The 57,218-nt window shown below is 66.9% G+C and carries 45 protein-coding genes, 1 pseudogene and 1 riboswitch (2 of these 47 running past the window's edge); of the genes and pseudogenes, 26 read left to right on the top strand and 20 right to left on the bottom strand.

Going from position 1 to position 57,218, the window contains the following annotated elements; translation table 11 throughout:
* The 3 genes in view from ACZK3J_RS17345 to ACZK3J_RS17335 are tightly spaced (each overlapping or abutting the next) and all read left to right on the top strand, a layout consistent with a single transcriptional unit that may run on beyond the window.
* Positions 1-6,673, top strand: the 3' portion of a protein-coding gene (locus tag ACZK3J_RS17345) for an Hpt domain-containing protein (RefSeq protein ID WP_100437655.1). 20 nt of this gene lie to the left of the window's left edge; the window shows 6,673 of its 6,693 coding nt (coding positions 21-6,693); its start codon lies off the left edge, out of view; it ends in the stop codon at positions 6,671-6,673.
* Entirely contained in the window at positions 6,660-8,000 is a 1,341-nt protein-coding gene (locus ACZK3J_RS17340; protein WP_049463551.1) for a chemotaxis protein CheB, read from the top strand. Before ACZK3J_RS17345 ends, ACZK3J_RS17340 begins: the two co-directional genes overlap by 14 nt.
* Positions 7,997-8,461, top strand: a complete 465-nt coding sequence (locus ACZK3J_RS17335) for a chemotaxis protein CheW (protein ID WP_049400402.1) — start codon at positions 7,997-7,999, stop codon at positions 8,459-8,461. Before ACZK3J_RS17340 ends, ACZK3J_RS17335 begins: the two co-directional genes overlap by 4 nt.
* A 103-nt stretch (positions 8,462-8,564) precedes the next feature.
* On the opposite strand, the gene ACZK3J_RS17330 is transcribed toward ACZK3J_RS17335, so the two are convergent.
* Together ACZK3J_RS17330 and bioA are read right to left on the bottom strand one after the other, a co-directional pair.
* Positions 8,565-9,302 carry a 16S rRNA (uracil(1498)-N(3))-methyltransferase gene (locus ACZK3J_RS17330; RefSeq protein ID WP_134950711.1) on the bottom strand — a complete coding sequence of 246 codons (738 nt, stop codon included), beginning with the start codon at positions 9,300-9,302 and terminating at the stop codon, positions 8,565-8,567.
* Positions 9,293-10,684 (bottom strand): adenosylmethionine--8-amino-7-oxononanoate transaminase, encoded by a 1,392-nt coding sequence (gene bioA / locus ACZK3J_RS17325; protein WP_049463549.1) that lies wholly within the window; start codon positions 10,682-10,684, stop codon positions 9,293-9,295. The genes ACZK3J_RS17330 and bioA overlap by 10 nt, the downstream gene beginning before the upstream one ends.
* Before the next feature lie 77 nt (positions 10,685-10,761).
* On the opposite strand from bioA, the gene nudE reads away from it, so the two are divergent.
* The 9 genes from nudE to gcvH all read left to right on the top strand — a co-directional run bounded on the left by nudE (position 10,762) and on the right by gcvH (position 17,367).
* Positions 10,762-11,325: an ADP compounds hydrolase NudE gene (gene nudE, locus ACZK3J_RS17320; protein WP_005418435.1), complete on the top strand. Its 564-nt coding sequence runs from the start codon at positions 10,762-10,764 to the stop codon at positions 11,323-11,325.
* A complete protein-coding gene (gene cysQ, locus ACZK3J_RS17315) occupies positions 11,322-12,125 on the top strand; it encodes a 3'(2'),5'-bisphosphate nucleotidase CysQ (protein WP_478476104.1) in 804 nt (267 codons plus the stop codon). The genes nudE and cysQ overlap by 4 nt, the downstream gene beginning before the upstream one ends.
* Positions 12,126-12,138: 13 nt before the next feature.
* On the top strand, positions 12,139-12,978 hold the full coding sequence (mazG, locus tag ACZK3J_RS17310; protein WP_049422149.1) for a nucleoside triphosphate pyrophosphohydrolase: 840 nt from the start codon (positions 12,139-12,141) through the stop codon (positions 12,976-12,978).
* Positions 12,975-13,304, top strand: a complete 330-nt coding sequence (locus ACZK3J_RS17305; RefSeq protein ID WP_032130110.1) for a YnfA family protein — start codon at positions 12,975-12,977, stop codon at positions 13,302-13,304. Before mazG ends, ACZK3J_RS17305 begins: the two co-directional genes overlap by 4 nt.
* A gap of 208 nt (positions 13,305-13,512) precedes the next feature.
* Positions 13,513-13,815, top strand: coding sequence for an Mpo1-like protein (locus ACZK3J_RS17300; RefSeq protein WP_049463548.1), 303 nt, complete (start codon positions 13,513-13,515; stop codon positions 13,813-13,815).
* Positions 13,816-13,881: 66 nt separating this feature from the next.
* A complete protein-coding gene (locus ACZK3J_RS17295) occupies positions 13,882-14,841 on the top strand; it encodes an SPFH domain-containing protein (RefSeq protein ID WP_005410704.1) in 960 nt (319 codons plus the stop codon).
* Position 14,842: 1 nt separating this feature from the next.
* Complete coding sequence (locus tag ACZK3J_RS17290; RefSeq protein WP_125895565.1) at positions 14,843-15,277, top strand: NfeD family protein; 435 nt, start codon at positions 14,843-14,845, stop codon at positions 15,275-15,277.
* Between the two features lie 488 nt (positions 15,278-15,765).
* A complete protein-coding gene (gene gcvT, locus ACZK3J_RS17285; RefSeq protein ID WP_478476103.1) occupies positions 15,766-16,878 on the top strand; it encodes a glycine cleavage system aminomethyltransferase GcvT in 1,113 nt (370 codons plus the stop codon).
* 93 nt (positions 16,879-16,971) lie between these two features.
* Positions 16,972-17,367: a glycine cleavage system protein GcvH gene (gcvH, locus tag ACZK3J_RS17280; RefSeq protein WP_005410701.1), complete on the top strand. Its 396-nt coding sequence runs from the start codon at positions 16,972-16,974 to the stop codon at positions 17,365-17,367.
* A gap of 292 nt (positions 17,368-17,659) precedes the next feature.
* On the opposite strand, the gene ACZK3J_RS17275 is transcribed toward gcvH, so the two are convergent.
* Positions 17,660-17,959 carry a hypothetical protein gene (locus ACZK3J_RS17275; RefSeq protein ID WP_125895567.1) on the bottom strand — a complete coding sequence of 100 codons (300 nt, stop codon included), beginning with the start codon at positions 17,957-17,959 and terminating at the stop codon, positions 17,660-17,662.
* Positions 17,960-18,142: 183 nt separating this feature from the next.
* On the opposite strand from ACZK3J_RS17275, the gene ACZK3J_RS17270 reads away from it, so the two are divergent.
* Positions 18,143-18,661, top strand: coding sequence for a hypothetical protein (locus tag ACZK3J_RS17270; RefSeq protein WP_032130057.1), 519 nt, complete (start codon positions 18,143-18,145; stop codon positions 18,659-18,661).
* 119 nt (positions 18,662-18,780) lie between these two features.
* On the opposite strand, the gene ACZK3J_RS17265 is transcribed toward ACZK3J_RS17270, so the two are convergent.
* Positions 18,781-19,674, bottom strand: coding sequence for a LysR family transcriptional regulator (locus ACZK3J_RS17265; protein ID WP_049463542.1), 894 nt, complete (start codon positions 19,672-19,674; stop codon positions 18,781-18,783).
* Between the two features lie 114 nt (positions 19,675-19,788).
* Here ACZK3J_RS17265 and ACZK3J_RS17260 point away from each other — a divergent pair, with 114 nt between their 5' ends.
* Positions 19,789-20,547: an SDR family NAD(P)-dependent oxidoreductase gene (locus tag ACZK3J_RS17260; RefSeq protein ID WP_049400632.1), complete on the top strand. Its 759-nt coding sequence runs from the start codon at positions 19,789-19,791 to the stop codon at positions 20,545-20,547.
* Between the two features lie 107 nt (positions 20,548-20,654).
* On the opposite strand, the gene ACZK3J_RS17255 is transcribed toward ACZK3J_RS17260, so the two are convergent.
* The gene (locus ACZK3J_RS17255) at positions 20,655-22,052 is read right to left on the bottom strand and encodes a serine hydrolase domain-containing protein (RefSeq protein ID WP_478476102.1); all 1,398 of its coding nucleotides are present in this window, start codon (positions 22,050-22,052) and stop codon (positions 20,655-20,657) included.
* Positions 22,053-22,337: 285 nt separating this feature from the next.
* Between ACZK3J_RS17255 and ACZK3J_RS17250 the strand changes: the two genes are divergently transcribed.
* Positions 22,338-23,666: an NTP/NDP exchange transporter gene (locus tag ACZK3J_RS17250; RefSeq protein ID WP_149909235.1), complete on the top strand. Its 1,329-nt coding sequence runs from the start codon at positions 22,338-22,340 to the stop codon at positions 23,664-23,666.
* A 42-nt stretch (positions 23,667-23,708) separates the two neighbouring features.
* On the top strand, positions 23,709-24,059 hold the full coding sequence (locus ACZK3J_RS17245) for a DUF1304 domain-containing protein (RefSeq protein WP_149909234.1): 351 nt from the start codon (positions 23,709-23,711) through the stop codon (positions 24,057-24,059).
* A gap of 513 nt (positions 24,060-24,572) precedes the next feature.
* On the opposite strand, the gene ACZK3J_RS17240 is transcribed toward ACZK3J_RS17245, so the two are convergent.
* From ACZK3J_RS17240 to ACZK3J_RS17230, 3 genes are all read right to left on the bottom strand, one after another.
* Entirely contained in the window at positions 24,573-25,040 is a 468-nt protein-coding gene (locus tag ACZK3J_RS17240; protein ID WP_478476101.1) for a hotdog fold domain-containing protein, read from the bottom strand.
* 75 nt (positions 25,041-25,115) lie between these two features.
* Positions 25,116-27,593, bottom strand: coding sequence for an acyl-CoA dehydrogenase (locus ACZK3J_RS17235; protein ID WP_049463537.1), 2,478 nt, complete (start codon positions 27,591-27,593; stop codon positions 25,116-25,118).
* Positions 27,590-28,507: an alpha/beta fold hydrolase gene (locus ACZK3J_RS17230; RefSeq protein WP_049463536.1), complete on the bottom strand. Its 918-nt coding sequence runs from the start codon at positions 28,505-28,507 to the stop codon at positions 27,590-27,592. The genes ACZK3J_RS17235 and ACZK3J_RS17230 overlap by 4 nt, the downstream gene beginning before the upstream one ends.
* Positions 28,508-28,648: 141 nt before the next feature.
* Here ACZK3J_RS17230 and ACZK3J_RS17225 point away from each other — a divergent pair, with 141 nt between their 5' ends.
* A complete protein-coding gene (locus ACZK3J_RS17225; protein WP_006464233.1) occupies positions 28,649-29,251 on the top strand; it encodes a TetR/AcrR family transcriptional regulator in 603 nt (200 codons plus the stop codon).
* 138 nt (positions 29,252-29,389) lie between these two features.
* Here the strand turns inward: ACZK3J_RS17225 and ACZK3J_RS17220 are convergent, their stop codons facing one another.
* The 3 genes from ACZK3J_RS17220 to hslO form a co-directional block, all read right to left on the bottom strand.
* Positions 29,390-32,143 (bottom strand): TonB-dependent receptor plug domain-containing protein, encoded by a 2,754-nt coding sequence (locus tag ACZK3J_RS17220; RefSeq protein ID WP_049401415.1) that lies wholly within the window; start codon positions 32,141-32,143, stop codon positions 29,390-29,392.
* Positions 32,144-32,525: 382 nt separating this feature from the next.
* Positions 32,526-33,374: an XOO1806 family protein gene (locus ACZK3J_RS17215; protein ID WP_049420960.1), complete on the bottom strand. Its 849-nt coding sequence runs from the start codon at positions 33,372-33,374 to the stop codon at positions 32,526-32,528.
* A gap of 116 nt (positions 33,375-33,490) precedes the next feature.
* Positions 33,491-34,384 (bottom strand): Hsp33 family molecular chaperone HslO, encoded by an 894-nt coding sequence (gene hslO / locus ACZK3J_RS17210; protein ID WP_032130068.1) that lies wholly within the window; start codon positions 34,382-34,384, stop codon positions 33,491-33,493.
* A gap of 77 nt (positions 34,385-34,461) precedes the next feature.
* Between hslO and mtgA the strand changes: the two genes are divergently transcribed.
* Genes mtgA through ACZK3J_RS17195 form a run of 3 tightly spaced genes read left to right on the top strand, consistent with a single transcriptional unit; the run spans position 34,462 to position 36,679 of the window.
* A complete protein-coding gene (gene mtgA / locus ACZK3J_RS17205; RefSeq protein WP_049463535.1) occupies positions 34,462-35,211 on the top strand; it encodes a monofunctional biosynthetic peptidoglycan transglycosylase in 750 nt (249 codons plus the stop codon).
* 57 nt (positions 35,212-35,268) lie between these two features.
* Positions 35,269-36,288, top strand: coding sequence for a glycosyltransferase family 2 protein (locus tag ACZK3J_RS17200; RefSeq protein ID WP_049401430.1), 1,020 nt, complete (start codon positions 35,269-35,271; stop codon positions 36,286-36,288).
* A complete protein-coding gene (locus ACZK3J_RS17195; RefSeq protein ID WP_019336409.1) occupies positions 36,248-36,679 on the top strand; it encodes a CBS domain-containing protein in 432 nt (143 codons plus the stop codon). Before ACZK3J_RS17200 ends, ACZK3J_RS17195 begins: the two co-directional genes overlap by 41 nt.
* Before the next feature lie 491 nt (positions 36,680-37,170).
* Here ACZK3J_RS17195 and ACZK3J_RS17190 read toward each other — a convergent pair whose 3' ends face one another.
* The 4 genes from ACZK3J_RS17190 to ACZK3J_RS17175 all read right to left on the bottom strand — a co-directional run bounded on the left by ACZK3J_RS17190 (position 37,171) and on the right by ACZK3J_RS17175 (position 42,636).
* Positions 37,171-39,144, bottom strand: coding sequence for an AsmA family protein (locus ACZK3J_RS17190; RefSeq protein WP_478476100.1), 1,974 nt, complete (start codon positions 39,142-39,144; stop codon positions 37,171-37,173).
* An 83-nt stretch (positions 39,145-39,227) separates the two neighbouring features.
* The gene (trhA, locus tag ACZK3J_RS17185) at positions 39,228-39,866 is read right to left on the bottom strand and encodes a PAQR family membrane homeostasis protein TrhA (protein WP_005410682.1); all 639 of its coding nucleotides are present in this window, start codon (positions 39,864-39,866) and stop codon (positions 39,228-39,230) included.
* Positions 39,867-40,080: 214 nt separating this feature from the next.
* Positions 40,081-41,685 (bottom strand): peptide chain release factor 3, encoded by a 1,605-nt coding sequence (locus ACZK3J_RS17180; protein ID WP_014038155.1) that lies wholly within the window; start codon positions 41,683-41,685, stop codon positions 40,081-40,083.
* A gap of 66 nt (positions 41,686-41,751) precedes the next feature.
* Positions 41,752-42,636: a M23 family metallopeptidase gene (locus ACZK3J_RS17175; RefSeq protein WP_478476099.1), complete on the bottom strand. Its 885-nt coding sequence runs from the start codon at positions 42,634-42,636 to the stop codon at positions 41,752-41,754.
* Positions 42,637-42,785: 149 nt separating this feature from the next.
* Positions 42,786-42,904, top strand: a riboswitch (SAM riboswitch).
* A gap of 77 nt (positions 42,905-42,981) precedes the next feature.
* Here ACZK3J_RS17175 and metX point away from each other — a divergent pair.
* The 3 genes and pseudogenes from metX to ACZK3J_RS17160 all read left to right on the top strand — a co-directional run bounded on the left by metX (position 42,982) and on the right by ACZK3J_RS17160 (position 46,308).
* Positions 42,982-44,013, top strand: a complete 1,032-nt coding sequence (gene metX, locus ACZK3J_RS17170) for a homoserine O-succinyltransferase MetX (RefSeq protein ID WP_049401407.1) — start codon at positions 42,982-42,984, stop codon at positions 44,011-44,013.
* Entirely contained in the window at positions 44,010-45,245 is a 1,236-nt protein-coding gene (locus ACZK3J_RS17165) for an O-succinylhomoserine (thiol)-lyase (protein WP_032127792.1), read from the top strand. Before metX ends, ACZK3J_RS17165 begins: the two co-directional genes overlap by 4 nt.
* A pseudogene (locus ACZK3J_RS17160) lies at positions 45,242-46,308 on the top strand (homoserine dehydrogenase family protein). The gene ACZK3J_RS17165 and the pseudogene ACZK3J_RS17160 overlap by 4 nt, the downstream one beginning before the upstream one ends.
* A gap of 58 nt (positions 46,309-46,366) precedes the next feature.
* Here ACZK3J_RS17160 and ACZK3J_RS17155 read toward each other — a convergent pair.
* A complete protein-coding gene (locus ACZK3J_RS17155) occupies positions 46,367-47,362 on the bottom strand; it encodes an alpha/beta fold hydrolase (protein WP_478476098.1) in 996 nt (331 codons plus the stop codon).
* Between the two features lie 122 nt (positions 47,363-47,484).
* The gene (locus ACZK3J_RS17150; RefSeq protein WP_024956918.1) at positions 47,485-48,867 is read right to left on the bottom strand and encodes an L-serine ammonia-lyase; all 1,383 of its coding nucleotides are present in this window, start codon (positions 48,865-48,867) and stop codon (positions 47,485-47,487) included.
* Positions 48,868-48,967: 100 nt separating this feature from the next.
* Between ACZK3J_RS17150 and ACZK3J_RS17145 the strand changes: the two genes are divergently transcribed.
* Complete coding sequence (locus ACZK3J_RS17145) at positions 48,968-49,198, top strand: glutaredoxin family protein (protein WP_032127830.1); 231 nt, start codon at positions 48,968-48,970, stop codon at positions 49,196-49,198.
* Between the two features lie 99 nt (positions 49,199-49,297).
* On the opposite strand, the gene ACZK3J_RS17140 is transcribed toward ACZK3J_RS17145, so the two are convergent.
* From ACZK3J_RS17140 to ACZK3J_RS17130, 3 genes are read right to left on the bottom strand one after another with little or no spacing between them, the layout of a single operon-like run.
* Complete coding sequence (locus tag ACZK3J_RS17140) at positions 49,298-49,870, bottom strand: YceI family protein (RefSeq protein WP_010482754.1); 573 nt, start codon at positions 49,868-49,870, stop codon at positions 49,298-49,300.
* 3 nt (positions 49,871-49,873) lie between these two features.
* The gene (locus ACZK3J_RS17135) at positions 49,874-50,446 is read right to left on the bottom strand and encodes a cytochrome b (RefSeq protein ID WP_005410672.1); all 573 of its coding nucleotides are present in this window, start codon (positions 50,444-50,446) and stop codon (positions 49,874-49,876) included.
* A gap of 10 nt (positions 50,447-50,456) precedes the next feature.
* Positions 50,457-51,089, bottom strand: a complete 633-nt coding sequence (locus ACZK3J_RS17130; RefSeq protein WP_049461928.1) for a YceI family protein — start codon at positions 51,087-51,089, stop codon at positions 50,457-50,459.
* Between the two features lie 165 nt (positions 51,090-51,254).
* On the opposite strand from ACZK3J_RS17130, the gene ACZK3J_RS17125 reads away from it, so the two are divergent.
* Positions 51,255-54,800, top strand: coding sequence for a hybrid sensor histidine kinase/response regulator (locus tag ACZK3J_RS17125; RefSeq protein ID WP_478476097.1), 3,546 nt, complete (start codon positions 51,255-51,257; stop codon positions 54,798-54,800).
* Positions 54,801-54,896: 96 nt separating this feature from the next.
* Positions 54,897-57,218, top strand: the 5' portion of a protein-coding gene (locus ACZK3J_RS17120) for a hybrid sensor histidine kinase/response regulator (RefSeq protein ID WP_478476096.1). 1,206 nt of this gene lie beyond the right edge of the window; 2,322 of the gene's 3,528 nt are visible here — the first part of the coding sequence; the start codon lies at positions 54,897-54,899; its stop codon lies off the right edge, out of view.

Raw genomic sequence — 57,218 nt, 5'->3', positions numbered from 1 at the left:
GATGAGCCACGCAGCGCTGGGCTGGGTCAAGCCCGAGCTGGACGAGACCCTGCGCCAGGTGCGCAACGAGGTCGAGTACTACGCGGAAGACCCGGCCGATGCCAGTCGCATGCGCATCTGCGCCGGCTACCTGCACCAGGTGCAGGGCACCCTGCGCATGGTCGAGCTGTACGCCCCGGCGATGGTGGCCGAGGAGCTGGAACAGCTGGCCAATGCCATCGGCGCCGGTAGCGTGGCTGATCGGGATGAAGCCTGCGCGACCCTGATGCGCGGCAGCGTGCTGCTGCCCGATTACCTGGAGCGCCTGCAGAACGGCCACCGCGACATTCCGATCGTGCTGATGCCGCTGCTCAACGAAATCCGTGCCGCGCGTGGCGAAGAGGGCGTGCATGACAGCGTGCTGCTGGCGTTCGCGCCGGACAGCGTCAGCGCCACCGAGGCCGAGCTGGACCATGCCCGGGGCAGCCTGAGCGGGCGCAACCGCGAGCTGCTGGATACCGTGGGCAGCGCGGTGAAGGAAGAACTGCTGCGCATCAAGGATGCGCTGGACCTGCACCTGCGTACTGGCGGTGCGCCCGAACAGCTGCAGACCCAGGCCAACGAACTTGGCGCCGTGGCCGATACGCTGGGCATGATGGGCCTGGGCGTTGCCCGCGGCGTGGTCGTGCAGCAGCGCGATGCGCTGCGTGGCGTGGTCGAAGGGCGCCAGCAGATCGACGAGAACCTGCTGCTGGATATCGCCGGCGCATTGCTCTACGTGGACGCGTCGCTGGACGACCAGGTCGCCCATCTGGGCGCCGGCGGCAGTGGCGAAGATGACCCCAGCGCGGTGGAGAACCGGCGCACGGTGGAGGTGCTGGCACATGAGGCCATCGCCAACTTCGCCACCGCCCGCGAGCATTTCGTCGCTTTCATTGAAACCAGCTGGAACCATGCCGAGCTGCAGGACGTGCCGCGCCTGCTGGGCGATGTCTCCGGTGCGCTGCGCATGCTCGACCTGAACACCGCCGCCGATTACCTGCGCGGTGTGCAGCAGTACATCGAAGCCGAGCTGATCGGTCGCCAGCGCGTGCCCAGTGGCCGCCAGCTGGACACCCTGGCCGATGCCATGGCCAGCCTGGAGTACTACCTCGAGGCTCTGCGCGACCGCCGCCCGGGCCGCGAGGACATCCTCGACATCACCCGCAGCAGCCTTGAAGCGCTGCGCTATTGGCCGTTGCCGGACCGCAATGCGGTGGCGCCTGTTGCCGCCGCGCCGATTCCGTTCGCATCGCTGCTGGTGGACCGCGAGCCGATCGCGCTGCAGACCGAGCCGGTGCAGCCGGAGCCCATCGAGATTCCGGTGCAGCCGGCCGCGCCCGCCGCCGGTACGGTGCCGGTGCCGCTGCCGGACTTCACCTTCGATCCGCCACCGGCCGCGCCTGCACCGGAGGTGGTGGACAACCGCCTGATGTTCGGGGCGCTGGGGAGTGTCGCCTCCACACCGCTGCCGCTGCATGACGACGCGGATGCACCGCTGGTGTTCGCCGCGTCCAGCGCGCCTGCGCCCGAGGTACCGCAATGGGATCTCGCACCGTTCCATCCGGACTCCGAGCCGACCGCGAGTGCCGAAGACGAGCGCAGTCCGACCTTCGCCAGCTTCGACCCGGTCAGTTTCGAACGGGCCGAAACCAGCGTGGAACCGGCGCCGCAGTGGACATTGTCGGAGGCAACACCGCCGGCATTGGCCGATGTGGCTGTGATGGATGTCGAGGACGACGTCGACGCGTCGGTGCCCTTTGACACCGCTGACGTTGCCGCGCCCGTGTTCGACCCGGTGGCTGCCGAGCACGATGTGGTCGCCGCCGGTGACGACGTGGTGTTCCGTTTCGACGCCGATGCGCTGGACAATGCCGACGACGTGCTGTCGCTGCACGCGATGGAGACGCTGTCGCTGGACGACGACGCCGGGTTGCACCCGGCGCTGGAGATCGTCGATCCCGCTGCATCCGTGCGGCTGGACGAAAGCCCTGTGGTTGCCGAAGCGGACGCGGTTCCGGCGGATGTGCAGGAGGACGTGCCCGCGCCGATGGCCGAGGTGCTGACGCCGGTCTCCGATGCACCGGCACCGGCGGTGTCGGTGATTGATATCGACACCATCGCGCCCATCGACTTCAGCGAAGCCGACGCGCAGTTCTTCGCCGAGCTGAGCGCCGCGGCGGCCGATTTCAATCCGCAGGCCATGGCGGCTCCACCGGCTGCGGACATCCCGGTCGTGGCCGGCACCGAGACCGGCTTCGAGGCCGGCTTCGACGACGATGCCGAGAACATCGACGAGGACATCCGCGAGGTGTTCCTGGAAGAGTTCGACGACGAGCTGGCCAACCTGGGCACGCTGCTGCCGGCATGGCGCATGCAGCTGGACAACATGGACCGGCTGCGGCCGATCCGCCGCATCTTCCACACCCTCAAGGGCAGTGGCCGCCTGGTGGGTGCACGCACCCTGGGCGAGTTCGCCTGGAAGATCGAAGGCATGCTCAATCGCGTGCTCGATGGCAGTCGCCCGGCGACTCCGGCGGTGCTGGCGATGGTCGACAACGCCCATGCCGCGCTGCCGCAGCTGAACGCCGCGCTGCGCCATGGCCAGCGCATCAGCGTGGACCTGCAGGCGATGCAGGCCATTGCCGATCGGGTCGGTGCCGGCGAGGAGACCTTCTACGTGCCGTTGCCGGCTGCGGCCGCACCGGCAGCGACACTGGCCGAGTCCGAAGGCGAAGACGAAATCAGCCGCCTGCTGGAAGCCGAGGCCGCTGCGTCGGCGCAGGCCGATGCCACGGCGGTGGCGGAAGACGCCGGTACCCCGGCCAACATCGACAGCGTACTGCGCGAGATCCTCGAGGCCGAGGTCGAAGTCCACCAGGCGACCCTGCAGGAATGGCTGCGCTCGGCGCAGCAGGCACCGCAGCCGGTCAGCGACGCACTGCTGCGTGCGGTGCACACCATGAACGGCGCCTTCGCGATGACCGAAGTGCCGGAAATCACGGCGGTCACCGGCGGTGCCGAGTCCTACATCAAGCGTGCACTGGCTGCGGACGTGGTGCCTGGTGACGAAGGCGTTGCCGCACTGGGGGCGGCCGCGCAGGCGATCACCGCGACCATGGAAGCGCTGCAGGCCGAGCAGCCGCGCATTGTTCCGCAGGAAGCGCTGGTGCAGCGCCTGCAGGCGCTGGCCGGCGAACTGCCGGAAGCGCGCTGGCCGCTGTTCGCGCTGGAAGACGAGGACGAAGAGGGCGTCGAGCTGGCGCCTGATGCCGAGCAGGCATCCGCGGCCGAAGCGCCGCTGGCCGGGCTGGACACGCTGGACGAAACCAGCATGCAGTCCGCTTTCGATGCGGCGACCGATCTCATTGCCGAGCCGCAGTCGCATGCCGAAGATGCGCTGGAACCGGTTCCAGCTGCAACCGGGCTGGAGGCGCTGGACGTCGCAGCCGACAGCGGCCTGGACGTGGGTGAGCTGACCGCCAGCGACGATCTTTCGCGTTACTTCGACGCCGGCTGGCCGTCGGTTCCGGGCGAAGGTGAACCTGCCTCAGACGACACCGGCGCGATTGAATCGATCCAGCCGATTGAAAGTGCGCCTGATGTTGCCCAGGACGAATCAGATGCCGTGCCGGCGATCGCGACGGTCGACGACGCTGACCTGACCATGGCGGACGATCTGTCGCCGTACCTCGACGCCAGTGCGCTGCCGGTGGATGACCGCGACGCGGAAGAGTTGCCGGTGTCTGCGGAAGTTGACGCGATCGACCTGAATACGCCGTTGCCGTTTGATTCGGACAGTGACGATGACAACGTCATTGACGACGCTGCTGCACTGCCACTCGACAGCGAGCTGTCGAGCCTGCAGGATGAAATGGCTGTGCCGGGTTTTGCAGAACCAGTCACGCTGGCAGCCGCGCTCGAGGCCGGCCTGCACGTGATCGAGGAGGAGCAGACCCTGGACGACGACGGGCAATGGCCCGTGATCGGCCTCCAGGCCAGCGAACTCGCGCCGGGTGAGGCAGATGCCTTTGCCGAGGATGCGGACGTCGGCGGGGAGGCGGCGGTCGGTGAAGGAGAGAGCGCCGATCAGCCGTCCCCGGCGACGGTGATTGAGGAGATCACCGCGGAGGCGCCGCAGGGCGGCACTGCTGCGGTGCGCTTCTTCGAAATGGAAGACGCACCGGGCCAGGGTACGGTCGATGCCGATGCACAGGTTGCAGCGACCGACATCGTGCCGCGTGCGCCGCACCACGAGCAGGCACCTGTTGAGGCGGATGCCGAAGACGGCACCGATGCACTCGACTTCAGCGTGTACGACCGCGAACTGGTCGATATCTTCGTCGAGGAAGGCAAGGACCTGCTCGACCACTGCGATGGCCTGATCAGCGAACTGCGCGATGCGCCGCAGGACCGCGAGGTACTGGCCGGCCTGCAGCGTGATCTGCACACCCTGAAGGGTGGCGCACGCATGGCTGGCATCAACGCCATCGGCGACCTTGGCCACAGCATCGAATCGCTGCTGGAGGCGGTGGCCGCGGGCCGTACCGAGATCGAGCGCCGCGACGTGCAGTTGCTGGAGCGTGGGTTCGATCGCCTGCACCAGCTGCTCACCCGCACCGGCGCGCACCGCGTGGTGGAGCCGGCGCAGGATCTGGTCGAAGCCTTCGAGGTCCGCACCACCATCGATATCGCCGCAGCCGCTGCGGCCGCGCGTGCGGCCAGCGAGATCGAGACCGTGCCCGCACAGGCCGCGGGCCCACTGGCGGCCCCGATCGAAGCGCCGCTGTCGGCTCCGCTTCCGGCCGAGGGCGTGGTCGATGAAGATCCGCTGGCGCGTCCGCAGCAGGAGCAGGTGCGCGTGCGTGCCGACCTGCTCGACCGCCTGGTCAACCATGCCGGTGAAGTGGCGATCTACCGCTCGCGGCTTGAACAGCAGCTGGGCGCCTTCCGTGGTGCCATGGGCGAACTGGAGCGCACCAATGCGCGACTGCGCGACCAGCTGCGGCGACTCGACCTGGAAACCGAGGCGCAGATCGTCGCCCGCTACCAGCGCGAGCAGGACCAGGCCGACCAGAAGTTCGATCCGCTGGAGCTGGACCGCTTCTCCACCCTGCAGCAGCTCAGCCGTGCGCTGAACGAGTCGGCGGCCGACCTGGGTGGCCTGCAGGGCGTGCTGGACGATCTGTCGCGCCAGTACGATTCGCTGCTGCAGCAACAGTCGCGCGTCAGCTCCGAGCTGCAGGATGGCCTGATGCGCGCGCGCATGGTGCCGTTCGATGGCCTGGTGCCGCGCCTGCGCCGCGTGGTCCGCCAGTCCGGCATGGATACCGGCAAGCAGGTCCACCTGACCCTGGAAGGAACCCACGGCGAACTGGACCGCAACGTCCTCGACCGCATGGTCGCGCCGCTGGAACACATGCTGCGCAACTCCGTGGCCCATGGCCTGGAAGCGCCGGAACAGCGCCGCGCCGCGGGCAAGCCGGAGGAGGGCGAGATCGCCATCCGCCTGCACCGCGAAGGTTCGGAAATCGTGCTGGAAGTGGCCGATGACGGTGCTGGCCTGGACCGCGAGGCGATCCGCCGCCGCGCCATCGACCGTGGCCTGCTGGCCGCCGATGCGCAGCCGAACGAGCAGGAGCTGGACAACCTGATCTTCGCGTCCGGCTTCACCACCGCCGACCAGGTCAGCCAGCTGGCCGGTCGTGGCGTGGGCATGGACGTGGTGCGCAACGAAGTGCGCCAGCTCGGTGGCTCGGTCGACATCCAGTCGGTGCGGGGCCAGGGCGTACGCTTCACCCTGCGCCTGCCGCAGACGCTGGCCGTCACCCAGGCGGTGTTCGTGCAGATCGGCGAAACCACCTTCGCGGTGCCGGTGGCCTCGGTCAGTGGTATCGGCCGCCTGTCGCGCGAGCGTTTCGAAGCCGCCGACAGCAGCTACCGTTACAGCGGCGAAGACTATCCGCTGTACGACCTCGGCAGCCTGGTCGGGCAGGCCCCGGCGCGTGCCGATGGCCAGGACCAGGTGCCGCTGCTGCTGGTCCGTGCCGGTGATCTGCGTGCCGCCGTGGCGATCGACCAGGTGCTGGGCAACCGCGAAATCGTGGTCAAGCCGGTCGGCCTGCAGATCGCGTCGGTGCCGGGCATCTACGGTGCCACCATCACCGGCGATGGCCGCGTGGTGGTGATCCTGGACGTGGCGCCGCTGGTGCGCCGCTTCCTCGCCAACCCGACGCTGCCTGTGCTGGCCAACGCACCGCGCCAGGAGCGCCAGGTGCCGCTGGTGATGGTGGTCGACGACTCGCTGACGATGCGCAAGGTCACCGGCCGCATCCTCGAACGCCACAACTTCGAGGTCAGCGTCGCCCGCGACGGCGTGGAAGCGCTGGAACGCCTGGAAGAGCGCGTGCCGGACCTGATGCTGCTGGATATCGAGATGCCGCGCATGGATGGCTACGAGCTCGCCACCGCGATGCGTGCCGACCCGCGCTACAGGGACGTGCCGATCGTGATGATCACTTCGCGCAGCGGTGACAAGCACCGCCAGCGCGCCTTCGAGATCGGTGTCCAGCGTTACCTGGGCAAGCCGTACCAGGAACTGGACCTGATGCGTAACGTGTACGACCTGCTGGGGATCGCCCGTGTCCGTGAGTGAAACCCAAGCGGCTCCGGCCGTGGCCCTGCTGGCCCGTCCCGGCGCGGCGCGTGAGCGCCTGCGTGAGGCGTTGTCGCACGCCGATGTGCAGCTGGTGCTGGAAGATGATCCCAACACGCTGGAGGCGCGGGTCCTGCAGGAGGCGCGCCCACAGTTCGTGGTGATCGCGCTGGAAGCCGCCATCGAGGACGCCTTGGAGCGCCTGGAAGCGGTGCTGTCCGCACCGGGTCTGACCCTGGTCTTCGACGAGGCCGAACTGGCTGCACGTCGTGATGGTTGGGAGGCTCAGCGCTGGGGCCGTCATCTGTCCGCCAAGCTGCATGGCCACCAGCAGGTGTTGCCGCCGGGGGCCGAAGAAGAACCCAGCCTGCAGCTGGAGCCGGGCCACCCGGCACCGGCACCGGCGCCGCAGGAAGAAGCGCTGCAGCCGCACCTGGAGCAGGCATTGAGCTGGGCCGACGAGGTCCCCGCTGACACTCTGTACTCGCCGCCTGTACAGCTGCACGAACCGATCGCGCTGGAACAGGCGCTGGCCGCGCTGCAGCCGGTGGTGCCTGAGCCGCTGCAGGCCTCCGCACTGCCGTCGCTGGCAGAGACCGCGTCCGCATCACCGCCGCTACCGCCGGTCTCCTTCGACCACACCGCCTGGTCGCTGGTCGAGGACGAGGCCGATGCCTCGGCAACCGCTCCGCACCACGCTGCCGTGGAGGCTCCGTTGCCTTCCTTCGATACCGGTCATCTGAGCCTGGTCGATCTGGACGCTGCTGCGCCCGTGGGCGCACGCGCCGGATCGCTGCTGGTGCTGGCCGGCATCGGTGGCCCGGATGCGCTGCGTCGCCTGCTCGGCGCGCTGCCGCCTTCGCTGAGCGTGCCCGTCCTGGTGCACATGCGCCTGGATGGCGGGCGCTACGGCAACCTGGTCAAGCAGATGGCACGTGTGTCGCCGTTGCCGGTGCAGCTGGCTGAAGCCGGCCAGCGTGCAACTCCGGGTGAAGTGCATGTGCTGGCCGATGACATCGGCGTGCAGGCAGCCAGTGACGGCCTGCATTTCGTCAGCGACGCGCAGGGCATTGCGATTGCCGCGCTGCCAGCTGACCACACCGCGCTGGTCCTGCTCAGCGGCGCTGACCTTGCGCATGTCGGTCCGGCGCTGGATCTGGCTGCCGCCGGTGCATGGGTGGCCGGGCAGGTGGGCGAGGGCTGCTACGACCCGGCTGCAGCCACGGCGGTGGTTGCTGCCGGCATGGTGGCCGGTGAACCGCAGGAACTGGCGCAGGCGATTGCCGCGCGCTGGGGTGAGCAGGACGACAACGGAGAAGCACCATGAGCTATGCCAGCAATGACGAAATCCGTGGCGTCCTGATCCAGGCCGGCAACGCGCGCGTGCTGCTGCCCAATGCCACCGTGGCCGAAATGATGTCGCGCGTGCCGGTGCAGCCGGTCTCCGATGCGCCGCGCTGGCTGGTCGGCAAGATCGGCTGGCATGGCTGGCAGGTGCCGCTGGTGTCGTTCGCACGTCTTTCGGGACTGGGCGAAGAAGCCGTGGGCGGCCACAACAAGGTGGTGGTGCTGAAGGCCCTCAGCGGCAACGCGCAACGCCCGTACTACGCGCTGCTGACGCAGAACTTCCCGCAGCTGATTTCGGTGCCGCGCGACGGCCTGCTGGCTGACGCCTCGGAAGAAACCCTGCCGGACATCGTGCACATGCGTGTGCTGCTGGGCGAGCAGAGCGCGCTGCTGCCGAACCTGGACGCGCTGGAAGCGGCGCTGGATTCGCTGGCGGCCTGATCGGGAATCCGCCGGTCGGGTTCCCGGTAGTGCCGGACGCTGGCCGGCAACCGCATGATTCCGTGGATGCCGGCCAGCGGCCGGCACTACCAGGAATCGGGCCTTACCCCAGATCCCCCAACCGTGCCTGCAACGCTGCAATCGCGGCGAGGCCGGCCGTTTCCGTGCGCAGGATGCGCGGTCCCAGCTGCAGGCCCTGGAAGCCCGCGGCCGCCAGTTGATCACGGTCGCGTGGCGACCACCCACCTTCCGGGCCGATCGCGATCACGATGCCGCCTGCCGGAGCGGCCGCCAGCGTCGACAAGCGATGTGTGCCCAGCGGATCCAGGGTCAACCGCAGCGTATCCACCGGCAGTGCCGCTGCCGCCTGCGCCAGCGACAGCGGTGATCCCACGTGCGGAATGCGCGCGCGCCCGGACTGGCCGCAGGCCGAGGTCACCACATTGTTCCAGTGCGCCACGCGCTTCTCCGCCCGTGCTGCATCCAACTTCACCTCGGTGCGCTCGGCGTTGACCGGAATGATCGCCGCCACGCCCAGTTCGGTGGCTTTCTGCAGGATCAGGTCCATCTTCTCGCCACGGGCGATGCCCTGCAGCAGGGTGATCGCCAGCGGCGATTCGGTGTCGATGGCCTGCACGGCGTCGATGCGCACCTGCACTTCGCGCTTGCCGGCCACGGTCAGCGTGGCGCTGTAGTCATGGCCGTCGCCGTTGAAAAGCACACAGGTATCGCCCTCGCGCAGGCGCATCACCCGTACCAGGTGGTTGGCGGTCTCTTCCGGCAGGGTCACGGTCTGGCCGCTGTGCAGCGCCAGGTCGATGGGGCAGCGGGTCACGCGCATGCAATCGCCTCGTCAATCGCCGCCAGCGTGGTATGTGCCAGCAGCTCCAGTTGTTCGTCATCCACGCAGTAGGGTGGCATCCAGTACAGCACGTCGCCCAGCGGACGCAGTACCACACCGCGCTTCAGCGCGGCCTTGTAGGCGTGCAGGCCCAGCCGCATGGCCGGGTCGAACGGGGTGCGCTTGTTGCCATCGCGCGACAGCTCGAACGCCACCACCATGCCGGCCTGGCGCACGTCGGCCACGTGCGGATGGTCGCTGAACGGTGCGGCCAGCGTGCCCATCACCGAGGCGATGCCGCGGTTGCGCGCGATCACATCGTCGTCGCGGAAGATGTCCAGCGTCGCCAGCGCGGCCGCGCAGGCCAGCGGGTTGCCGGTGTAGCTGTGCGAATGCAGGAAGGCGCGCTCGCGCGAGTCGTCGAGGAACGCGTCGTACAGGGCCTGCGTGGCCAGTACCGCGGCAAGCGGCAGGAAGCCGCCGGTCAGGCCTTTCGAGAGGCACATCAGGTCCGGCATCACCCCGGCCTGCTCGCAGGCGAACAGGGTGCCGGTGCGGCCGAAACCGGTGGCGATCTCGTCGGCGATCATGAATGCACCGTGCGCATCACACAGTTCGCGAACCCGCTGCAGGTACACCGGATCGTGCATGCGCATGCCGCCCGCGCACTGCAGGCGTGGCTCCAGGATCACCGCACAGATCTCGCCCGGATGCTGGTCGAACAGTGTGGCCAGGCCATCGGCGGCCTGGCGCGCGCGATCGGCGGCGCTCTGGCCGGGCTCGGCCAGGTAAGCGTCGGGCGAGGGCGCGAACAGCCCTTCGGCCAGCAGCGGCGCATAGACGCGGCGATACAGCGGGATGTCACCCAGCGCCAGCGCGCCCAGGGTCTCGCCGTGGTAGCCGTTCTCCAGTGCGATGAACCGCGTGCGCCGCGGCTCGCCACGGTTCTGGAAATACTGGAAGGCCATCTTCAGCGCCACTTCCACGCCGGCGGAGCCGTTGTCAGCGTAGAACACCTTGGCCAGCGGTTCGCGGCCAGGCTGGCGCGGGGCCAGCGCCAGCAGGCGTTCGGCCAGGGTGATGGCTGGCTCATGACCGAAGCCGGCCAGCATTACCTGTTCCAGCTGCGTGGCCTGGGCGGCGATGGCACCACCGATGCGCGGTTCGGCATGACCGAACAGGTTGGTCCACCAGCTGCTGACCGCGTCCAGGTAGCGGTTGCCGTCGTGGTCGAACAACCAGGCGCCCTGGCCGCGTGCGATCGGGACCAGTGGCAGGGTGTGCGGATGCTCGCGCATCTGCGTGCACGGGTGCCACAGCACCTTGAGGTCGCGTTGCCGCCAGTGCTCGACCAGCGGGGAGGGGGTTGGGTCTGCTAGCATTTCGGGCTCATGAACATGTTGCTGCCTGCACATTCTATCGGCCCCGGCGCAGGCGCCGGCCGCCGCGGAGATTCCGCATGAACGATGACCGTGCCGGCCGTCGCTTGCCGATCATCCATCGGATCACCGATGAGGAGAACGGTCCCTTCCAGCGCCAGCACCTGGACCTGGAGTTCTCCAACGGCGAACGCCGCCGCTTCGAGCGGCTGGTCAGCCGGGGGCATGGCGCGGTGGTGGTGGTGCCGATGCTCGACGACGAAACCGTGCTGCTGGTACGTGAATACGCCGCCGGCATGCACCGCTACGAACTGGGCCTGGTCAAGGGCCGGATCGATGCCGGCGAGACCCCCGAGCAGGCCGCCGACCGCGAACTGAAGGAAGAGGCCGGTTACGGCGCGCGCCGGGTGGATGTGCTGCGCGCGATGACCCTGGCCCCGACCTACATGAGCCACCAGTCGTGGCTGGTGGTGGCGCGCGACCTGTACCCGGAAAAGCTGGCCGGCGACGAGCCGGAAGAGCTGGAAGTCGTCCCGTGGAAGCTGGCCGAGCTGGACCAGCTGATGCTGCGCGAGGACTTCTCCGAGGGACGCTCGCTGGCAGCGCTGTTCATCGCCCGCCAGTGGCTGCAGGGAACGCGATGATCAAACTGACCACGGACCTGCGCGAGACCGCCATCGCCATTGCCCAGGAAGCCGGACAGGCCATCATGCAGGTCTATGCCGACGGCTTCGACGTGCAGATCAAGGATGACAACAGTCCGGTCACCGCAGCCGACCTGGCCGCCAACCAGGTGATCGAGCAGGGCCTGCAGCAGCTGACCCCGGATCTGCCGATCCTGTCCGAGGAATCGGCGCAGGTCCCCTGGGAACAGCGCCGCCACTGGGGCGCCTACTGGCTGGTCGATCCGCTCGATGGCACCCGTGAGTTCGTCAAGCGCAACGGCGAGTTCAGCGTCAACATCGCGCTGATCTACCAGGGCGCACCGGCCTTCGGCGTGGTGCTGGCCCCGGTGACCGGCATCGTCTGGCATGCCATGCGCGGGGAGCTGGCCTATCGCCGGCAGGGCCTGCACGACACCGTGCTGCGCACCCGCACGCCGGCCACCGCACCGCTGCGGGTTGCCGCCAGCCGCTCGCACCGCTCACCGGAAACCGAGGCGCTGCTGGCGCGCATGGGCCGCATCGAGACCATCGCGCAGGGCTCGTCGCTGAAATTCTGCCGGATCGCCGAAGGTGGCGTGGATGTCTATCCTCGTCTGGGCCCGACCTCCGAATGGGATACCGCCGCCGGCCAGTGCGTACTGCACGCCGCCGGCGGTGCGGTACTGTCGGCAGCGACCGGCAAGCCGTTCCGCTACAACCGCCGCGAGACCCTGTTGAACGGTGATTTCATTGCCCTTGGTGACACCAGCCTGCCGTGGCGCGACTGGTTATCCGACTGACCCTGGAGGCCGCATGAGCGCGCATGACACCCCCATCGCCGGCAGTGCAGCCAGCAACGAACTGGAACGCCTGCTGGCGATCATGGCGCGCCTGCGCGATCCGCAGGGCGGCTGCCCCTGGGACCTGGAACAGAACTTCGCGACCATCGCGCCGTACACCATTGAGGAAGCCTACGAGGTGGCCGATGCGATCGACCGTGGCGACCTCGATGATCTCTGCGATGAGCTGGGCGACCTGCTGCTGCAGGTGGTGTTCCATGCACGCATGGCCGAGGAGCAGGGCGCCTTTGCCTTCGCCGAGGTCGCACGCGCGATCAGCGACAAGATGCAGCGCCGCCACCCGCACGTGTTCGCCGATGTCAGCGTCGATGACGCCGACGGGGTGACGCGTAACTGGGATGCGATCAAGCGTGCCGAGCGTGCCGCCAAGGGCGAGCAGGACACCTCCGCATTGGCCGGCATCTCGCGTGGCCTGCCCGAATGGCAGCGAGCGGTGAAGCTGCAGTCGCGCGCGGCCAAGGTCGGTTTCGACTGGCCGGGCCCGTTGCCGGTGCTGGACAAGGCGGCGGAGGAACTGCAGGAGCTGCGCGAGGAGTTCGAGCGCGGCGATATTGCCGGCAACAAAGCGCGCCTGCAGGAAGAGCTGGGCGACCTGCTGTTCGTCTGCGCCAACCTGGCACGCCACGCCGATATCGATCTGGGTGCGGCGCTGCGCGGGGCCAACCACAAGTTCGAACGCCGCTTCCGTGCGATGGAAGCGCAGGCTGACGCCCAGGGTGGAGCGCTGGCGTCGATGGACCTGGATGCGCAGGAAGCACTGTGGCAGCACGCCAAGGCGGCGGAGAAGGCGTGAAGACGCTCGCGCTGTTCCTGCTGACCGCGCTGGCCGAAATTGTCGGCTGCTACCTGCCGTGGTTGTGGCTGCGCAAGGGCGGCAGCGTGTGGCTGCTGCTGCCGGCTGCCGCCAGCCTGGCCCTGTTCGCCTGGCTGCTGACCCTGCACCCGACCGCCAGTGGCCGGGTCTATGCGGCCTACGGTGGTGTCTACATCGGCACCGCGCTGTTCTGGCTGTGGCTGGTCGATGGCATCCGCCCCAGCCGCTGGGACCTGTTCGGCGCAGCCCTGTGCCTGGCCGGCATGGCGGTGATCATGTTCGGGCCGCGCACGCCCCCGGTGTAGCGTCGAGCCATGCTCGACGGCTTCCGCTTTTGTAGCGTCGAGCCATGCTCGACTGCAACTGGGAGGGCCAGTCGAGCATGGCTCGCCTCTACAAAGGCAGCGCCACCGGATCATGCACTGCCTTGTCAGAATCGGCCACGCCGTCCAGGCCGCTTTCCCTCCCAGGAAGGCGCATGATGGCGGTGACCACGGCCCCCGGAGCACGCACATGCCCCGCTTCGCCAACTTCCGCGAGTTCTATCCGTTCTATCTCAGCGAGCACCGCCACCCGGTATCGCGCCGGCTGCACTTCGTCGGCAGCTGCGGCGTGCTGCTGCTGGTCGTTGCAGCGATCCTGCGCGGGCAGCCGGTGCTGTTGCTGGCCGCCCTGTTCTGCGGTTACAGCTTCGCCTGGGTCGGCCATTTCTTCTTCGAGAAGAACCGCCCGGCCACCTTCCAGCACCCGCTGTACTCGTTCATGGGCGACTGGGTGATGTTCGCCGACATCCTGCGCGGGCGCGTGCCCTGGTAGCTCCGCTGTGAATGTGGCCTTCACGCGCTATGCTGGGGCCTGGACGTCATAGATAAGGAAAGCAAGATGTTCCCGACCATGTTCTTTACCGTGGTACTGGCCTTCGTGGCCGTGGTGATCCTGTTCAAGGCAGTACGGATGGTGCCCCAGGGCTACGAGTGGACCGTCGAGCGCTTCGGGCGCTACACGCACACCATGACCCCCGGCCTGCATTTCCTGATCCCGATCGTGTACGGGGTGGGGCGCAAGGTGAACATGATGGAGCAGGTGCTGGACGTGCCCAGCCAGGAAGTGATCACCAAGGACAACGCCGCCGTGCGCGTGGACGGCGTGGTGTTCTTCCAGGTACTGGATGCCGCCAAGGCCGCCTATGAGGTGGCCAACCTGGAAGTGGCGATGATCGCCCTGGTGCAGACCAACATCCGTACCGTGATCGGTTCGATGGATCTGGATGAATCGCTCAGCCAGCGCGAGGTGATCAATGCCCAGCTGCTGAGCGTGGTCGACCATGCCACCAATCCCTGGGGCGTGAAGGTCAACCGCATCGAGATCCGTGACATCCAGCCGCCGCGCGATCTGCTGGATGCGATGGCGCGGCAGATGAAGGCCGAGCGCGAAAAGCGCGCGCAGATCCTCGAGGCAGAGGGTTCACGGCAGTCGGAGATCCTGCGCGCCGATGGCGAGAAGCAGGCCACCGTGCTGGAGGCCGAAGGCCGCCGCGAAGCCGCGTTCCGCGATGCCGAGGCGCGCGAGCGCCTGGCCGAGGCCGAAGCGATGGCGACCAAGGTGGTGTCGGCCGCGATTGCCGAGGGTGACGTGCAGGCGATCAACTACTTCGTCGCGCAGAAGTACGTGGAAGCGTTCAAGGAGCTGGCCAGTTCGCCGAACCAGAAGCTGGTGCTGATGCCGATGGAGGCCAGTGGCGTGATCGGTTCGATCGCGGGCGTGGCCGAACTGGCGAAGCAGGCGCTGGCCAGCCAGGACAACAAGGCCGCCGGCAAGCGGCCGCCGCCGCTCGGAGGCTGACATGCGCTGGGAAGTCGTCGGTTGGGGCGCGCTGGCGCTGCTGCTGTTCGCTGCCGAAGCGCTGGCGCCGGGTGCGTTCATGCTGTGGATCGGCATTGGCGCGGCGGCAGTGTTCGTACTGGTTGCGGTGTTCAGCGACATTCCACTGTTGTGGCAGGTGATCGCTTTCGTCCTGCTGAGTGTGGTCTCGATCCAGTGCTACCGGCGCTGGGGGAGGCCGCGGGCACGGCCCAGCGATGCGCCGTTGCTCAACCGCCGTGCCGAGCAGCTGGTCGGCCGGGAGGTGGTACTGCAGCAGGCCATCGTCGGTGGCCAGGGACGGGTCAGCATTGACGATGCGTCCTGGCAGGTGAGCGGTCCGGAGCTGCCTGCGGGTACGTGGGTGCGGGTGGTGGCGGTGCAGGGCAGCACGCTGCTGGTCGAAGCGGTGGCCTAGGGGTTCCCAGCCAACGGCGGAGCCCCTCGTGGGTGGTCGCGGAAGGTGGTTCATGTGTCTGGGTCGGGCGGGTTGGGTTCGCGGGACACGCCGTAGACCCCGCTCCGCGGTCCGGCCCAGCCGCTGGCGGCTGCGCGTTCGGTCGCTTGCGAAGCAGTGCTTCGCAAGCAAAGCGCCCTCACCCATGGGGGCTCGATGGCGCCATCCATGGCGCCAACGGTCCCGCGAACCCAACCCGCCCGGCCCCCGACAGTTTCCGTGCGCGTCCCGCCCACGGAAAAAGAAAAAGAGCAAAGAGCAAAAGCACTCGCTCCGACCCGCCCAGGCCGAGTCAATCCAGAGCCGATGAACTCAGGCTTTGCGCTCCAGCTGTAGAAAGCGGCGCCGGCCGCAGGCCGGCCAAACACCCCGCTGCGCTGCGGCGCGACCTGCGGGCGACCGATCTGGGATAATGGGGATTCTTGTTTCCTCTGCTGCCGGACCCGGTCATGACCCAGAAGACGCTGCTCAACGATACCCACCGCGCCCTTGGCGCCAAGATGGTCGATTTCGGGGGTTGGGACATGCCCATCCACTACGGCTCGCAGCTCGACGAGCACCACCTCGTTCGTCGCGAGTCGGGTGTGTTCGACGTCAGCCACATGACCGTGGTCGACCTGCGCGGTGACCAGGTCAAGCCGTTCCTGCGCCGCCTGCTGGCCAACTCGGTCGACAAGCTGAAGGTGACCGGCAAGGCGCTGTACTCGTGCATGCTGAATCCGCGCGGCGGCGTCATCGACGACCTGATCGTCTACTACCTGGGCGACGATTTCTTCCGCATGGTGGTCAATGCCTCCACCCGCGAGAAGGACCTGGCTTGGCTGCGCGAGCAGGCTGCACCGTTCGGCGTCACCGTCGAGCAGCGCCCGGACCTGGCCATCCTCGCCGTGCAGGGCCCGCAGGCGCGCGACATCGTCATCGGCCTGGCCCGCGAAAGCGATCGCGCAGCGCTGGCCAAGCTGGGCCGTTTCGCCGCCCTGCAGGTGCAGTCCGATGACGGCGTCGAACTGTTTGTCGCCCGTACCGGTTACACCGGCGAAGACGGCTTCGAAATCCTGCTGCCGCAGGACGCCGTGGTCGCGTTCTGGAACCGCCTGCTGGCGGCGGGCGTGAAGCCGGCGGGCCTCGGCGCACGCGACACGCTGCGCCTGGAAGCCGGCATGAACCTGTACGGCCAGGACATGGACGAAGAGATCAGCCCGTACGAAGCGGCGCTGGCCTGGACCGTGTCGCTGGACGAAGGTCGCGACTTCATCGGCCGCGAGGTGCTGGAAGCGCAGAAGGCTGCCGGCACCGCCCGCCAGATGATCGGTCTGGTGATGGACGAGAAGGGCGTGCTGCGCCATGGTCAGGCGGTGACCACCGCCGGCGGCCAGGGCGAGATCCTGTCCGGCACCTTCTCGCCGACCCTGGCCAAGGGCATCGCCTTCGCCCGTGTACCGGCCGGTGAACTCGGCGAGGTCACCGTCGACATCCGTGGCCGGCAGGTGCCGGTGCGCGTGGTCAAGTTCCCGTTCGTGCGCGAAGGCCAGGCCCAGCCCGGCGTGCTCGCCGACGGCTGATCCGAAACTGCCGATCGTCACTGACAGCAGTGGCGGCCGGTTGGTTACACTAGCCCCGTTTTTTCCACCCCTGCATATCTCTGGAGCAGTCCCATGAGCGAGATCCCCGGCGACCTCAAGTTCCTCAAGTCCCATGAGTGGGCCCGTGTCGAAGGCAATGGCCGTGTCACCGTCGGTATTTCCGACCACGCCCAGGGCCTGCTGGGTGACCTGGTCTACGTCGAACTGCCGGAAGTCGGCGCCGACGCAAAGGCTGGCGAGCAGATCGCCGTTGTCGAGTCGGTGAAGGCCGCCTCGGACGTCTACAGCCCGATCAGCGGCAAGGTCGTCGAGGTCAACTCGGCGCTGTCCGACAAGCCGGAAACCATCAATGAAGATGCCTACGGCGAAGGCTGGATGTTCGTGGTCGAACTGACCAACGCTGAAGAGGTCAACGAACTGCTGGATCCGGACGCGTATGCCGAAGCCCTGGAAAACGACGACCACTGAGTCGTCACTTCCGGGTTCTGGAACGGCCACCTTCGGGTGGCCGTTTTTGTTTTGGCGAGTGCGTCGGACTCATGACGGCGGGTTCGCTCTGCACCCTCGGCGTGGCATCAGCCGACAGACGAACGGTGCCGATCAGCGTGCGCAGTTTTGCGCAAATCCGCGTTTCCGCCCCGCGCCGAAGCGATCGAATGTGAAAACTTTTCGCCCCCCGTTGCGGCCCCGTTGTGCTGGCGTCGGCGACGGTGCGGGTGACCATCGGCGATGCACGTGCGCTGTTGTCCGGAACATGTGCCTATCTGCGCAGAGTGCTTATTTCAAGTGTTTTTTGTTCAGAGAGCGCATCGACTTCGTCGTATGCGGCGCGCGTGCGCGCCGCTTCAATGGTCGTTGCAGGGCGCGCACGGCGGTGGCGAGGGCGGCGTCCGGGATGGCGCGGATGTGAAAATTTTTCGCGGGGGTTGTTGACAGTAAAAAAAACCGTGATTAGGTTTCGCCTCAGCAGACCTTGCCTGCCCAACCGAGTGCGCAGAATCAATCGTCCGATGCGAAGCAGCCCCTTCAAGACCACCGCGACCCTGATGACGGTGGACATGGCCCCGCTTCCCCCGGAGAAATGCAAGGCAACTCCCGTTCCGATGTCCGCTCCGCCGATCGAGGCGGGCATTGCCGCATCCGTAACGGCGCGCCTGACGCGCCGGCGGTCCCCGCACGCAGCATCCGCGGGTTTGATCCACCTGGGCGTTTCAACTCCCTATCACTGACGAGGAGCCATCCCATGGCAACCAAGAAAGCTGCGAAGAAGAAGCCCGCCGCCAAGAAAGCGGTGAAGAAGGTCGCGAAGAAGGCCGCTGCCAAGAAGGCAGTGAAGAAGGTCGCGAAGAAGGCGACCGCCAAGAAGGCAGTGAAGAAGGCTGCGAAGAAGGTCGCCAAGAAGACCACTGCGAAGAAGGCAGTGAAGAAGGCGGCGAAGAAGGTAGCCAAGAAGTCCACTGCCAAGAAGGCCGTCAAGAAGACCGCGAAGAAGGCCGTCAAGAAGGTAGCCAAGAAGGCCACCAAGAAGACTGCGAAGAAGGCAACGGCCCGCAAGCCGGCCAAGAAGGTCGCGAAGAAGGCCACTGCCAAGAAGGCCGTCAAGAAGACCGCCAAGAAGGCAGTAAAGAAGACCGCGAAGAAGGCGACCAAGAAGGCTGCCCCGAAGAAGGCAGCGAAGAAGGTTGCCAAGCGCAAGCCGGCCGCTCGCAAGAAGAAGGCTGCTCCGGTCGCTCTGCCGGCAACCCCGGCGCCGCTGATCTAAGTACTTCCCGATAGCCGCATCCTGAAACCCCCTTCCCTGACTGCCCAGCGGGGAGGGGGTTTTTTTATGGGCCGTTTGCAGGGTCGAGCCGTGCTCGACTGCTTTTCTGACAGTCGACGCTAGCGGTGCGGCGCCGGTGGAAAGCGCTCTACCAGGAAGTCCAGGAAGCTGCGCAGGCGGGTCGAGTGGTAGCGATCGTGGGCGTAGACCACGTGCATCGGCCGACCGGTCTGGCCGAACTCAGGGAACAGCTGCACCAGGCGTCCGGTGTCGATGTCGGCAGCCAGCAGCAGTGCCGACTGCAGCACGATGCCCAGCCCGTGCAGCGCTGCCGTGCGCAGCGCTTCGCCGTTGTTGATCTGCAGCCGGCCGCCGGGCACACGCTCGAGTTCGCCAGCGTCGGCCTGCAGCCACTGTGCGAGTGCGCTCGGTTCGAAGGACAGGCACTGATGCAGGGCGAGGTCGCGCAGGCTGCGAGGCGTGCCATGCCTGGCCAGGTACGCCGGCGATGCGCACATCATCAAGCGATACGGTGCCAGCGCACGCGCCACCAGCATGCTGCTGTCGGCCAGCGTGCCGATGCGCAGCGCCGCTTCGAAACCCTCCTCGGCGAGGTCGACCACGCGGTCGCTCAGCGTGACTTCGACCCGGACATCCGGATGGCGCGCCATGTATTCGGCCAGTGCCGGTACCAGTGCGTGAGTGCCGAAGATCACCGGCGCACTGATGCGCAACGTGCCCGCCGGTGCCAGCTGCTGGTGCTGCGCCTGTGCGTCCGTTTCTTCCACCAGCCGCAGGATCTCCCGGCAGCGGGTGTAGTAGTCCTCGCCGAAGGGCGTCATGTGCTGGCGCCGGGTAGTACGGCTCAACAGCTGCATTCCCAGCCGTGCTTCCAGCGCACGCAGGTGCTTGCCGGCCATCGTCGCCGAGATATCCATCGCCGCCGCCGCAGCGCTGAGGCTGCCCTTGTCCACGATCAGCACGTAGACCTGCATGCTCTCCAGCAGATTCATCTGACACCCCGGGTGTTGAATGCTGAAACCTGCGCGGAGTTTATCAATCAGGGGTGATCAAACAGCATGTACTGGACGGGCCGGATGTACCGGCTGGCGGATTGGGAGAACATCATGGATCTGGGGCTTGAAGGGCGTACCGCGCTGGTCACCGGGGCGGGCAGTGGCATCGGTGCCGGTGTGGCCAGGCTGCTGGCGGCCCAGGGAGTACGCATTGCGATCAGCGCACGGCGTGCCGAGCCGCTGCATGCACTGGCGGCGGAGATCGAATCTGCAGGCGCGCCGGCACCGATCGTCCTGCTGGGCGACCTCACCGATGCGGAGCAGGTACGCCACATTGCGGATGCAGCCTCGGCGGCACTGACGCGTGTCGACATCCTCGTCAATGCGGCTGGAGGAGGCCGGCCGACCACGGTGGATGCGGGGGATGATGTCTGGGAGGAAGCCATGGCCTTGAACTTCTCTTCGGCACGACGCCTGACCCAGGCACTGCTGCCGGCGATGCAGGCGCAGGGCTGGGGGCGGGTGATCAACCTCAGCGGTTCAATGGAACCGCGCGCGGTGAATGCTGCCACGGCGGCGAAGGCGGCGTTGCATCTGTGGAGCAAAGGGCTGTCGTCGGCGCTGGCCTCACAGGGCATCACGGTCAATGCAATCGCGCCGGGACGCATCAACAGTGCTCAGATCCGGGACCGGCTGCATCCCACCGAGGAAAGCCGGCGTGAGTTCATCGAACGCAACATTCCGATCGGGCGTTTTGGTGATCCGGAGGAGGTGGCGCCGCTGGTGGCCTTTCTGGCCTCGCCCTTGGCCGGCTACATCACCGGCGCGGTGATTCCGGTGGATGGCGGCATGCACTACTTCGCGCATTAGCCTTCCGTTTGTAGAGTCGAGCACTGCTCGATTGCTTTGCTCTACAACTGCCACTAAAAAGGGCGACCCGCAGGCCGCCCTTCGCACACACGGTGAAGCCCGCCAACTCAGCGCGGCGAGGCCACCGCACGGTTGCTCGAAGCACCCTTGCCCTTGCGCTTGTCCTGCTGCGCCGGGCTCGCGCCTTCGGCCATCAGGTTGTCACTGCCGAAGTCGGTGTCCACGTCCAGCCAGCGCTGCGTCGGCAGGCCGAGCGCGGAATCGAGCACCGTCGGCAGCAGGCCGCTGGGCAGGCCGCTTTCGCCGTTCCACATGATGGCGATGCCGAGATCGCGTTCCGGCACCAGCGCGACCAGGCCGCGATAGCCCTGCACGGCACCGGCATGGAACACCACATCGTGGCCGGCGTAGTCGAAGGTGCGCCAGCCCAGTGCGTAGCCGGCCGAATGCAGGCGCTCGCGGCGCCAGCCCGAACGCATTTCGCCCGGGGTGTTGATCAGGCTCGAATGCAGGGTGGCCAGCAGCGGTGCCGGCAGCACGTCCGGGCGATGGCCGGTGTGGGCCAGCAGCCACTGCGCCATGTCGCTGGCGCTGGCGTTGACGCCGGCGGCCGGGGCGAGGCGGTAGTAGGTCGGCTTCGGTGTCAGCGATACCCAGCCATTGCGGCTGCGCACGTGCGGACGCGCCCAGCGCGAGCTGGCCTGGATGCCGGCCAGGCCGAGGCTGGCATCGTTCATGCCCAGCGGCTTGAAGATGCGGCGCTCGACCGACTGCTCGTAGAAGCTCCCCGAGGCGGCATAGACCACGTCGCCGATCAGGCTGAAGGCCACGTTCTGGTAGGCGTAGCAGTCGCCCGGCAGGCACTTCAGGCTGGTATTGGCCAGCTTCTGGGTCAGTGCGTAGTACTCGGCGTTGCCTTCGATGTCGCGGTCGTAGGCGTTGTACGGCAGGCCGACGCGGTGGCTGAGCACGTCGGCCACGGTCAGGCGATCGGTCGCTTCCGGAGAGTTCAGGCGGAAGCCCGGCACATAGTCGGTGACCTTGCTGTCCCAGCGCAGCGTGCCATCGTTCACCAGCAGTCCGGCCATGGTGCCGGCGAAGGCCTTGGACAGCGATGCCAGGCGGAACACGGTGTGGGCGTCGACCGGCAGCGGGTTGTTGACATCGGTAACGCCATAACCACGCGCGCTGAGTACGCGGCCACCCTGCACGATGGCCACGGCCATGCCGGGCACACGCTCGCCATAGGTGAGTTGCTGCGCCATCGATTCGATGTTGGCCACGTTGAAGCCGGCCGCCGGCAGCTGCACCTGCGGCACCAGGCCGGTGCGGTAAGCGGCGGGCTGGGTGTGGGCGACGGCGGTGGCGGCGGATTCGATGTTGGCCGGCATCGGCGGCAATGGCGGCGGGGTCTGCGCGGTGGTGGACAAGGCAACGGGCATCAACATGCCCAGCAAACCGGTGGCCGCCGAACGGATCGGACGACGCAGGCTGTTCTTTTTCATCGTGGAGACCCGTGCGCGACTGCTGATGGCGATTCTAGCGCCGCTTTTCCCTTGTGCACAAACAAAGCGAAGATGAATGCGCATCTCGTTGAAAAAGTTGGGATTTTGACGCCCCGAAAGCATGTGTCGGAACGTGTCGTCCGGGCGGGGCCGTGACACTGCGTTGCGGCCTTCTGCGAGGCTGCTGCTGGCGATGTTGCAGTGCATTGGCTAACGTACGCGCTTCACCGCCCCGGAGCCTGCCATGCCGCTGTCCAACCGCCGTCTTCTGGCGAGGGACACCGCGTGAGCGCGGTGAAGGGCAAGGGGCCGTTGCGTGGGCTGACGGCGGCACTGCGTGAGTCGCCGGCGCTGTGGTGGTCGTTCCTGTACTTCTTCTGCCTGCTCAGCGGCTACTACGTGCTGCGCCCGGTGCGGGAGGCGATGGCCGCCTCGGCCGACCTGGAAACGGTGTTCCCGCCGATGCTGATCGCCTGGTTCGCCAGTCATGGCATCGCGCTGAAGGATTTCGTCCTGCAGTTCCTGTTCTCCTGCGTGTTCGTGATCATGCTGGTGCTGCAGCCGGTGTACGGCTGGCTGGTCAGCCGCTTCCCACGGCGGGTGTTCCTGCCGGCGGTGTATGGGTTCTTCATCGTCACCCTGCTGGGTTTCTACGTACTGTTCGACAGCGGTGTGCCGGGCCGCGGCATGGCGTTCTTTTTCTGGATCACCGTCTTCAACCTGTTCGCGGTGGCGGTGTTCTGGAGCTTCATGGCCGATGTGTTTTCCAACGCGCAGGCACGAGCCTTCTACGGTTACATCGGCGCGGCCGGCACCATCGGTGCCTTTCTCGGGCCGATCATCACCGGTGCCCTGGTGCAGCGTGTGGGCATCGCCAACCTGATGCTGGTCTCGGCCGGATTCCTCGCCATCTGCCTGTTGAGCATCTGGCGACTACGGCACTGGGCGGTGCTGCGCGAGCAGGAGCAGCAGTTGGTATCGGGCGAAACGCCGATGGGCGGCAGCGTGCTGGATGGCCTGAAACTGATCGTGCGCGAGCCGTTGCTGCGCTGGCTGGCGATCATGGTGGTGTTCGGCGTGGGCGTGGGGACGCTGCTCTACAACCAGCAGGCTGCGATCGTGCGTGCGGCGTTCACTGACCCGGCGGCCAGTACCGCGTTCTTCTCGCGCATCGACCTGGCGGTGAACGCGCTGGCGCTGCTGATGCAGGTGGGCCTGACCCGCTGGCTGCTGTCGCGCCACGGCATCGCGCCGGCGCTGCTGATTCCCGGTTTCGCGATCCTGATCGGCTTCTCGGTTCTGGCAGCCTCGCCGATGCCGTTGATGGTCGCGGTGGTGCAGGTGATGACCCGCGCCAGCGAATTTGCACTGGCCAAGCCGGCGCGCGAGACCATCTACACGCGCGTGGACCGGCAGTGGCGCTACAAGGCCGGCGCAGCGATCGACACCGTGGTCTACCGCGGTGCGGACCTGAGCTTTGCCTGGGTGCACAAGGGCCTCTCATTGTTCGGCTCGCACGTGGTGTTCATCGGCGGCATGCTGGTAGCCGCGTGCATGACCGCAGCCGCGTTCGGTGTACTGCGCGAAGAAAAGAAACTGCCGCGCGACCGCTGATTTTCCGGGGCCCGACCCCCATCCCTGTCCAAGGAACTGCCCATGTACTGGATCGCACTCACCCTGACGTTGCTCGTCACCCTGCTGCACGTTTATTTCCTGGTGCTGGAGATGTTCCTGTGGACCCGCCCGCTGGGCCTGAAGACCTTCCGCAACACGCCGGAGAAGGCGGAGACCACGCGGGTGCTGGCGGCCAACCAGGGCCTGTACAACGGCTTTCTGGCAGCAGGCATCGTGGTGGGGCTGGTGATCGGGCAGCCGGTGCTGGTGACGTTCTCGCTGGCCTGTGTGGTGGCGGCGGGGTGCTATGGCGCGTACAGCGTGAGCCGGCGCATTTTCATGATCCAGGCGGTGCCGGCGATCCTGGCGTTGGTGTTTCGCGCGCTGGCGTAGTTTCCAGCCAACGGCGCAGCCCCTCGTGGGTTGGTCGCGGAATGCGGGTCGTGGATCTGGCCGGGCGGATGGGCTGGGCAGGGGACGCCGTAAACCCGTCCTTGGGGGCTTGGCCGCGGCATCCATGCCGCGGACACCCCTGCCCAGCCCATCCGCCCGACCCCGGACAGGTTCCGTGTGCGGCCAGCCCACGGAGAAGAAAAAGAAGATCAAGAGCAACAGCGGGTCGCGGCGCTCGTGGGTTCTGCGCGCACGAAAAAAGCGGCCGAAGGGCCGCTTTTGCTTTTGCTTTTGCTCTTTTTTTTCTCTTCCGTGGGTGGACGCCACAGAGATCTGTCAGAGGCTGGGGGCGGTGGGTTCGCGGGGGTGTCCGCGGCATGGATGCCGCGGCCAAGCCCTCAGGGACGGGTTCACGGCGTCCCCCTCGAATCCACCGCCCCCGGCCCCCACCGGAAACCAGCGCTTTCCGCGACCAACTGCCCACCCACGAGGGGCTGCGCCGCCGCGGGAACACTACTTCGCCGGCGACATCCACATGTCGATGACCGCGCTGAACACCTCCGTCCCCGCGCGGTCGCGCACACTCACCGTCACCGGCAGTGCATAGCCCTCGGCAGCGGCCACGATCGGCTGCGCCGGCAGCGCTACCGCCTGCAGCGTGCCGCGCGCCTTGGCCAGGTACTGCACCTGCATCCCCTTCGGAATCCAGCGCATGCCCTTCGGCAGCGACGCGTCGACCATCAGCCCGGCGGTCAGTTCGGCCAGGTTGCACATCGCGATCGCGTGCACCGTACCGATGTGGTTGCGCACTCTGCGGCGATCGGCCAGCGTGCCTTCGCAGCGGCCGTGTTCAAGCCGGGTAATGCGCGGGGCGATGCTGGCGAAGTAGGTTGCCTTGAAGCACACCGCGCGCGAGAACAGCCAGTTGCCGGCAGGCCAGCGCTGCAGGCGGTGGTAAAGCGAGAGCAGGGGCGTGGACATGGTTGACGTTCCGGTCGGCGGATAAAGCGACGGCGGGCCGAGGCCCGCCGTCGTGGCAACGCGTGTCGCGGGCGATCAGGCCGCCTGCGAATGCGGGTCCTTGTGCTGGCGGTCGTAGTAGCTGGCCGCGCGCAGTTCGTGGGTGTCGAAGTCGTCCACGGTGATGGTGTCCAGGGTCAGCGTACGCAGTTCTTCCAGCAGGCTGCGCTCGTCGTGGGTGATCACGCCTTCGGCCACGGCCTCGTCCAGCTGGCTCTTGAAGTCCAGCGCTTCGATGCCCTTGCTCTTCAGCGCCTTCAGGAACTTGCGCTCCACCGGCTCGGCCATGATCGCCTTGCTCAGGTAGCTGTTGATACGGCCGCCCGGGTTGTTCTCGCACGGGGTCAGGAACACGCCGCTGGCCAGACGGTCGCGGGCTTCGTTCGGTGCCATCAGCAGAGCGGCAACACGGCGGCTCAGGCGGTCGCCGGGGGCCTCGGCACGACGGCCCAGCGGGAAGATCAACGCCCACATCAGCCAACCGATCGGACGGATCGGGAAGTTGCGCAGCGCGGCCGACAGCGATTCTTCGATCTTGTGCACGCTGTCATGGAAGGCCCAGGCCAGCAGCGGCTGGTCGGCCTGCGGTGCGCCTTCGTCGTGGTAGCGCTTGAGCATGGCGCTGGTCATGTAGACGTGGCTCAGCACATCGCCCAGGCGGCCGGACAGCGATTCCTTGAACTTCAGCTTGCCGCCGAGGGTCATCATCGAGATGTCGGCCATCAGCGCCAGGTTGGCCGAGTAACGGTCCAGCTTGCGGAAGTAGCGGCGGGTGTAGGCGTCACCCGGGGCAGCACCGAAGCGTGCACCGGTCAGGCCGAACCAGAACGAACGCACGGCATTGGAGAGGCCATAGCGGATGTGGCCGAACAGGCTGCGATCGAACTCCTGCAGGCCGGCACGGGTATCCGGATCCTGCGCAGCCTTCATTTCCTTCAGCACCCACGGGTGGCAGAGGATCGCACCCTGGCCGAAGATCAGCAGGCTGCGGGTCATGATGTTGGCGCCTTCCACGGTGATCGCGATCGGCGCGGCCTGCCAGCTGCGGCCGGCGAAGTTGCGCGGCCCCAGGATGATGCCCTTGCCGCCGATCACGTCCATCATGTCCGAGATCACTTCGCGGCTCATGTTGGTGCAGTGGTACTTGGCGATCGCCGACGGCACCGACGGCACGTCACCACGGTCAACCGCCGCGGCGGTGGCCTGCGACAGCGCACTGATCTTGTAGGCCTTGCCGCCGATGCGGGCCAGCGCTTCTTCCACGCCTTCGAAGCGGCCGACCGACAGGCCGAACTGCTTGCGGATGCGCGCATAGGCGCCGGTCACCGCGGCACCGGCCTTGGCACCACCACTGGCGGTGGACGGCAGGGTGATCGAGCGGCCCACGGCCAGGCACTCGTTGAGCATGTTCCAGCCCTTGCCGGCCATGGCAGCGCCACCGATCAGCTGGGTCAGCGGAATGAACACGTCCTTGCCGCGGATCGGACCGTTCTGGAACGTCGAGTTCAGCGGGAAGTGGCGACGGCCGATTTCAACGCCGGCGGTGTCGCGCGGCAGCAGGCCCAGGGTGATGCCGATGTCGCGGGTATCGCCGATCAGGCCATCCGGATCGTACATGCGGAAGGCCAGGCCGATCAGCGAAGCGACCGGGGCCAGGGTGATGTAGCGCTTGTCGAAGGTCAGCTTGACGCCGAGCACCTGCTCGCCGTTCCACTCGCCCTTGCAGACGATGCCGTAGTCCGGAATCGAGGTGGCGTCGGAGCCGGCGAACGGACCGGTCAGGCCGAAGCACGGCACTTCGCGGCCATCGGCCAAGCGCGGCAGATACTGGTCCTTCTGTTCCTGGGTGCCGTAATGCACCAGCAGTTCACCCGGGCCCAGCGAGTTGGGCACGCCGACGGTGGAGCTGACCACCGACGACACCGACGCCAGCTTCTGGATCACCTTGTGGTGGGCCAGCGCGGAGAAGCCCAGGCCGCCGTATTCCTTCGGGATGATCATGCCGAAGAACTTGTTCTTCTTGATGAAGGCCCACAGTTCCGGCGGCAGGTCGGCGTGGACGTGGGTGATTTCCCAGTCGTTGACCATGGTGCACAGCTCTTCCACCGGGCCATCGAGGAAGGCCTGTTCTTCGGCGGTCAGCTGCGGCTTGGGATAGTTGAGCAGGATGTTCCAGTCCGGATCACCGGTGAACAGTTCACCCTCGAAACCGACCGAGCCGGTTTCCAGCGCGATGCGCTCGGTCTGCGACAGTGGCGGCAACACCTTGCGGAACACCTTCATCATCGGGCCGGTCAGCAGCGGCTTGCGGATGAACGGCAGCAGCAGCGGCACGGCGATGACGGCCAATACAGCGGCTGCGACGATCGTGGCGGTCTGGTTGACGTAGGGAATGAACCAGCAGGCGGCCAGCAGGGCCACGCTGATCAGCGTCCAGGTAACCAGCCGCATGCGGTGGTAGGCGACGAACGCGCCTGCCAGCAGCAGGGCGAGGAAGGGAAGAACGATGCTCATGAGCGTGCTCCGGTGACGTGCTCGTTTGTGGCGGACGAAGCTGCAGCATCCGCTGCGGGCAACACGTCCAGATAGTCCAACACAGTAGCGGTAAAGGCGTCGTTGTCATCGCCGGCGACCATGTGCGTGGCCTGCGGCAGCTGTACATGACGCGCGTGCGGCGCCAACGCCAGGAATTCGGCCACGGTCTGTGGCGTGACCAGGTCGCTTCGGCCGCCGCTGACCAGCAGCAGCGGGCACTTCACCTGGCGTGCGGCCTCGGCCAGCGCATCCTGGTGCTGCTCGCTGTCGCGGGCCAGTTCGGCCACCAGGCGCGGGTCCCAGTGCCAACGCCAGCGGCCGTGGCCGTCCTCGCGCAGCAGTGCGCGCAGCGACTGCTCGGATTTGCGCGGACGGTGCGGCATGTAGGCCGAGATCACATCGGCGGCCTGGGTGAGCGAGGCAAAACCGTCGGGATGGGCGGTCATGAAGGCCAGGATGCGTTCAACACCGGCGGTATCCCAACGCGGGGTGATGTCCACCAGCACCATCGCCGAGAACAGGCCCGGCCAGCGCGATTCGGCCAGCAGGCCGAACAGGCCGCCCATCGAGGCTGCGACCAGCACCGGCGGGCGTGGCTGTTCCCCGGCCAGCACGATCAGGTCATCAGCGAACTGCTCGCCGTGATAGGGCAGTTCGGCAGAATTCCAGTCCGAATCGCCGTGGCCACGGGCGTCGTAGGCCAGCGTCTGCAGCCCCGCCGCAGACAGGGCCCGCGCGGTGGCGTTCCATGCGTGCCGGGTCTGGCCGAAGCCGTGCGCGAACAGCACCCGGCCACGACGACCGTGGTCGCTGGCAGTGGCGGCGAGGCGGGCACCATGGGCCGCCTCCAGGTGCAGGTCATGGAACGCAGCGGGAGTAGGGGACGTAACCATACTTGCTAGTATGGATCGCTTGTGAGGGAAGTCAATACTGCATCGTATGGTGCGGTGCGGCAGCCCTGCAGGAGAGCCCTTTGACGGTTTCGCCCGCAACGGCGTACTGCAACGAACCCCGGCGTATGGTTAAATCAGCCCATGAATCAACCTGACGCTTCCGCCGGCGAACCGCGCGCCGGCCGCAACAGCCGCCTGAGTGCCGAAGACTGGGCCCAGGCGGCCCTCGACCTGATTGCTGAACAAGGCGTAGGCGCCGTTGCGGTGGAACCGCTGGCGCGGCGCCTCGGCGTGACCAAGGGCAGTTTCTATTGGCATTTCCCCTCGCGTGACGCCTTGCTGCAGGCCGCGCTGGAACGCTGGGAACTGTTCGAACAGGAACAGGTGTTCGGCAGCCTGGAAGACGTGCCGGACCCGCGCGTGCGCCTGCGCCAGCTGTTCCAGATGGTGGCGCATGAAGTGCAGCCGCACATCATCTACAGCGAGCTGCTGAAGGCACTGGACCATCCGATGGTGCGTCCGGTGATCGACCGCGTGTCGCAGCGCCGCCTCGACTATCTGATCGCCTCGTTCCGCCAGGCTGGGCTCAGCTCGACCGATGCGCGCCACCGCGCACGCCTGGCGTACGCGGCCTATGTCGGCTTCCTGCAGCTGTCGCTGCAGCTGCAGCAGCCCAAGCAGGCGCGCGAGGATTTCGAGGCCTATGTCGAGCATCTCATCGAGACGCTGATTCCGAACGGTTGAGCGTCGTTGCTGCGTTGAATGCAGAAAGGCCGCGGCAATGCCGCGGCCTTTTCCGTTGGTGCTGCCGCGATCTGGCAGGCACAAAAAAACAACGGCCCCTTGCGGGGCCGTTGCTGCATCAGCTGATCAGTGGATCGATCAGAACTTCTGCTTGTACTGCATGTACATGTAGCGGCCCGGCAGGTCGTACTGCGGGTCGAACATGTTGTACGAGGTGTAGTACGAAACCGGCGGGCTCTTGTCCCACGCGTTGTTCAGGCCGACCATGATGGTGCCCTTCCACGGCGTGTTGTAGCGGAACTGGATGTCGTGGTAGGTCGTGGCACCAATGTGGTTCGTTCCCTTCGCGCCATCAGAGCAGTATGCGAAGGTTTCCGGTTCCTTGACTGGATCAAACGGGCACGGTTCGGTCATGCCGGACTTGTAACGAATGCCGTAGTTGACCCCGAAGTCCCCGTAGGACCAGTCCACATACAGATTGGAACGGATGCGCCAGTACGGATCCTGGTCGAGATAGCGTCCCTGGCGACCCTCGATCGGAGCATCCTGAGTCGACTTGGTATCCCACTTGGACAGGTAGGTGCCGTCCAGAGTGATGGTGAACTGGCCGATCGAAGTTTCCGGCAACTTGTACAGGATGCCCAGATCCCAACCTTCCACCTTGTACGACGCCAGGTTCTGCAGCGGCATGTTGACGTTGGTGATGGTGTAACGCTGGTTGGTGCTGCCGTAGTTCGGGTCACGCGTGATCAGGCCGCAGTTGGCTGCCTGCTCCTGCGCGGTGCCGCCATAGCAACGATCCATGATGTCCTGGATGGCCGGACGGGTGATGGCGTCCTCGATCTTGATCTGCCACCAGTCCAGGGTCACGTTCAGACCCTGCACGAAGCTCGGGCTCCACACCAGGCCCAGCGTCTTGCTGGTCGAGGTTTCCGGCTTCAAGTTCGGGTTGGCCTGCCAGGTGAACGGCTCAGGAGTCTGCTTCGCACCACTACCAGCGCCCGGCTGAACGAAGCCGATCGGCACGCCCTCTGCCGCACATTGTGCCGCGATAGCGCCGGTACGGCGACCAGACGTTGAGGAGCACGGATCGATGTAGCTCTCGAACGAGTCAGCATCACCGCGATACAGGTTGTTGATGCTCGGGGCGCGGAAGCCTTCCGAGTAGTTACCACGCACCATCAGGTCGTCGATCGGCTTCCAGCGGAAACCGAACTTGTTGTTGGTGGTGTTGCCGAAGTTGCTGTACTTCGAGTAGCGGGTTGCCGCGCTGAAGTCGAGCAGCTTGGCGCCCGGCAGGTCAGCCAGCACCGGGATCGACAGTTCCAGGAAGAACTCGTCCAGGTCATAGCTACCCTTGGTGGGCGATGCTCCGTTGCCGGTGCTCAGGCCAGAGGCGATGAAGGCGTCCGGATCGAACTGACCGGTTTCCTTGCGATATTCGTAACCAGCTGCGAAGCCCAATGCACCCGCCGGCAGCTGCACGATTTCGCCGGAGATGTTGGCGTAATAACCCTTGGACACCAGGCTGGCGGAGTCATGCGCGGTGAACGAGGTGTAATCCAGTGCCTCCTGCGAGATCGAACCCATCCCACCCAGCGGATTGATCGGGGCGCAGCCCGGAATGATTGCGCCAGCGGAGTTGAGGCACACTGCCTTGCCATCGCGGATCGCCGAGGGACCATATGCCTCGGCCAGACGCTGCTTGTTGAACAGACCGTAGGTCAGATCGTTCTGGTCGGTCTTGTCGTAGCGGTAGCCGACATCCCAGTCGAAATTACGGTCGGCGAATTCGAAGAAGCCCTCGAAACCACCGTAGAAGTGCCAGTTCTTGACGTTCTGGTTGAACGAACGTCCACCGGTTTCGTTGAAGCGGCGCGCGACGCCAGTCAGGTCAACGCCGTACGGATTGTACATGCTGCCCGCGCTGAGGCGCTGGCCGGTGACCGGCATGGCAGCCAGCAGCTGTTCTGACTTGCGTTCGTTGTACATCGCCTCGGTGCGGAAGGTGATGTTGTCGGTAACGTTGTAAGAACCCACCGCGAACAGCGAGGTGCGCTCGTTGGGGGTCAGCAGGTAGTTGTCCGGCGCGGTGTTGTAGCCGTGAACATTGGGATCGAACGGCGTTTCCACGCCGTTGAGGATGATGTAACGCTCGTCGTTACGCAGATACGAACCCGGAATACCGGTGCTGCTCTGGCCGCTGAAGAACGGCGGGCCACCGGCGGAGATCTTGCGATCGCCGGCCATCACGGCCTTTTCGTTGACGTAGGAGACGCCCAGCACCAGCGAAGCGCGGTCAGTGGTGGTGCCCAGAGTGAAGTCGGCCGCTTCGCGGTCGCCGTCACCGGCGCTGTACTGGCCCTTGTAGAAGTTGGCTTCCGCGCCATCGAAGTTCTGCTTGGTGATGATGTTCACCACGCCGGCGATCGCGTCCGAACCGTAGATGGTCGATGCGCCGTCCTTCAGGATGTCGATGCGCTCGATCATCGCGGTCGGGATGGTGTTCAGGTCGACGCTGCCATCCAGGCCGGTGGTCCAGCGACGGCCATTGACCAGTACCAGGGTGCGCTCGGAACCCAGGTTGCGCAGGCTGACGCCGGCCGAACCGTCACCGCCGTTGTTGTAGGTACGGTTCAGGGCGGCACCGTTGGCGGCAACGCGCTGCAGGATGTCGGCGACCGAAGTCACGCCCTGCTTGTCGATGTCGGCGCGGGTCAGGCTCAGGACCGGCTGCGAGGTTTCGATGTCGGTGCTCTTGATGCGCGAACCGGTGACCGAGATGCGGTCAAGGTTGGTCGCTTCCTGGGCCTGGGCAGTGGCAGTGGACGCCACACCGGCAACGAGCGCGACCAGAACGGCATCGCGCAGCTTGTTGGACTGGAAATTCATTGGCTCTCTCTCTCCAAGAAATCTTGGCTGGGTTAATGCCCGGCGGGGGAGCGAAAAGCGCTCCCAAATCGCGAGGCTGAGCCGATAGTAGCGGGCGTTCGCCAAGAATTAAAGCTGCGTTAATCAAGTCTATGATTTTGGTGAAAATGAAAATTGATGCACGAAATCAAGGGGTTGAATCGCAGGTGACATCACTCTGTCTCGTTTGTTAGCGCAAAGTGACGAAAAAAGTTTCCGTTGATGTGTATCGCAGTGTGTCGACGTGAATTGCGCGGTATCCAATTCGTCGAAAAGCGCTCTGCGTGTATCACGAACGCGCATACGCAACGGGCGCCTTTCGGCGCCCGGGAGAAGTCACTGCAGGAAGACCCAGGAGGTGGGGTCAGAGATCCTGTTCGTAACGCACATACGGCACGGTGCCGTCGTCATTGCTTTCATTGCGCGGGGAGAACGGATTCTTGCCGCGGCTGATCACGTTCTCGGCGCCAACGGTAAGTTGGCCAGACCACGGGGTACGCCAGGTCAGGCCGATGCCCAGGCCCTCCCACTTGCCGGGCTTGCCCGGCACGTCGATCACGCGGCCGATGATGCTGCCGGTGAAGTTGCCGTAGCCGGCGCCGATGCTCAGGCTCTTGCTGTCCCAGCGGTCGACGATGGACGGTGCGGCATCGGCCAGCGGTACCAGGCGGGCCTTGGCGTAGGTACCGGCGATCGAGACAAAACCCTCGCGGCCGATGTTCTTCTGCGCGAATACGGTCAGGTCGTTCTGCTCGGCGCGCAGCGAGGGGGTCTTGTTCGGGCCGGACAGCCACGCCGGCAGCGTTTCACGGCCGGTGCCGGCGGTGATGCCGAGACGGCTGCTGCCGCGGTTCAGCGCAGCGGTACCGGTGAAGCGGCGGCTGTTGAGGTCGTCGTCGTCACCCAGGCTGGCCAGCATGCAGTGACTGGCCAGGCCGCTCATGCTGGTCCCGCTGCTGCTGTTGCAGAGCAGGCCCAGCGAATCGCCGGAGGACAGGCCGAAGGCTGCATCCAGCGAGTTACGGCCGAAGTGCCAGCGGGCGCCGGCGGCCTGTTCACCGGTGGGCTCCAGGTACAGCAGGGCCTCGACCTTGCCGCTGCCCTTGTTCCATACCGGCAGCACGGTCCGGGTGTCCTTGCTCTGCGCGTGCACGCCCGTGATCGCGCCAAGGGCGATCAGCAGGGCCAGCGGTAGACGCAGGAAGGTACGCATCGGACCAGTTCAGACAGGGACGGACAACGGAAGTTCCCGCGGAGACGGGAACTTGATCCTAGGGTGTTTATGAATTCTTAACAAGCCTTGATCCCCCCAGATGCAAGACAAGCCGTTTACTGAAGCCGTTCAGGCGCCGGTACAGTCCCCTCGGCACCGTGGAACAGTATGCCGAACTCCGTCAAAGGAAAGTGATACTCCCGCCCGCAGAATTCGCAACGGACCTCGACGGCGCCGGTGTCTGCGGCTGCGGCACGGGCCTCGTCCTCGCCCAGCGACTGCAGCATCGACGCGACCCGCTCGCGGGAACAGGAGCAGGCGAAGGACAGCGGCTTGCCGCCCATCAGTTCCGGCTTCTCTTCGTGGAACAGGCGGTGCAGCAGCTGCTCGGCCGGGGTCGCCAGCAGCTCGGCTTTGCCCAGGGTCTCGAACAGGGCGCTGGCACGCGCCCAGCCGTCTTCGTCACCCTCGTCACCCGGCAGCTTCTGCAGCAGCAGGCCGGCGGCGCCGTTGCGGTCGGCGGCCAGCAGCAGGCGGGTCGGCAGTTGTTCGGACTGGCGGAAGTAGTCCTCGAAGGCCTCGTCCAGCTCCGGTGCGGTCAGCGCGACCAGGCTCTGGTAGCGCTGCGGCTCGCGCGGGTCCAGGCCCGGGTTCTCGATGGTGATCGCGAGCAGGGCGTCATCACCCAGGCTGGACAGGTCGCGCGGCGCATCGGCGCCGTCGCTGAGCTGGGCGATGCCGCGCAGGGTACCGGCGGCGGTGCACTCGGCAAACAGGGTGCGCAGCGCGGTGCTGCTGCGCAGCTGGATCGAAAGGCGGCCATCGATCTTGGTGTGGCCGGTGAACAGCGCCGAGGCCACGCAGGCCTCGCCGAGCAGTTCGGCGGCGGTATCCGGGTACTCGGCGTGGGACAGGATCTCCTGCCAGGTAGCCTGCAGGCGCACGTGGACGCCACGGACGCCAGCGTCGGGAAGCAGGAAGCGGATCAGGGAATCGGGGTTGGCGGTCATCGGCTCACATCGCGCGTAAACGAGGGCGGTTGCCGGATAATGCGCCGACAACCGGATAGAAGAAGGATGCACCAGTAATGGGGGCAGGGGGAGAGCAGCACAAGGTGGAGGCCATCGCGGAAGTCCCGCGCCGCAGGCGCTGGCGCTGGAAACGGCTGCTCTGGCTGCCGCTGCTGCTGGCCGCTTTCAGCTGCCTGCAGGTACTGGTGCTGCGGTTCATCGACCCGCCGGTATCCACGGTCATGCTGTGGCGCTATGGCGAGGCATTGGGGGAGGCCGACTGGTCCTATCGCCTGCATTACCAGTGGTGCGACCTGGACCAGATGGCAGCGAGCCTGCCGATCTCGCTGGTGGCCGCGGAGGACCAGCGCTTCCCCGACCACAATGGCTTCGACCTGCAGGCCATCGAGAAGGCCCGCGACCACAACGCCAAGGGCGGACGCCTGCGGGGGGCCAGCACGATCAGCCAGCAGGTCGCCAAGAATCTGTTCCTCTGGCAGGGCCGCAGCTGGGTACGCAAAGGCCTGGAAGTCTGGTACACGGTGCTGATCGAAGCACTGTGGCCGAAGGAGCGCATCCTGGAGATGTACGCCAACATCGCCGAGTTCGGCGATGGCGTGTATGGCGCGCAGGCAGCGGCGCAGACGTTCTGGGGCAAGGATGCGGCCAGGTTGACCCCGGCCGAGAGCGCGCGGTTGGCGGCGGTGCTGCCGGCACCGCGGCGCTACAACGCGGCGGCACCGGGGCCGTATGTGCAGCGGCGTGCGGCATGGATCCAGCGCCAGGCCCGGCAGCTGGGCGGCGCGGCTTACCTGTCGGAAGACTGAGGACACCTGCCCTCGGGGCGGCAGGCCATGCACCTGCAGGCAACGTACAATCCGGGCATGAACCGCGAACGCCTTACTTTCGTCATCGCCGCCTACAACGAGGAGCAGGCGCTGCCGTGCCTGCATCCCCGCCTGTGTGCGGTGCTGGACGGAATGCCCGACATCGATGGCCACATCCTGTATGTGGACGATGGCAGCCACGACGGTACCTGGCAGGTGATCGCAGGATTGGCGCAGGACGACGCGCGCGTATCGGCGTTGAAGCTGTCGCGCAATTTCGGCAAGGAGGCCGCGCTGACTGCCGGCCTGGATCTGGTGCGCGACGGCGCGGCGATGATCCTGGATGCCGATGGCCAGGACCCGCCGGAACTGGTGCCGCAGTTCGTTGCGCGCTGGCGCGAGGGCCATGACAACGTCTATGGCACGCGCATGGCCCGCGATGGCGAAGCCTGGATCAAGCGCGCCACGGCGGCGGCGTTCTATCGGGTGATCGGTCGCCTGTCACGCACGCCGATCCCTGCCGACACCGGTGACTTCCGCCTGTTGTCGCCACGCGCGCTGAGTGCGCTGCGCGAGATGCGTGAACGCCACCGCTTCATGAAGGGCCTTTTCAGCTGGGTCGGATTCAAGCGTATTGCTGTGCCCTACCACCGTCACGCGCGGGTGGCCGGATCCAGCAAGTTCAGTCTGTGGCGGCTGTGGAATTTCGCCTTGGAGGGCATCACCGGGTTCTCGACCGTTCCCCTGCGGGCGGCGACCTACATGGGCCTGGCAACGGCGGCGGTGGCCTTCGTATTCGGCGTGTGGGTGATTGCCAAGGCGGCCCTGTACGGTGACCGCGTGGCGGGTTGGCCGACGATGATGGCGGTGATCCTGTTCCTGGGCGGGGTGCAGTTGATCGCGCTGGGCCTGATCGGCGAGTACCTGGGACGGCTGTACGAGGAATCCAAGCAGCGCCCGTTGTACCTGGTTGACGCCTGGCTAGCATCCGCCGTGGCAGACTCTGCCCTGCAACCCACCCTCGGAGGGCAGGCAGATGACCACGGTACGGCAACTGTTGGACGGCAAGTCTCCTGAAGTACATGCGGTCGCGCCGGATGCGGCGGTGATCGATGCGATCCGGTTGATGGCGGAAAAGGGCATTGGCGCGGTGCTGGTGATGGACGGTCCGCGGCTGGTCGGGATCCTTTCGGAGCGCGACTACGCGCGCAAGATCGTGCTGCGTGATCGTTCGTCGCGGGATACGGCGGTGGCCGAGATCATGACGGCGAAGGTGGTGACGGTCTCGCCGGGCGAACAGGTAGAGCATTGCCTGCAGCTGGTGACCGACTACCGCATCCGCCACCTGCCGGTGGTGGAGGGAGCACAGGTGCTGGGGGTGATTTCCATCGGCGACCTGGTGAAGTCGGTGATCGATGCGCAGCGGCGCGAGCTGGATCAGCTGCAGCAGTACATCGTGGCAGGGTGAGTTGTTCGCTGGCGGGCCTGCGGCCCGCCGGCCCGCTTTTCGAAGCTCAAAGCCAAAGCCAAAGCCAAAGCCGCGCCTTCCTGCTACGCCGGGAGGCGGAGGGCATGGCCGTGCAGGACACGCCGTAAACCCATCCATGGGGGCTCGATGGCGCCATCCATGGCGCCAACGGTCCTGCACGCCCATGCCCTCCGCCCTTGGACACGTTCCTGCGAGCGCGGTGCATACATGCGCGGTGGCTCGCCTTTGGTAGCTGCCAACCTTGGTTGGCAACAGCTTTTGAATTTGCTTTCTTCTTTTGACTTTGAATTTCGCTCTCGTTCCGCGCGCGCAGGAACCTGTCCGGAGCCGGAGCAAGGCGGCAGGCAGGACCGTGAGGCGCATGGATGCGCCGACCGAGCCTACGGGGACGTATTTACGGCGTGTCCTGCCTGTCGCCTTGCTCCGGCTCTACGCGCGGGAAAAGAGGCGCCGCGAACAACGCTGTAAACCTACTTCGCATATTGCCCACCGCAGTCGGCATCCTTCCCCGGCCCCAGTTCGATGGTCGCCAGCAATGCCGCTGGCGGCGCGATGCTGCCCAGCGCCAGGGCCACCGCGCCACGAATCCCCAACGCCTTGAAGTCCGGGCGGAACGACGGGTCCTTGAACGTGCCACTGATGTGCAGTTGAGAGCGCAGTACCAGGATGCTCTTGTCCTTCGGGCGCGGTTTCAGCAGCAGGTCCAGGGTCTCGTCGCGCAGGCTGACCGTGCCTTCGCCGATGAGGATCGTATCGGTGGTGTCCACCGCCAGCGCCTGGCTGGTCATCAGGCCGTCGCGCACGCCGAAGTCGGCGAAGGCGCAGCGCAGGGGAATCTGTTTGTCGCCGGTCACCAGGAATTTCAGTGATTCGGTGATGTCCAGCCCTGCCAGTTCCATCACCAGGTTGCCGACATGGCCGCGGCCCATCGCCAGGCCGACCTTGCCACTGCTGCTGCCGAGCATCGCGGCGATCGAGTTGCCGCGGCCGCTCAGGTCCACCTCGCCGCCGATGCCGCCCTTGGCCTGCTCGGCAAGTTTCGCGTCCGGAAACAGCTGGCCGAGCTGCACGCCGCGCACGCTGGCCTTCAGGGCGGTGCTGATCTGCGGGCGGCGCGCGTCCATGCGGATCGTGCTGCGGATATCGCCTCCGGCCACGCCGAAGTTCAGCGGGTCCAGCCGCAGTACGCCGTCATCCAGCAACAGGTGCGCGTCCATGTCGTCCAGCGGCAGCGATGGCGCGTTGATGCGGTGGGCCTTCCAGCGCACGTCGGCATCCATCGCGCGCAGCTTGCCGAGGTTGTAGGGCGTGTCGGGCAGCACGCGTGCGCGGGCGGCAACCCGTGCGGCCTCGGCCTTCTGTTCGGCGTTGGCGGTTTCGCCGCCGCCGGTTTTCGGTGGGGCACCGACGAAGCCGGCAAGGTCATCGAAGTCCAGGCGCTTGGATTCCAGCGTGGCGGTCAGCCGCGGCCGCGCACCGCCCACTTCGAACTGCAGATTGCCGCCGAGGTCGCTGTCACCGACCTTGCCGGTGAAGGCGTCGTAGCGCCAGACGTTGTGGTCACGCTTGAGCCGGCCGTTCAACGCATAGGGCGGCGACGGCGGAATGGCAATGCCGAGCAGCGGATAGAGGTCGGCGAGGTCCTGGCCGCTGAGCGCAAACTGCAGATCGAACACGCGCAGCTGGAAGGGATTGGTCAGCGTGCCACTGGCTACCGCGTGGGTGGCGCCTGCTCGGCCATCGAGATGGATGCGGAACGGATGGTCGCTGTCGGTCAGCTCCAGCGGTGATTCCGTGCCGCCACGCAGGGTGAACGGATTGCCCTGCCAGTGTCCCTTGCCCTGTACCAGCAGCGGTGGCGCCGCATCGGCCTGTTTCGGCTGGCCGCTGCGCACGTCCACGCGGATATCGGTACGGCCGAGCGCGTCGAGGAACTGCAGGCGACCGTCATCGATGCGCAACCGTTTGAGCTGCGGGCTGGTCCCACCGGCGCTGCCACCGAGGAAATCCCAATTGCCCGGTTCGCCCTTGCGCGGGGCGGTTTCCAGCAGCACGTCCGGCCGGGTCAGGCGTACTTCGGGCAGCTGCACGCTGCCACGCAGCAGGGGCCACACCCGCACGTCGATCTCGACGCGGTCTGCGGTGGCCATATCGGGTTGCTTCGCCCAGCTGGCATTGGCGAAGGTGATCGCATCGGCGCGGATCGTACTGGTGCGGCCGAGGTCGACATCAAGGTTCCCGATGTGCAGCGCGCGGCCGGTGCGTGCCTGCACCGCACGCTCAACCGGCCCCTTGAACCAGTTCCAGTCCCACAGCGCGATCAGCAGCAGGAGTGCCGCCAGCAGGAAGATCAGGATCGTGAGCCAGCGCCGGCCTCGTGGGCCGGGGCGGCGGAGGCGCCAGCGGGTCGTGCGCTTTGCGGCAGGGGAGGCGGCAGCATTCACGCCGCCATGGTTGCCCCCTCTTCGTGGACAGGGCGCGAAGCGTCCATGTGCGTGGTGTGCACACGCCGCGTTCGAACGCTGGTTTACAGCACCTGCATGGTGACTGCGACGAAGTGGCAGACGCTGCCACCGATCACGAACAGGTGCCAGATCGCATGCGAATACGGGATCGATTCACGGTGGTAGAAGTAGGTCCCCAGCGTGTACGACAGGCCGCCGGCGAACAGCCAGGTGAGGGTGCCGCCGTCGATCGAAGCCCACATCGGCTTGATCGCCACGACCACCAGCCAGCCCATGGCGATGTAGATCACCGTTGAGAGCACCTTGAAGCGGCCAGTGTAGAACAGCTTGAACACCACGCCGCCCAGCGCCAGCGCCCAGATCGCGGTGAACAGGCCCCAGCCCCACGGACCACGCAGGCCGATCAGGGTGAACGGGGTATAGGTGCCCGCGATCAGCACGTAGATCGCGCAGTGGTCGAACACCTTCAAGCGGCCCTTGGCGACCGGATGCTGGATGGCGTGATACAGGGTGGAGGCGGTGTACAGCAGCAACAGCGCGATACCGAATACGATCGCACTGGCCAGCTGCCAGCCGTCGCCGTAGATCGCAGCCAGGGTGATCAGCACCGCGCTGGCTGCCAGGGCGAACACCGCGCCCAGGCCATGGGTCAGGGCGCTGGCGATTTCTTCACGGATCGAAGCAATGGACGTCGTGGACATGGGCATGGGCATCGTTCACGGGGAGGGGGACCCGCGTCCCCCTATCATCGCCGCGATGGCCGCCGTGTGCACGCCCGTCACCGTATGGTGGGTGAATCCCTGCGTTGCGCCGATGAATCCGTGAGCGGTAGATCCACGCCATGCGTGGATGAACCACCCGCGACGGCCGGGGGCAGAGCCCTTTCCTTGCGGAAAGGGATCCGGCCCGCTGGCATCAGCCCACCGAAACCGTATGCGCCGCTTCGCGGGTGGCCGAGAAGCGCACGTCCGGCGAGCGTTCCTGCGCCAGCTGCAGGTTGACCCGGGTCGGTGCCAGGTAGACCAGGTGGCCGGCTGCATCCAGCGCCAGGTTCAGCGCATTCTTCTCGCGGAACTCTTCCAGCTTCTTCTCGTTGCTGCAGTGGACCCAACGCGCAGTGGTCACGCTGACCGGCTCGAAGGTGGCTTCCACGCCGTACTCGTCCTTCAGGCGGTAGGCGGCCACGTCGAACTGCAGCACGCCGACCGCACCCAGGATCAGGTCGTTGCTGGTCAGCGGGCGGAAGAACTGGGTCGCACCTTCCTCGGACAGCTGGGCCAGGCCCTTCTGCAGCTGCTTGAGCTTGAGCGGATCACGCAGGCGTGCGCGGCGGAACAGTTCCGGGGCGAAGTTGGGGATGCCGGTGAAGGTGACCGCTTCGCCTTCGGTGAAGGTATCGCCGATGGAAATGGTGCCGTGGTTGTGGATGCCGATCACATCGCCCGGCCACGCCTCGGCGGCGATCTCGCGGTCGCTGGCCATGAAGGTCAGCGCGTTGGCCAGCTTCATTTCCTTGCCGGTGCGCACGTGGAAGGTCTTCATGCCGGCGCTGAAGCGGCCCGAGCAGACCCGCATGAACGCCACGCGGTCACGGTGCTGCGGGTCCATGTTGGCCTGGATCTTGAACACGAAGCCGGTCAGCTTGTTCTCTTCCGGGGCGATCTCGCGGCCGGTGGTGGAACGCGCCTGCGGCGACGGGGCATGTTCGACGAAGAAGTCCAGCAGCGGCTGCACACCGAAGTTGTTCACGCCCGAGCCGAAGAACACCGGGGTCTGCTTGCCCGCGCGGTAGGCGTCCAGGTCGAACGGATGGCTGGCGCCCTGCACCAGTTCCAGTTCGTCGCGCAGGTCGGCCAGCATCTGTGCACCGATCTTCTCGGCCAGGCCGGGCGCATCGATGGACGGGAAGATGGTCGAGTCCTGGCGGGTGAAGTTGCGGCCCGGTTCGTACAGGTGAACTTCGCCGGTCAGCAGGTGGACCACGCCCTTCAGGCGCTGGCCCATGCCGATCGGCCAGGTCACCGGCGCGCACTGGATGCCCAGCACGGTTTCCACTTCATCCAGCAGCTCGATCGGGTCCTTGCCCTCGCGGTCGAGCTTGTTGATGAAGGTCATGATCGGGGTGTCGCGCAGGCGGCAGACTTCCATCAGCTTGATGGTGCGCTCTTCCACGCCCTTGGCCACGTCGATCACCATCAGCGCCGAGTCCACCGCGGTCAGCACGCGGTAGGTGTCCTCGCCGAAGTCGGCGTGGCCGGGGGTGTCGAGCAGGTTGACGATCTTGCCTTCGTACGGGAACTGCATCACCGAGGAGGTGACGGAGATGCCGCGCTCCTTTTCCAACGCCATCCAGTCGGAGGTGGCGTGGCGGGCGGCCTTGCGGCCCTTGACCGAACCGGCCATCTGGATCGCGCCTCCGAACAGCAGCAGCTTTTCGGTCAGCGTGGTCTTGCCGGCGTCAGGGTGGGAGATGATGGCGAAGGTGCGGCGACGCGACGCTTCGTTGGCGACTTCGGACATGGCAGTGGCGCCCGCCCGGGGCGCTTTTCAAAGAGATAAGCGCCCGATTATACCGGCCGGGGCCGTTCAGCGCCCGATGCCGCCCTCGACCTCGTCCTGGCGGGCGAACTGCAGCTGGCCCTGTTCGGCGAAGATCCGTGCCGGCACCGAGCGCAGGCCCATGCCGCGGTTGACCTGCACCACGAAGTGCAGGTGCGGCGCGCTGCTGAAGCCGCTGTTGCCGGACAGGCCGAGCGGCTGCCCGGCCCCCACCGCCTGGCCGCGACGCACGCGCATGCCGCCGGCCTGCAGGTGGCCGTACAGCGCCATGCTGCCGTCGCTGTGCAGCACGCGGATGAAGTTGGCGCGGGCACCATCACGTTCGCGGTCCTGGCCGTTGCCACGGAAACCATCCTGGATCTGCATCACCGTCCCCTCGCGCGCGGCCAACACCAGGGTGCCCTCCGGCAGCGCGAAGTCCACCGCGTCGCGGTTCTCCTCGTCATCGTGGCTGAACCGGCCCTGCGGCGCCTGGTCCACGCGCGGACGGGCCGCATCGAACGGCAGGCGATAGGCGACATCTTCGGCCTGTGCGGCCGGGTTGCCCGGCACCGACTGCAGGCGCAGATCCAGCGTGCGGCCATCGAGCGGGGCGGGCAGATGACCGACCACCAGGCTGCTGTCGCCCTGGATCAGCGATTGCAGCGGCAGCCCTTCGACCGGGCGTCCGGGTGCAGCGCGCAGTTCGATCTGCAGCGGTCCTGCCAGCCCATTGTCGATCCGGGCCTGCCATTGCGTGCCGACCGGCTGCAGGCGCAGCCGGGCCATGGGGGCGGCGCCCTCGGCACTGCCAGCGTGGGTGGTTGAGGTGGCGGGGGAAACCAGTCCCCAGCCCTGGCGCCAGTCACCGGCGCTGGCCGTCGTGCTCGCCAGCAGGGACATCAGCAGGCAGGTCAGGGGCAGGCGCAGCATCAGTGGTTCCAGAGGGTAGGGACCGCCGGGACTGTAGCCGATCCTGAACAGGACGACCGCGACCGCCTTCGCATAGTCACGTTGAAAATATTCATCGCTTTATCCGCATGAAGGGATTGACAGTGCCGGAAAGGGCTGGCATCGTGGCTCCACCATCGAGACCGGCAGAGGGACAGGCCCTTTGAAGCCGGGGCAGCCCGCGGATGCGAAAGCGTCTGCGTAGGTGCCAAATCCTGCGGGGACCGTGGCGTCCACCGAAAGATGGTTCGAACCATGCACCACACGTGCATCTCGAACGCGGGCCCCGCGAAGGCTCGATGGCCGATTCCCCAACCGGATCCCGCCATGAGCTTCGCCGCCAGTACCGCGCTTCGCCCCGAACCCTTTGTCCCCGTCAGCGTGCCGGTCGAAGACCGCGTGCATGCCGAGCGCGGTGAGTTCGCCGCGGTGCTGTCGATGCGTCACGCCGGCCCCAGCCCGGTGCGCCTGCGCTATGAGTGGGTCGGCCCGGCCAATGCGCCGGTGGTGGTGCTGGCCGGCGGTATTTCCGCCCATCGCCACGTGGCGTCCAATGCACAGTTCAGCGAGAAGGGCTGGGCCGAAGACCTGGTCGGCAGCGGGCGCGCGCTGGATCCGCAGCAGCTGCGTGTACTGGCCTTCGACTTCATCGGCGCCGACGGTGCACTGGATGTGCCGATCGATACCGCCGACCAGGCCGATGCACTGGCGCTGCTGCTGGACCATCTCGGCATCCGCACGCTGAAGGCGTTCGTGGGCTACTCCTACGGGGCGCTGGTCGGCCAGCAGTTCGCGATCCGCCACCGTGCACGCGTGCGCCAGCTGGTGCTGGCCAGTGGCGCGCATCGCCCGCATCCGTATGCCGCCGCCTGGCGCGCATTGCAGCGCCGCGCGGTCGCGCTGGGCCAGCTGCAGTGCGGCGAAGACCACGGTCTGGCGTTGGCCCGGCAGTTCGCCATGCTCAGCTACCGCACCCCGGAAGAATTCGGCGAGCGCTTCGACGCCGCACCGGAAGTGATCAATGGCCGTGTGCGCGTGGCCGCCGAAGATTATCTCGATGCGGCCGGTGCGCAGTACGTCGCGCGCACGCCGGTGACCGCTTACCTGCGCCTGTCCGAATCGATCGACCTGCACCGCGTCGACCCCACCGCGATCCTGCCGCCCACCGTAGTTGTCGCGGTGGAGGGTGACCGCCTGGTGCCGCTGGCCGACCTGGTCGGTCTGGTCGAAGGGCTGGGCCCGCGCGGCAGTCTGCGCGTGCTGCGCTCGCCCTACGGCCACGACGCCTTCCTCAAAGAAACCGATCGCATCGACGCGATCCTCGCCACCGCCTTCCGCACTTCTGGAGAGTCCGCATGAGCCTGCACGCAAACGAGCCGTCCTGTAGTCGCACCACTGCCGCCGTCCGTGCCGGCATCGATCGGGACACCGCGCATGGTGCGGTCACGCCGCCGATCGTGCTGTCGTCGAACTTTAGCTTTGAAGGCTTCGGCAACAAGCGCCAGTACGACTACACGCGCAGTGGCAACCCGACCCGTGACCTGCTCGGCGAGGCGCTGGCGGAACTGGAGGGCGGCGCCGGCGGCGTCATCACCGCCACCGGCATGGGTGCGATCAACCTGGTGTTGAACGCATTGCTGCAGCCGGGCGACACCCTGGTGGTGCCGCATGATGCATACGGCGGCAGCTGGCGCCTGTTCAATGCGCTGGCGAAGAAGGGCCACTTCGAGCTGGTCACCGCCGACCTGACCGATCCGCGCGCACTGGCGCAGGCGCTGGCCACGCAGCCGAAGCTGGTGCTGGTGGAAACCCCGTCCAACCCGCTGCTGCGCATCACCGACCTGCGCTTCGTCATCGAGGCCGCGCACAAGGCCGGTGCACTGGTGGTAGTCGACAACACCTTCCTGTCGCCGGCACTGCAGCAGCCGCTGTCGTTCGGCGCGGACCTTGTGCTGCATTCCACCACCAAGTACATCAATGGCCACAGCGATGTGGTCGGTGGGGCGGTGGTCGCGCGCGATCCGGCGCTGCACGAGCAGCTGGTGTGGTGGGGCAACGCGCTGGGCCTGACCGGCTCGCCGTTCGATGCGTTCCTGACCCTGCGCGGCCTGCGCACGCTGGATGCGCGCCTGCGCGTGCACCAGGAAAACACCGCGTCGATCGTCGCCCTGCTGGACCAGCATCCGGCGGTCGGCGCGGTGTACTACCCGGGCCTGGCCGATCACCCGGGCCACGCCATCGCCGCGCGCCAGCAAAGCGGCTTCGGCGCGATGCTGTCGTTCGAACTGGCCGACTGCGAAGGCGATGATCCGCATGCCGCAGTGCGTGCCTTCGTCGATGGCCTGCGCTGCTTCACCCTGGCCGAATCGCTGGGTGGCGTCGAAAGCCTGATCGCGCACCCGGCCACCATGACCCATGCGGCGATGACCGCTGAAGCGCGCGCGGCCGCCGGCATCAGCGAAGGCCTGCTGCGCCTGTCGGTCGGCATCGAGGCCGAGCGTGACCTGCTGGCTGATCTCGGCGCAGCGCTGCAGCGCGCCGAAGCCGTGATTGATGCGGCTGCGCGCCGCAAACAGGTGGTGGATGCATGAGCGCGCTCGCTGCTGACATTCCTGCGCTGGGCGTGGGACGCCTGGCGCTGCTCGGCACCGGCACGGTGGGCTCTGCCTTCGTGCAGCGCTACCAGGCGTTGCAGGCACGCGGGTTGGAACTGCCCAGCGTGCAGTGGCTGGCCAATTCGCGCACCGCACTGGCGATCGACCGTGATCTGGCGTTGCCTCTGGAGCTGGCACGACGCGCACCGCGTGACGGTCTCAGCTCACCGCCATGGGCGAGCGCCGAAGGGCTGGAACGGGGTGACGTGGTGGTCGATGCCACTGCCAGCGAAGATGTGGCCGCACGTCACGAGCAGTGGCTGGCGCGTGGGGTGCACGTGGTCACCGCCAACAAGCTGGGCCGCGGTGCGCAGCTGGCACGTGCCACGGCCATCGCCGAGAGCTGCGCAGACAGTGGCGCACGCTATGGCGACAGCGCCACCGTCGGTGCCGGCCTGCCGTTGCTGAGCAGCCTGCGCGCGCTGGTAGCCGGTGGCGACCACATCCCGCCATCGAGGGCGTGCTGTCCGGCTCGCTGGCGTGGCTGTTCCATCGCTATGACGGCCAATCGCCGTTCTCGGCGGCGGTGCGCGAGGCGCTGGCGGCCGGTTATACCGAACCGGACCCGCGTCTGGATCTGTCTGGCGAGGACGTGCGCCGCAAGCTGCTGATCCTGGCGCGCAGCAGCGGGCTGGCGCTGGATGCTTCGCAGGTGCAGGTGGATTCACTGGTGCCTGAAGCGCTGGCAGCGCTGCCGCTGGAGGATGCGGTGGCTGCGCTCGAGCAGCTGGATGCGCCGCTGCAGGCGCGCTGGCAGCAGGCACGCGACAATGGTCGTGTGCTGCGTTTCGTCGGCCGCGTTGATGGCGAGGGTGCGCAGGTAGGCCTGCGCGAGTTGCCGGCCGATCACCCCTTGGCGCAGGGTGCAGGCACCGACAACCGCGTGGCCATCCACAGCGATCGCTATCACCGCCAGCCGTTATTGATCCAGGGGCCGGGCGCGGGCGCGGAAGTCACCGCCGCCGCGTTGCTGGATGACGTGCTGCGGATCGTCGGCTGATCGCAGCGTTCCTGTCGAGCCAAGCCCATGCTCGGCTCGACAGGAGCACGCCTGCTGGTCAGCGGGACTTCAACGCCTTCAGCAACGCGTTGTTGAACTGCTTCGGGTCCTGCACCTGTGGCGAATGGCCCAGTTCGGCGAACTCGAGCAGCGTCGCGCCGGGAATCGTCGCGGCCGCCGACTTGCCCAGCACCGGATAATTGCCCAGCGTCGCCTTCACCGCAGGCGACGCCAGGTCACGGCCGATCGCGGTGCGGTCCTTCTGGCCGATGAACAACGTGGTCGGCACCTGCAGATTCTTCAGTTCGTAGACCACCGGCTGGTTGAACACCATGTCCGATGCCAGTGCCTGGCTCCACGCAACGACCTGCTTGCCCGGGCCTTCATACATGCCCGACTGCATCCGCGCCCACGGTTCATACGCCGGCTTCCATTTGCCGTCGTAGTACACGTCCAGCTGGTAGCGGCGGATGCTGTCATAGCTGATGTTCATTTCGCCGGCGTACCACGTGTCCACGCTGCGCCAGGGAACACCCAGCGCCTTCCAGTCTTCCAGCCCGATTGGATTGACCAGTGACAGGCTGCGCAGGTCCTGCGGGAACATCAGCGCGTAGCGCACCGCCAGCATGCCGCCCATCGAATGACCGACCAGGTGCACCGGTACATCACCCAGCTGCAGCTGTTGCAGCAGGGCATGGGTGTTGGCGGCCAGCTGCGCGAACGAATACTGGTAGCGTTCGGGCTTGCTGGATTTGCAGAAGCCCACCTGGTCCGGGGCGATCACCCGGTAGCCGGCGTTCAGCAGCGGCGCGATGGTCTGCTGCCAGGTAGCTGCGCAGAAATTCTTGCCGTGCAGCAGCACCACCACGCCGATGGCGCGGCGTTTGGGCAGGACATCCAGATAGGCCATTTCCAGTGGCTGCCGCTGCGACTCCAGTGCGAAGATCTTCACCGGATAGCCGTAGTCGAAACCCTCCAGCCGCGGCCCGTAGGTGGGCGCGGCCAGCGCAGGCAGTGGAAGGCAGGCAAGCAGGGCGGCAGCGATCACGCGCATGGGGCCAATCCGGGGTAGGGGAGCCCCGAGCCTAACCGGAACGCGGTGACGGTGTCGTCCGATGTTGAGCCGGGCTCATGCCCGGCTGCAGGGTAGAGCCAGGCCATGCCTGGCTGCGGCCATCAGCACTCGATGACGTTCACCGCCAGGCCACCGCGGCTGGTTTCCTTGTATTTGTCCTGCATGTCGCGGCCGGTATCGCGCATGGTCTTGATCACCTTGTCCAGCGACACCTTGTGCTTGCCGTCGCCGCGCATCGCCATGCGCGAGGCATTGATCGCCTTCACCGCACCCATCGCATTGCGCTCGATGCACGGAATCTGCACCAGTCCACCAATCGGGTCGCAGGTCAGGCCCAGGTTGTGTTCCATGCCGATTTCCGCAGCATTCTCGATCTGACTCGGGTTGCCGCCCAGCGCCGCGACCAGGCCGCCGGCCGCCATCGAGCAGGCCACGCCCACTTCGCCCTGGCAGCCCACTTCGGCACCGGAAATCGAAGCGTTTTCCTTGTACAGGATGCCGATCGCCGCCGAGGTCAGCAGGAAGTCGAACACACGCTGCTCGTTGGCGCCCGGGCAGAAACGGTCGAAGTAATGCAGCACGGCGGGCAGCACGCCGGCCGCACCGTTGGTCGGTGCGGTCACCACGCGGCCACCGGCGGCGTTTTCTTCGTTCACCGCCAGTGCGTACAGGTTGACCCAGTCCAGCGTCGTCAGCGGATCGCGCATCGCCGCTTCCGGCTTCGACGACAGCTCGCGGTACAGCGCCGGTGCGCGACGGCCGACCTTCAGGCCACCCGGCAGCACGCCTTCCTCGCGGATGCCGCGCGCGACGCACGACTGCATCGCGCTCCAGATCTCGCGCAGGTTGGCGCGGATCTCGTCTTCGCTGCGCCAGCACTTCTCGTTCTCGAACATCAACTGGGCAATGCTCAGGCCGCTGCGTGCGGTCTGCGCCAGCAGCTCGTCGCCGCTCTTGAACGGGTAGGGCAGCGGGGTCTCGTCGGGCACGATGCGGTCATCGGCCGCGTCGTCCTGGTTGACCACGAAGCCGCCACCGACCGAGTAATAATCGCGGGTGGCGATCACTTCGTCCTCGGCGTTGTACGCGGTGAAGCGCATGCCGTTGGTGTGGTACGGCAGCTTCTGGCGCTTGTTCATGCCGAGGTCGCGCTTCTCGTCGAAGGCGATCTCGTGCTGGCCCATCAGCTGGATGCGCTTGCTGCTGCGGATGCGCTCCAGCGTGGCCGGGATGATGTCCGGGTCGATCAGGTTCGGCCGCTGCCCTTCCAGGCCGAGCAGGATCGCCTTGTCGGTACCATGGCCGCGGCCGGTCAGCGCCAGCGAGCCATAGACATCGGCGCGGATGCGCGCGACCTCGTGCAGGCGGCCCGGGTCGAGCAGCCAGCGGTGGATGAATCGCTCGGCGGCCTTCATCGGCCCGACGGTGTGCGAGGAGCTCGGGCCAATGCCGATCTTGAAAACGTCGAACGTGCTGACAGCCATGGTTGCCGTACTGCGGGTACCGGAAGAGACCGCTATTCTAGCGGTTCACGCCGCACTTCAATGGCTGCGGCGCAGCATTTCCACCAAGGGGACCCTGCCGGTGTTGACTCTGTTCCAGCGTGACGACTGCCACCTGTGCGACATGGCGCTGGCCGAGCTGGCCAAGGCCCGGGCGCCGGAATTCGAATCGGTGTTCCTGGATGACCAGCCAGCGCTGGAATCGCGCTACGGCGCGCGGGTGCCGGTGCTGCGCGACGAGCGCGGCGACCGTGAGCTGGACTGGCCGTTCGACGCGGCTGCGGTTCAAGCCTGGCTGGCCGTCGAACGGTAGTGCCGGCCGCTGGCCGGCACCTGCCCGCATCGGTGAGGTTGCCGGCCAGCGGCCGGCACCACCGGAGATGATGGCCGGGGCGGTGCCCCGGCCCGTTGATCATTTCGCGTCGAACTTCACGATCGTGCTGATCGCGGTTTCGTCCGGGATGGTCTTGGTGTCGGCCCAGTCACCGCTGCCGACGCCGAAGTCCAGGCGCTTGACGGTGGCCTTGCCGGTCAACACCGGCTGGGTGCCCGGCTTCCAGGTGAAGGTGAGGGTGACCGGCTTGCTGACGCCGCGCAGCTCCAGCGTGCCGTCGGCGGCGAACTGGTCGTTGCCCACCGCACGGAAGCCCTTGGCGGTGTAACGCGCAGTGGCGAACTTGCCGACGTTGAAGAAGTCGGCGGTCTGCAGGGTCGAGTCGCGGTCGCTGTTGCCGCTCTTGGCACCGGCCAGCGGAATCACCACGTCCAGCGAACCGGCGGCCGGGTTGGCCGGGTCGAAGCTGAGCTTGGTGGCAAAGCCCGGGAAGCTGCCGGTGAACACTTCGCCGTCGTACTTGGTGGCGAACACCAGGATCGAGCCGGCGCCGGGGGCCTGGGCGTAGTCCGCGGCGAGCGCCGGGGCGGTGGCCAGCATGCCGGCCAGGGCGGCGGCCACGGCGGCCGGAGTGGTCAGTTTCAGGTTCATCGGTCAGTCCTTCTGAGGGGAGGCGAGCCAGCCGCGCGGCAACATGCGGGACAGCGTTGCATCGCGCTGGAACAGGTGGTGGTAGAAGGCAGCGCCGGCATGGGCCAGCACCACCGCGATCAACAGCCAGAAGCCGTATTCGTGGATGGCGTGGGACACCGCGACGACCTGCGGATCCGGGCCACTCAGTTTGGGCACATCAACCAGGCCGAACCAGCGGAACGGGCGCAGGCCACTGGCCGAGTCGTACAGCCAGCCCGACAGCGGGATGGCGAACATCAGCACATACAACAGCACGTGGGTGGCGCTGGCGATGCGCTCCTGCCAGCTGGGCACGCCCGGCACCGGCTTGGGGGCGCCGGCGTACAGGCGCCAGCCGAGGCGGAACAGCACCAGCGCCAGTACGGTGATGCCGATCGACTTGTGTGCGGTGTAGACCCAGAAGTACTTGGGCGTCTTGGGCAGTTCGCCCATGGTCAGGCCGACCACGCCCAGGGCGAGGATCAGCAGTGCGATCAACCAATGCAGGATCTGGCTGACACTCCCCCAGGCGGCGGGGGTGTTCTTGGCGGTCATGAAAGGTCCTCTAGCGGGCCGTCTTGGGGTCGGAGTGCGGAACGGGAGCGGGAGTTCCCGGGGCGTCGCTGCGGTCGAGGGTGGCTTCAGCCTCGATCCTCAGCTGTACTGCATCACCGATGACGCCCGGCCAGGCGGTGATGCCGAACGCGCGCCGGCTCAGCGTGGTGCTGGCGGAAAAACCGGCGGTGCGTCGGAACGGGGGGAGGGGGTAGCGCTTGATGGCGTTGAGGGTCACGTCCAGGGTGACTTCCTGGCTGACGCCGCGCAGGGTCAGGGTACCGATCACGTGGGCGCGCCTGGCATCGATCGGTTCGACCCGGCTGGAGACGAAATGTGCCTTCGGGAAACGCTCGCCATCCAGAAGGCTGCGGGCCAGCGTGGCCTGATTCCATTTGGCATCACCAAGGTCCAATCGCGACACGGGGACCTCGACATCCAGTGTGGCCTCGCGCCAGTTGTCGGGATCGAACTGCAGGCGGCCCTCACTGCCGGAGACCGTCCCCATCGCCTGCGAGTAACCCGCGTGGTCGATGGTGAACAGCACACGCGTATGCACCGGATCGAGGCGATAGGTATCTGCATCCGCCCAGGCGGGGGCGGTGGCGAGCAGCATCGGCAGCAGGGCCAGGCAGGGACGCATCGATGGCGGGCTCCGGAAGGGGGACGTTGCGATCATACGCACAGCCCCCCGCCAACGTTGCGTGCATGGCTGCAACAGTTCGTGGTGGGTCCACCGGTGGAAACAGGCTGTTGCAGCCATGAACCCGGCCCTGTGTGACAATCGGGACAGGACAGGGGGTTCAGGATGACGAGCGGTTGGCGCCTGTGGTGCCGAGGCATCGCGGGAATGGGGCTGCTGCTGATGGCGTTCGCCACGGCGGCCACGGCCCTCGACATGGCGGAAACACCGCGCCTGCGCCGTTTCGGTGCAGCTGAAGGCATGCCCTCGCGCATGGTGCTGGCGCTGGCCGAGGACCGCCAGGGCCATATCTGGGCGGCCACCGATGGTGGCCTGGTGCGCTATGACGGCGGCAACCTGCGGGTCTGGGAACATGATCCGGAGCAGCCGGGCTCGCTGCCCGGCAACGAGATCGAGACCCTGCTGGTCGATCCCCTGGACCGCGTCTGGGTCGGCATCAATGGCAAGGGCGTGGCCCGGCTGGATGCCGACCGCGAACGCTTCAAGACCTTCGATGCGGTCAACGGCCCCTGCATGAGCCAGTTCTGGACGCTGGCCTACGCCGAGGATGCACTGTGGATCGGCACCAGTGGCCATGGCGTCTGCCGTTTCGGTGAAGACGGCAGCCTGCGCTTCTTCGAGCATGATCCGGCCCGTCCTGGCGGGTTGCCCAGCAATACCATCTACAGCAGCCTCGTCGACGCGCAGGGGCGACTGTGGATCGGCACCGAGGCGGGCATTGCGCGCTGGAACGGGACTGGATTCGAGGCTGTCGCGCCGCGCGAACTGGGGGCGCTGAGTGTGTTGCGCCTGAGCCGCGACCCCGATGGCTCGATCTGGGCCGGCAGCCAGAATGACGGCCTCTACCGTATCGACGCGCAGGACCGGGTCAGCCGTCCGCGCTGGGCCGACAGTGCACACCTGCGTTCGGCACTGGTGCTGGCCGATCGCCAGGGCGGTTACTGGGCGGGCACCTCCGATGGCCTGTTGCGTGGAGATGCCAGCATGCTGCGGCGGCTCGACGGCGACCGCGGCAGTGGCTTCCTCACTGCCCAGAGCGGTGTGCTTGATCTGATGCAGGACCATGAGGGCGGATTGTGGGTGGCGCTGCTGACCCAGGGCCTGGCCTACCTGCCGCCGGACTGGCGCCGGTTTTCGATCTGGAACCAGCTTGACGGCAAGCCGCTGGACAGCCAGTACCTGCTGAGTGCAGCCAGTGATGGCCGGAATTACTACGTCGGCTCAGCGCATGGCGTGTACCAGCTGGACGTGCAGGGAGTACTGAAGTTGCTGGCCAGCGATCGCGAGATCGGCAGCGGGGCGGTGTGGTCGGTGCTGCCGCGGCCGGACGGGCGCCTGTGGCTGGGGCGTGCCGGCCGCATCAGCGTGTACGACCCGGCCACCCGCGCGCTGCACGATTGGCATATCGATGGGGGAGCCGATCTGCGCCAGCGCATCGATCTGATGCGGCAGGCCCCCGATGGCACGGTCTGGCTGTCGGTGATGAACCTGGGCCTGCAGCAGCGCAGCGCCGATGGCCGCGTGCTGCGTAGTTACCCGCTGGAGGATCTCCGCAAGACCGCCGATTCACCGGTTGAGCAGATCCGCTTTGATGCCCAGGGCAAGGCCTGGGTGATGGGCGACATGGGGATCTGGCGTGAACAGGCCGGGCGCTTCGAAGCGGTGCCGGGTGTTTCGCGCGGGCTGATCTACGATCTGGTGTGGGTGGATCCGCAGCAGCTGTGGCTGGCCCGGCAGGGCGCGCTGGAACGCTACCAATGGGATGGCATGAGCCTGCGCCTGATCCAGCGCATCGATGGCAGTGCTGGCGTGCCCTCGGTCAGCATGGGCGGACTGGCGCTTGCCGAAGACGGCCGCCTGTGGGCGACCACGCCACGTGGCCTGCTGCGGTGGGACCCGAAGACGCGCCGCCTGCAGCAGTTCAACGAACGCGATGGCCTGCCCGACGCCGAGTTCACCAGCAGGCCGCCGGCGGTGAATGCCGATGGTCGCGTGCTCGCGGTGGCCCAGACCGGCCTGGTCGTGTTCGATGTGAATGCTGCCGATGCGGTGCTGCCGCCGTCGTCGCTGGTGATCGCCGAGGTCCGCGTGCGGCGTGATGATGCCCGCGGCTGGCAACCGCTGCCGACCACCGGCACGCTGTTGCTGGGGCCGGATGATCGTGATCTGCAGATCGATGCGCGACTGCTTTCCTATGCCAATCCGCAGGGCAACCGTTACCGCTTCCGGGTGCAGGGCTACGACCAGAACTGGGTGGAGCAGGGTGGTGACGGCCAGCGCACGCTGTCGCGGCTGCCGACCGGCAGCTACGTCATTGAAGTCCAGGCGGCAACGGCCAGTGGCACGTGGACGCCTTCACAGCGGTTGCAGGTGAAGGTGCTGCCACCCTGGTGGCGCAGCGGCATGGCGATCTTCGGCTACCTGCTGATCGGCTCGCTGCTGCTGCTTATCCTGGTGTGGTCGATCCGTGCGCGCCTGCGCCGCCGCCAGCAATGGCAGTTGACCGTGCACAAGCAGCAACTGGCAGAGCAGGCCTCCCAGGCCAAGAGCCGGTTCCTGGCCACGCTGGGCCATGAGGTGCGCACGCCGATGACCGGTGTGCTCGGCATGAGCGAGTTGCTGCTGGCCACCCCGCTGGATGCGGTGCAGCGCAGCTATGCAGGCTCGATCCAGCAGGCTGGCAGCCACCTGCTGCGGCTGGTCAATGACGCACTGGATCTGGCCCGCATCGAGGCCGGCCGGCTGGAGCTCGACCTGCGCCCGTTCGATCTGGCTGGCCTGCTCGACCAGGTGCAGGCGTTGATGGAGCCGATGGCGAAGCAGCGCAACCTGGGGTTCCAGCGTGGGGGCGATCCGCCGGGGCCGATCAGCGTCAGCGGCGACGAGATGCGCGTGCGGCAGATCCTGCTCAACCTGCTGGGCAATGCAATCAAGTTCACCGAGCGCGGGCACGTCGGCCTGGCCGTGCGCCTGGAAGAGAACGGTGGCGGACTCTGCTTCGAAGTGCATGACACCGGCCCGGGCATCAACGCCGAGCAGCAGGACCGGCTGTTCCATCGCTTCGAACAGGCGGACGGCCCGCGCACCGCGTCGCGCTATGGCGGCAGCGGGTTGGGCCTGGCGATCTGCCAGGAGCTGGCCGTGGCCATGAACGGACGCATCGAAGTGGACAGCCAGCCGGGCAAGGGCGCGCGATTCCGGGTGTGGTTGCCGCTGCCCTGGATCCGGCAGGCCGCCAATGCGCCGGGCGAGTCGCCGGTGCTGCCGGTGCTGCCGCCGCTGCGCATCCTGCTGGTGGAAGATGACGCGACCGTGGCCGAGGTCATCGCCGGCCTGCTGCGTGGCCGTGGCCACGACGTGGTGCACGTGCTGCATGGCCTGGGCGCGCTTTCGGAGATTGCCACCGATGGTTTTGACGTGGGCCTGCTCGATCTCGATCTGCCCGCGCTGGACGGCACCGCCATCGCTCGCCAGCTGCGCACCATGGGCTATGAACTCCCCCTGGTGGCGGTCACCGCGCGCTCCGATGCCTACGCCGAGACCCAGGTCCTGGCGGCCGGGTTCGATGGCTTCCTGCGCAAGCCGGTGACCGGTGACATGCTGGTGACTGCCATTGCCCAGGCGCGCGCAAAACGACAAACCGCCCTTTGAATGCGCCAGCGCCGGGCGTGAACGGCGCGACTTTCGGTTTACCATGCCGACGCCCGTAGTGCGGGAATCATCAGAAGCAGCGTGAGGAGGCAATCGGTGGTGTATCTGCGGGCGGCGATGCTGCTGCTGGTCCTCCTGTGCTGCCTGTCGCCCGCTGCGGCGCAGCCGGTGCCACCGAGCCCGCGCCAGGTGACGGTGTTCGACGGCTTGCCGTCCAATACCGTGAACCGCATGGCCGAGGATCGTTACGGTTACCTCTGGATCGCCACCAACGACGGTCTGGCCCGCTACGACGGGCGCAACTACCGGATCTGGCGCTCGGAAGACGGCCTGCGCGACAACCGCATCTGGACGGTGCTGGTCGATGCCCGCAACCAGCTCTGGATCGGCACCGAGAACGCCGGTCTGGTGCGGATGTCGGCCGATCGCCGCCAGCTGCATTTCTACGACCGCAGCAGCCAGCCGTTGATGGGCACCAACACGGTCTGGAGCCTGGCCACCACGCCGGATGGTTCAGTCTGGTTCGGCACCCACGAAGGTGGTCTGTACCGCCTGGACAACCAGGACCGGCTGCAGCGCTTCCTGCCCGAAGCGAACAACCCACGCAGCCTGCCCGCCGCATCGGTGCCTTATCTGGCAACCCTGGCCGATGGCAGCCTGTGGATCGGCACCAAGCATGGTGTCGCGCGCTGGACCGGCACGGACTTTGAACGGGTTGGGGCCGGCATTGTTCCCAGCCTGCTGATCAATGGCCTGACGGCCGAGCCCGATGGCAGCCTCTGGATCAGCACGATGGCCGGTGCCATCGTGCGTCGTCCCGATGGTCGTTTCGAGGCACCGTCCTGGAAGCTGCCCGAAGGCGAACAGGTGCTGGGCATGATGCTGCGCGACGAGCAGGGCGGGCACTGGCTGGACACCCGCACCGGCCTTGGCCGCGCGGTCGATGGCCAGTACCAGGCCGTGCCGCTGTACAGCGCGGTGGCGCGTGGCCCGGTACGCCCGAACTGGACCGGCGCCTACGAGGATCGCGAGGGGGGCATCTGGCTGGCCAGCACCAACGCCGGCCTGTGGCACCTGCTGCCGCGCTGGTGGCAGTTCTCGGTGCTGTCGCGGCTGGAGGACGACCCGCGCTCGCTGCGCAATGCCTTCGTGCTGGGTACCAGCCCGTCCAGCAACGGCGGCATCTGGACGGTCGGCAGCCACGGCGCGCTGGACCGCTTCGATCCGAAGAGCGGCCGCATCGAACAGCACCGCACCTGGGGCAACGGCATGCACTGGCTGACCTCGGTGCGCGAGGATCGTCGCGGCCAGGTCTGGATCGGCTCCAACGACGCGCTGCTGCGCTACGACCCGAAGCGGCGTGATCTGCGCCGCTGGGGCCGGGATGCCGGCGCCGACGCGACCATGGAAGGGGTCATCGAATCGATGATGACCTGTGATGGTGACAGCCTCTGGCTGATGCTGCCGTCGGGTCTTCAGCAGCGCGATCTGGATGGGCGCCTGCGGCGCCAGCTGGACAATGGCCAGCGCGGATTGCAGCAGGGCCAGCTCAATCTCGATGTGGAATGCGGGCCGCAGGACCATATCTGGCTGGCCAGCAGCCGAGGCCTGCTGCAGTGGCTGCCGGAAAGCGAGCGCTTCCAGCCGGTGCCGGGCGCACCGGCGACCGCGATCCATGCACTGCACGTGGGCAGCGATGGCCAGGTCTGGCTGTCCGAGGATGGCCGCCTGTCGCGCTACCGCTGGAGCCAGGGCCGGCTGCAGCGGCAGGCCGTGATCGGTGCCGAGCAGGGCTACCCGGCGATCTCCGCTTCGGGGCTGGTGGTCGATGCACAGGGGGTGGCGTGGGCAACCAGCGCGCGTGGCTTGGTGCGCATCGGCGCCGATGGCCAGAGCGTGCGCCTGTATGGCGTGCATGACGGCCTGCCGAGCCAGGAATTCCGCGAGCACACGCTGGTGATGTCGGGAGACGGCCATCTGGTGGCGGGTACGCCGGCCGGTGTGGTGGTGTTCGACCCGGAGCAGGTGCGGCCCTCGATGCGGCGTGCGCCGCTGGTGATCGAGCGGGTGGAGGTGCGCCGCAACGAGCAGGTGCTGGACCTCACCCACGACACGCCGTTGCAGATCGCCGATGGCGACCGCGATCTGCGCATCGTCGCGCGCCTGTTGTCGTTCGCCGATTCGGCGTCCAATACCTATCGTTACCGGTTGGCCGGCTATGACCCGGACTGGGTGGAAGTGGGACCGGCCGGTGAGCGCCTGTTCTCGCGGCTGGCACCGGGCAGCTATCGGCTGGAAGTGCAGGCGCGGTCGGCCGACCATGTCTGGTCACGGGTGCAGAGCCTGGAATTCCGCGTGCAGCCACCGTGGTGGCGCAGCCTGTCCGGCCTGCTGGTGCTGGCCTCGTTCGCGCTGCTG

This window comes from Stenotrophomonas sp. 86428_Sma, from assembly GCF_056481585.1.
Note: the sequence above shows the minus strand (reverse complement) of the source record. Positions and strands in the feature narration are given on the sequence as shown.

Bases quoted from the DNA above. Each gene is read 5' to 3' on its own strand.
- ACZK3J_RS17240 (WP_478476101.1), bottom strand. From the start codon at position 25,040: ATGTCCACGCCCCTGCTCTCGCTTTACCACCGCCTGCAGCGCTGGCCT.
- ACZK3J_RS17260 (WP_049400632.1), top strand. From the start codon at position 19,789: ATGGATCTGGGGCTTGAAGGGCGTACCGCGCTGGTCACCGGGGCGGGC.
- ACZK3J_RS17235 (WP_049463537.1), bottom strand. From the start codon at position 27,593: ATGAGCATCGTTCTTCCCTTCCTCGCCCTGCTGCTGGCAGGCGCGTTC.
- ACZK3J_RS17195 (WP_019336409.1), top strand. From the start codon at position 36,248: ATGACCACGGTACGGCAACTGTTGGACGGCAAGTCTCCTGAAGTACAT.
- ACZK3J_RS17275 (WP_125895567.1), bottom strand. From the start codon at position 17,959: ATGTCCACCGTCATCAGGGTCGCGGTGGTCTTGAAGGGGCTGCTTCGC.
- trhA (WP_005410682.1), bottom strand. From the start codon at position 39,866: ATGTCCACGACGTCCATTGCTTCGATCCGTGAAGAAATCGCCAGCGCC.
- ACZK3J_RS17150 (WP_024956918.1), bottom strand. From the start codon at position 48,867: ATGGCTGTCAGCACGTTCGACGTTTTCAAGATCGGCATTGGCCCGAGC.
- ACZK3J_RS17130 (WP_049461928.1), bottom strand. From the start codon at position 51,089: ATGCGTCCCTGCCTGGCCCTGCTGCCGATGCTGCTCGCCACCGCCCCC.
- ACZK3J_RS17300 (WP_049463548.1), top strand. From the start codon at position 13,513: ATGCCCCGCTTCGCCAACTTCCGCGAGTTCTATCCGTTCTATCTCAGC.
- mazG (WP_049422149.1), top strand. From the start codon at position 12,139: ATGAGCGCGCATGACACCCCCATCGCCGGCAGTGCAGCCAGCAACGAA.
- ACZK3J_RS17230 (WP_049463536.1), bottom strand. From the start codon at position 28,507: ATGGTTACGTCCCCTACTCCCGCTGCGTTCCATGACCTGCACCTGGAG.
- mtgA (WP_049463535.1), top strand. From the start codon at position 34,462: ATGGGGGCAGGGGGAGAGCAGCACAAGGTGGAGGCCATCGCGGAAGTC.
- ACZK3J_RS17255 (WP_478476102.1), bottom strand. From the start codon at position 22,052: ATGAAAAAGAACAGCCTGCGTCGTCCGATCCGTTCGGCGGCCACCGGT.
- metX (WP_049401407.1), top strand. From the start codon at position 42,982: ATGAGCTTCGCCGCCAGTACCGCGCTTCGCCCCGAACCCTTTGTCCCC.
- hslO (WP_032130068.1), bottom strand. From the start codon at position 34,384: ATGACCGCCAACCCCGATTCCCTGATCCGCTTCCTGCTTCCCGACGCT.
- ACZK3J_RS17265 (WP_049463542.1), bottom strand. From the start codon at position 19,674: ATGAATCTGCTGGAGAGCATGCAGGTCTACGTGCTGATCGTGGACAAG.
- ACZK3J_RS17200 (WP_049401430.1), top strand. From the start codon at position 35,269: ATGAACCGCGAACGCCTTACTTTCGTCATCGCCGCCTACAACGAGGAG.
- ACZK3J_RS17270 (WP_032130057.1), top strand. From the start codon at position 18,143: ATGGCAACCAAGAAAGCTGCGAAGAAGAAGCCCGCCGCCAAGAAAGCG.
- ACZK3J_RS17335 (WP_049400402.1), top strand. From the start codon at position 7,997: ATGAGCTATGCCAGCAATGACGAAATCCGTGGCGTCCTGATCCAGGCC.
- ACZK3J_RS17165 (WP_032127792.1), top strand. From the start codon at position 44,010: ATGAGCCTGCACGCAAACGAGCCGTCCTGTAGTCGCACCACTGCCGCC.
- ACZK3J_RS17155 (WP_478476098.1), bottom strand. From the start codon at position 47,362: ATGCGCGTGATCGCTGCCGCCCTGCTTGCCTGCCTTCCACTGCCTGCG.
- cysQ (WP_478476104.1), top strand. From the start codon at position 11,322: ATGATCAAACTGACCACGGACCTGCGCGAGACCGCCATCGCCATTGCC.
- ACZK3J_RS17220 (WP_049401415.1), bottom strand. From the start codon at position 32,143: ATGAATTTCCAGTCCAACAAGCTGCGCGATGCCGTTCTGGTCGCGCTC.
- ACZK3J_RS17290 (WP_125895565.1), top strand. From the start codon at position 14,843: ATGCGCTGGGAAGTCGTCGGTTGGGGCGCGCTGGCGCTGCTGCTGTTC.
- ACZK3J_RS17135 (WP_005410672.1), bottom strand. From the start codon at position 50,446: ATGACCGCCAAGAACACCCCCGCCGCCTGGGGGAGTGTCAGCCAGATC.
- bioA (WP_049463549.1), bottom strand. From the start codon at position 10,684: ATGCTAGCAGACCCAACCCCCTCCCCGCTGGTCGAGCACTGGCGGCAA.
- ACZK3J_RS17140 (WP_010482754.1), bottom strand. From the start codon at position 49,870: ATGAACCTGAAACTGACCACTCCGGCCGCCGTGGCCGCCGCCCTGGCC.
- gcvT (WP_478476103.1), top strand. From the start codon at position 15,766: ATGACCCAGAAGACGCTGCTCAACGATACCCACCGCGCCCTTGGCGCC.
- ACZK3J_RS17180 (WP_014038155.1), bottom strand. From the start codon at position 41,685: ATGTCCGAAGTCGCCAACGAAGCGTCGCGTCGCCGCACCTTCGCCATC.
- gcvH (WP_005410701.1), top strand. From the start codon at position 16,972: ATGAGCGAGATCCCCGGCGACCTCAAGTTCCTCAAGTCCCATGAGTGG.
- ACZK3J_RS17175 (WP_478476099.1), bottom strand. From the start codon at position 42,636: ATGCTGCGCCTGCCCCTGACCTGCCTGCTGATGTCCCTGCTGGCGAGC.
- ACZK3J_RS17215 (WP_049420960.1), bottom strand. From the start codon at position 33,374: ATGCGTACCTTCCTGCGTCTACCGCTGGCCCTGCTGATCGCCCTTGGC.
- ACZK3J_RS17225 (WP_006464233.1), top strand. From the start codon at position 28,649: ATGAATCAACCTGACGCTTCCGCCGGCGAACCGCGCGCCGGCCGCAAC.
- ACZK3J_RS17125 (WP_478476097.1), top strand. From the start codon at position 51,255: ATGACGAGCGGTTGGCGCCTGTGGTGCCGAGGCATCGCGGGAATGGGG.
- ACZK3J_RS17330 (WP_134950711.1), bottom strand. From the start codon at position 9,302: ATGCGCGTGACCCGCTGCCCCATCGACCTGGCGCTGCACAGCGGCCAG.
- ACZK3J_RS17295 (WP_005410704.1), top strand. From the start codon at position 13,882: ATGTTCCCGACCATGTTCTTTACCGTGGTACTGGCCTTCGTGGCCGTG.
- nudE (WP_005418435.1), top strand. From the start codon at position 10,762: ATGAACGATGACCGTGCCGGCCGTCGCTTGCCGATCATCCATCGGATC.
- ACZK3J_RS17245 (WP_149909234.1), top strand. From the start codon at position 23,709: ATGTACTGGATCGCACTCACCCTGACGTTGCTCGTCACCCTGCTGCAC.